The following is a 55321-nucleotide window of genomic DNA, read 5'->3' on the forward strand; positions in this document are numbered from 1 at the left end:
CATCAGCCCGCCCCGCCCGCATAGCTGGTCATTTGGTCGGTCAGCGCCTTGGCCGCACCGAAATAGCTGGCCGTGGCTTGGGTTTTCGCCTGCATCTTGGCGAGCACACCCTGCTGTCGATATGCTTCGCCCTGAGTGCGCCCCTGACGCCGGATCGCCATGGCATCGAGCATCCCATTAACTTGACTGTCCATGAGCTGGTCGACGGCGCTGCCGGTACCCATTTCCATGGCCGATGCACCCTGTTGGACCAGTTGCTCGCCCATGGTCTTGCGAAGCTGCTCACGGCTGACATCGACCTGCGCGGCCGCGTCACTCTCCGCCGCCAGTGCGTTCCTATCCGCAATGGCCTGATTGTATTTGCCCTGCTGGAGATAGGACGAGCCCTCGATGACCTTGCCTACGGCCTGCATGGCGCAATCCTCCGATACAGAAACACCGTCTCACTGGCGGCTCCCCAGCATGCCAGGGTGGCCTCCAGCTCCAGCCCGACCGCGCGCGCCCATTTCGCGCAACGGCCGCTGGGATCATCGCTGATCAGGCTCTCGACGCGGATCAGCGGGCTGGCTTCGATCTTCGCCCGCGCGAAGCGCGTAATCGCCAGATGCTGTGCGACACCGAGATCCGCCGCCAGCATCGCCCAGGCGGTCCCTTGGCGGCCTGCGAACATCTCGGCGATGCCCGCACAGCACAGGATGCGACCATCCATGCCGATTGCCGTCCAGGCCGTGCCACGCTTGGCAAGGTCGCGTGCCTCGTCCTCGCTCATTGTCCGGGCATCGATACCGGCCTGAATCCATTGGCTGGGCTGCACGGCGATCTCGACCGCGTCGAACCAGAAGAATGGACGAAAGATGACGCTCATCGCTCGGACACCTCGATGCGGGGCATCGCCATGATGATGAATGCTGGCCGGGGATCGTCCGAGATGATGGTGTAGGGGGCCTCGGTGCCCCAGTCGCCACCGACCGAAACCCCTTCCGTATCGCCGGTAAACAGCGGTTCCGGCGCATCCATGCGCGCCGAGGTCGGCCGATCGAGGACGATCTGGTCCCGGCTCCCCGCGTTGATCTTCAGGCCGGAGGTTTCGAGCAACCGCGCGATGACGTTGACCAGCCGCTTCCGCTTGCCCTGTGCCGTCTGCCCCGTCGGATCACGGACCTCGGGGCGCAGCATCTTGCATGCTGCGCGGTATCCCCGGCCGACCGTCCAGCGCCGCGCCGGATAGCCGATCGTCAGTTGCCCACCCGCCGCGACCGTCTGGCGCGGACAGACACCGCCATCGGCGAGAATCGTGACTTCCACCCCGGCGAGCCAGCTGGGTACGGGAATGGTCGTGCTAGGCTGATCCAGCAGCACGGTGAACCCGTCGTCGACGAAGAACGAGTCGATGACGTCGGTGCCGACCTCCCACCAATCGGCCATGCGCTGGACCGACTTGACGCCGCCCCACTGGCAAAGCGCCCAGATTTCATCCAGCGACCCGTCTTCGCTGGGGATGGCGACGGCGGAGAGCACTCGGCCGCCCTGCCCCAGAACGCGCCGCGCGAAGCCCTTCACCTCCTGCTCGGGGTCATAGCTGCGAAAAACGAGGACGCCGTCCCTGCGGACACCGAACAGCAGTTCCTCCGGTATCGCCTGATGGCCGAGCTGGATTAGGCCGGGCTTGGCAATGTGCCGCGCCCAGCGATTGATATTCGCGGACTGATACCGGTCGGAGCCGAAGTCGAACGCCGCTTCGCGCAATTGCTTGGCACCGCGCTGGACATAGACCACTGTCGCTCCCGGCTCCTCGGGCCACACGGCCGCACAGCCATAACGCGACTGCTTGACCGACTTGATGTTGCCCCCGGCGACACCCGCCTGCGGGTTGATCGGCACGATCGCATATTCACCGCTTGCGGTGCCGATCACCTCGCCGTCGCGATCGGCGCGGACCCAGAGCGGCGGGTTCTCGGCGTCGATCCGATACCGAAACGCCAGGTCGGCCGTCGTGTAACCGCTGGAGGTATAGGCCTGAAAGTTGCGATAATCGCCGACGACCGAGGAATAGCGGTCAAAGCCCTTGTAGAAGCACAGCCGTTCGTCCCGGATGAAAACCAGATCGGGCCAGCCCTCGGCCGCGCTGAACGCCCCGTGCGACCAGCGCCAGCTCGGCACCGTGGCAAGGCTACCCGGCACGCGGCGGATGACGACCGCCTTTGCCTGGGTCGCGCTGACAATCTCGGTCAGCCGAACGATGCCGAAGCGGTCGTGCAGATAGGCCCATTTGACGCCGTAAGGCCCCTTGTCGTTGATGTCCTTGCCGGTCTTGTCTCCGTCCCACTCCGCGCCTTCCTCATGCGTGGGGGCGATAGTGCCGGTCCGCGTGCCCTCGACCGCCTCATAAACCTTGCCGTCCGAACGGCGCAGCGTGCCGGGGGTGATGCCGTTCAGTCCCACGCTCCACGCCTGCACATCCGAAAAATCCTGTGCCTCGACCTGAAACAGCGCGCCTGCATGACCGGCCGCGAAGATCGCCACAGCGCTGTTGATCGTCACCACGCCACCCACCGCGAAGTCACCGACAACGGTCAGCGTACGCGACTGGTCGCTGTTGCTGTCGCCGAACGGACCGTTGACCAACGTGAGCGGCGCATAATCGAACGTGGTCGCCCCCGTGCGGGTCAGAGCGGCCGGGGCATAGCTGCCATGCGCCATATAGATCCGGTCGAAGCGCGGATGCGTGCTGACACGCGGCCACTCCCCAGCGCGATAGGGCACGACGACTTCATAGGGCGATGTCGCGCCTGCCTCGATCCGTCCGCCATTGGTGTAGAAGCGGATGCGCTGGTCGCTGCATTCCAGCGCATAGGACTGCGTCAGGTTGAAGACGAACCGCAACATCCAACTGGCAGTATCGGCCGCCGCCCTGATCCGTTCGAAGCCGGGGCATTTCTGGAGCGGCCCCTCGATGCAGGGGACGAAATTCTCCATCCGCTCGGCCGCGATCTGGTAGATCGAGGTATCGACACGACCGACCATCAGCGGCGACAGCTCGCCACCGTTCCAGCTCGTCGTTGCGGGCGTCTGATGAACCATCAGCGAAACCGCGCCATGACCCAGTCGTCTTCGACCGGCTCGACGGGCGGGTTTTCCGTGGCGTCGACCTTGGCGGCCGCCGCAAGATTGGCCTGATATTCGGCCCAGCAATCCTGTTTGCGGCCACGATCCCCGGTGATGCTGTCCGCGCACTGATAGGCGAGCAGCGCCGCGAACGTCTCGACGAACAGCGCGTCCCAGGTGGCCGGCTCGTCATTGTCGAACAGCCACCACGCCTTGAGCGGGCCGCTGTCCTTCAGCAGAACCTCATTGTCCGCGAATTTCCACCGACCCTCGGCCGCCCCGGTCGGATAGACGATCTCTGCCAGGCGCAGCGCGCCGTCGGGCATGGGATAGGCGGCCGCCCAGCCATAGGGGAGCGGCTTGAACGGCGTGATCGCGCGCGCGGGCGTCTCGCTGTACCGCTCGAAACAATTCCAGCGCGGCGCTTTCTTGCCGCCACGGATCGCCGCCTTGCGGACATCGTCCCATGCCTCGGCCAGCGTCCGCGCGGCATGGCTGTCCTGATCGCGTGCCACGATCCGGTCGGCCGCCCCCATCTTCTGGAGCGCGAGATTCGCGACGGACGTATAATCGGTCATGTTACAGCGCGGGCCACTTGGCGACCGCGAACGCCGCCCGGATGCTATCCAGCGCCGACATCGCCTCCGCCTTCGTCATTTTCGTCTGGTCGACATTGAGTTCCAGACCGTCCGAACCGGCGATCGGCGTACCCGCGCCGACCGTCACATCCTTCATCGCCGCGCCACGGTTCGCGCTGAATTTCCACTGTGCCATGATGATCCCCGGCCACGCAGGAACGACGTGCGGGCGACCGTGGCCGCCGCCCGCACGCGCCCCGTCACCCGCCGTGAGGCAGGGTGTAGAAGATGACGTGCGTGAGAATGCCGGTCGCGGGCAGAGCGGCCGCTGCGACCGTCGACACCAGCCTGCACGACGCGGGCTGGAACTGGCCGAACGCCGTCGCTTTCATACCCCAGGCGGGTACGTCGGGCGTCTGATAGGTCGACGGCGAACGATAGACCGCCGGGCTCAACGTCGCCCCGATCAGGCGGCCCAGGTCGAGCGTCGCCGCGCCCATCGTCACCGACGGATTGAACGCCGATGCCAGCGGGACAGCGCCCTTGGGCAGCCCGCCCCAGTCGATCGTGTCGCCGACCGCGATCACCGGCTGCGCCGCCAGATCCAGCATCTTGACGACACTGTGGATCTTGCCACCGCGCAGCGATGCGTCACCCAGCGCCAGCGGCCCCGCGATACCGGCCGCCATCGGCTCGACCGGAGAAGCAAAAATCTTTGCCATTCTTTGTCTCCTGCGCCGCGATCGGCGCGCAAAAGGTCAGTGCCGACCGCCTCATGGGCGGCCGGGCGCCGGATCAGCTGTTGAGCACGAAGCCGCAGCGCGCATTGTCGGTGCGCGTGGCGGTCACGACCTGGTCGGTCAGCACCTGCACCGAACGATGCTTCTGGGGGATGATGTCGAGGTTCGTCTGGACATCCTGCCACCAGACGGCGCACATGCCGTCCTTCGACCAGAAGGGGTTCTTCTGATAGCCGTTGGCGTCGCGCGTCAGGTCGTACCAGGGCAGGTCGGGATTGTTCAGCTCGATCTCGACGAACTCGAACCCCATGATGCCGAGCAGGCTCTTGCCGTCCGCCGAAAAGCGGATCGAATTGGCCTCCTGATAATCGCTGCTCGTCACCTGCGCCTGCTGGAACAGGTCCTTCACCTCGTCCGCCGTCACGCCGAAGTAAAACGGCTGGTTGGGGTCGACGTGACCAGCGACCAGGCACGTGCGCGCCTCGATGACCTTCGGAATATTCATACCGGTCGGGCCCGACGCGCCGGTATTGGCCGGGACGATATTAGCGTTGGCGAACGGCACGACGACTTCGCCGCGCTTGCCCATCAGCATATTGCCGAAAAAGCCGCCATTCCCGTCGAAGCCGCCGATGAATGCACCGTCCTGCCCGCGCCGGATCGTGCCCGCGTGCTTCTTGGTATAGGCCCCTTCCAGATCGATGGCGCTGGCGAGTTTGTCCAGCGTGTCGACCAGATCGGCGTCATAGTCCTGCCCCGGCATGGCGCACCAGACGCCGTCATGCGTCGGATCGTCATAGACGACATCCGAGTTTCGCGTGGTCCGCTTCTTGACCTTGCCGTTCCCGACGATGTTCTCGAGCTTGTACATATCGCCCGAGCCGGTCTGACGCATGGCCTTGGGCAAGAGAATCGCGGACTGCTGATTGAGCGCCATCCGCATGCTGCTTGCAAATTTCGTATAATACGAGGCGGGGATTGAAGAAACGCCCATCGCGCCCTCCGAAAACTAGGTTGGACCTGGCTTGCGAAGGGCTTGTCGGAGTTGCCGGGCCACCTCTGACGCGACGACGTTCGCGCTCGACGGGCGCATCCACACCGGGGGCCGGGGACCGCTGGGAGGGCGGCCTTGTCCGGCACCAACGCGGCGTTTCAGGTAAGCCCCCGACACACCGACCCGCCCACCCTGCCGCATTGCGGCACCCCCGGTGGACGGCTCGTTGACTGGCAATCTTGTCTCGCAACGGGGGGTGCGGCGTCAAGATTCGACGCCGCATTTTATTGCCATAGGCAATAATCGTCAGGCGGCATCACGCTGTCGACGCTCGGCCTCGTCGGCTTGCGTCACCATCTCGATCAGGCGCGCATGCTCCGCGACCACCGCCGCGTCCTTTTCGCGCAACTTGGCGATCTTGGCCCCGTCCTTCTCGAAGGCCGACAGGGCCGCCCGCGCATCGGCGCCCGAAACGGCAAAGTCGCGCTTGCCCTCGATGAAACCGTCTTCACCCGACAGGCGGCCGATCTTCAGACCGAGATCCATCATCTTCTTCGTACCGCCCGCGCCGAGCGAACTCTGCATCGCCTGGATCTCGTCCTTCGAAAAGCCGAACGCATCGAAACCGCGCTGCGCCAGGATCACGTTCTGGTCGGCCTGCGCCCCCGCTTCGCGCTTCCATTCGGCCAGCTCGGCGTTCTGCGCATCGACCAGCGCGTTATGGTCGTCCATGATCTTCGCCATGGCCTTGTCCGTTACCGCCTCCCACGCACTGGCGGGCATGCCGCCTGCGAGTGCGACATCGCGCAGCGGCCCGAACAGCGCCATGTCGGCGTCCCAGCCCTCGGGCACATTCAGCTTATAGCCGTCGACCGTTTCCGGCACGCCGATCGCGCGGTGATAGGTGGCGATCTGCTCGGGCGTCGCTCCTTCGCCGGGCACCTCGACGCCCTTGCCGATCCGCCCCTCCAGCGATCGATAGGACTTCACCAGCGCGGGCATGTCGGTGAAGTTCTTGTTCTTCATCCAGTCCGCGTCGGACGGCGTCTTGTCGTCGAGCTTGTCGGCCGACAGGGCACCGTACCACGGCGCGTCCGACGCTCCACCACCGGCCCCACCCGCGCCGCCATCGTCCGGCTGACCGCCCGCGCCACCATCGCCGCCCGCACCGCCGGGCAGCTGCTCATGGCCGTCCGGGCTGCGCATGAAGCGGCCCATGCGACGTTCCCGAGGCGTCATACGCAGACCCGCACCGATCAACGGCGCGTGCATGATGCCCAATTTACGATAAGCCACTGTCCATCTCCATCAGCTTGCGAACCTCGGCCTCGTCGAGATTCAGGTGGTGAGTGAGCCGCAGGAACACCTCCCGACGGCCCAAATTTCGCGCATTGACGTAAGGGTCAGGCGAGAACGCCCCCTGTTCCGCGCGGCAAAAATCGCGCAGGTCCGCCAGAACGATTTCGGCGTCGCGCGACATTACGTTGTCGCTGCCCAGGAACAGCCGTTTGTAATGCTGCGACCGCAACAGCGCGATCTTGCGCGCCAGATACGTGTAGGCCCGCTGGACCATATCCTCTGACGGATTCACAGCCCCGCCCCACGCGCGATGTCGTTCGCCTTGCTCAGATCCAGCGCCGCGCCTGCGACGGCCGGAGCCACCGCGCCCATCTGCGCCATCGCATCGGCTTCCTCGCGCGCCTGGCGCTTGGCGGCAACTTCGTCAGGACTGTTCGTCCAGCTCGGGCGCACCGACAGCACCTCTGCGACACCGGGGATCGCACGGTCGAAATTGATATAGTCGGTCACGCTCTTGTCGATGGATGCGGCCTGAACGATGATTTCCACCCAACGGGTGAAGCCCGCGGCCTCTTCCGCGCGCGACATGCGCGCGAGCGGGTTCTGATAGACCGCGACGGGCTGTAGCCGCGCTTCGACCATTTCGGGCGGCATCGGATCGATCTGACCGGCCGCCATCAGAATATCCAGCTCGCGCTCGATCAGCGGACCCAGCTTTTCGGTTTCATGCTGCTCGGCGAACGGCCCCACCAATACGCCCTGCTTCTGCACCATCTCCAGAACCTGCGTCGCCGTCATGCGATCGGACGGGTTGGTCAGGATCTGGAACAGCTCTTCGAGGAACGCGGACTTGATGACCTCACGTTCGGCCGCCTGCATCTCCATCGCGAACGACGGCGCGCCGCCCCCCGGCATCGGCTGCACCAGCGACCGGCCGAATTCGTCGACCAGGCCGGGATTCATGCCCCCCGGCCGCGTCACCAGCTTGGAAATGTCGCCATCGTCGAAGAACGCCAGTGCAGGATCGCAGGCTTTATGCGCGGTCCGCAGCATCGTCTTGGCGATTTCGTTCGCCGTCTTGATCGTCCCGATCACCGATCCGGCGGGCGACTGCGGATATTTCGCGCCCAGCTCGACGCGCCCCGTGATCAGCGGCATCGTCCGGTATCCGCCCCGGCGAACGATCTTCTTCTCGTCCAGGGCGATATGCAGGCTGGCGATCGGCTTGCCCGGCACGCCAGGATTGCCCGGTTCATGCCGTTCGTTCGGCCGCACGATGTGCACGAACTGGAATTTGTCATCGCGCTTGGCCGGATTTTCATCGGTCCAGCACTGGCGCATCTTGTCGGTCAGCGCGTCGAGCCCGAACTTCTGCACCGCTTGACGAACGGTCAGCTCATATTCGCGGTGCACCGTGTCGACGCGACCGCGATGGTCCTCGTCGATATAGCATTCGGCCATATGCAGGTGCCGGTAATACAGGCCGCGTCCGACCCATTCGTCGGCCAGCAGCACCGCCGTCCCATATTTCCCGCCGCCCCGCACATCGGCCGCCATCTGCATGCCGAAGCCCGTCCACGACGCATAGCGGCATGCAAACAGGCGATCCGCTGCATGCTCACACCAGCGCTGCACCCCAGCCAGACGGTTGAGATCCTTGCTAGGCGTGGAGATGCCGTGCCAGCGCGAATTGCGCGGCACGGTCAGCCCCATGATCGCGGCGGTATAGCGCTTGAGGCCGATCACCGCCGTCTGATCGAAATTGTCGAGGCCAGCGCTGGAGCGCACTCCCCGGTAAAAACCACCCTCGGTCTGGGGATCGACACGTTCGTCGATGTCGCGCCACAGCGATTCCTTGATCGCCCGCTCGCTTTTCATGCGGGCATGGCGATCCAGATGTTCCTTAACCTCGCTGTCCGTACCGAGTTCGTTCACCGCCAGCCCCTTCAAATGGCGCGCCCGGCTGGGCACGCATCGCACGTCGATCCGGTCGGCGATCAGCCGGGATCGGGCGGATGAAGCGACAGGGCGGCGTTGGCGGCGTCCAGTTGCGCCGTCGCCGCCTGTGCCTCGCGGACCGCCGCCAGCTGCCCGGCGATCGTCGTCGCGGTTCGTGCCGCATAAAGCGCGCCCTCGATCATCGCCTGGAACGTTCGCAACCGCTCGGCCTGCCGCGCGGGCAGATAGGGCAGCACCCGATCGGCGACCGCCGCGACCTCGGCATAGTGCTGTTCGGCGCGCTCCACGGCCGCCCCCGCCTTGACGACAACGCCACTCGGCACGGTCGGCGGGTGTTGACCCGCATTGCACGCGGTAAGCGCCAGTGCAGCGACACCCGAAAGCATCAAACCCGTCATTCGCATGACCATCCCTCCTGCTTAGAACACGATCTGGCGATCGAGCCGGACGGTCTGCCCGGCCATGATCGTCACCGGCTGGGCGAGCCCGCACCACGCCACCTGCTCGCCCTTGCTGTCGAACAGGGCGAAGCCGACCAGCGAGATATTGCGGTCGGGCTTCACCGTCACAGGCTCGCGCAGCAGGACGCCGCGCCCGATGAGGTGCCAGCCGTCCGGCGCGACCGAGAGCGGCGCCAGCGATCGGATTTCCTGCTCGCCATCGGAGAATACGACATCGTGGAGATCCGACTGGACCCGCTCCAGAAGTGCCCGCTTGTCTTCGACCTCGGGCATCTCGACGACGCCGCGAACCTCGACGGACGGCGGCTTGGGGATGACGCTCGCCTTGCGCTTGGCCGCCGCCAGATCGGACTTCGCCTTGCTCAAATCGATCAGGGCCTGCGATTTTTCCTGCCGCTCCGCATCCAGCGACGACAGGACGCTGTCGCGCTCCCCCGTCATGCCGGTGAGCGCCGTCTGCGCATCGCCCAGCTCGGTCCGCGCCTTCTCCAGCTCGACAGACAACCCATCGCGATCGACGGTCATCGCCTCCAGCTTGGTGACGACATCGTCCCGTTCACCCTGCACCACGTCGCGCGCCTTGATGGCCTCGTCCCGTTCACCCTGCACCGCGTCGCGCGCCTTGATGGCCTCGTCCCGCTCCTTCGTCATCGCCGTCAGGGCCTTGGCCTGGTCCACTTCACCGCCCATGTGATCCTCCTATCAACTGCCCAGCGTTTCCTTGCCGACCGCACCGGCCGCCGCCTCCGCACCGCCGCGACCCGTCACGATGTCCGCCGCACCCCCACGCCGACGACGCAGCGCGTCGTCCATCGCAACCGCATCGCGCGCGTCGTCGCGCGTCGGCGTGGGTACGGGAGCGGGAAGTTTGGGGGCTTTGGGGATCAGGCCCAGCGCCTTGAGGGGCGCAGAAACGACCTTGCCGACCAGATTCATGCGCGGCCTCCGTGCATCGCGTAATCGCTTTCGTTGGTAATGGTGCGGCGACCGCCGCGCCCAGCTCCGGCGGTGCCGTCACCGCCCGCCATTTTCAGGCCCTTGGCCAGCTCGAAACAGCCATACTGACCGGCATCCATGAGGTCGCCGAAGCCCTGCACCTTGACCGGCTTGCTATCGAACCGCCCACCATCGACACCGCCCACGGCGACGCGCCGATAGACATATTTCGAGTTGAAGCCCTTCCGGGTCATCTTGCAGCGCGGATGAACGAGCAGCTTGGGTTCGGTGCCGACAAAGGTCGTCAGGCGATCACGAACAGCCTTGAGGCGCGGCGCGATGGCATTGCCTGGCACCGCCACTTTCTTGACGTGGACACCAACGCCCTTCTGGAAATCCTGTCGCCAGCTCCGGTGGTTGATGGCATCTTCACCGGCCGCACCCGCCGGATCGCAGCATGCCAACCCGATCTCCAACCCCGGATATTGCGTCGCCAGTCGCCCAGCGACTTCGCGACCGAACGCCTCCCCGCCGATCTGGCTGACCTCGATATGACCGGCGTCATCCTCGAATATCCGCGCCATCTCGTCGAAAAACCGAAGCTGGTCGATATTTGGCAACAACTGCGCGAACAGCACCGCGCCCATCAGGCCCTGATCCGCGAAGATCAGCGCCGGAAGTCCGCGCACAACCTCAAATTGCCGGACATGACCGCGCGGGGCTGTCGGATTGACGCTGATGTCGTCGATGAACTCGGGAAACACGACCGTTCCCGACCGCACTGGCCCGAACAGGTTGTCGATCATCCGGCGCTTCTTGTCGGGCGATTTCCGAAGGAGGGCGGCCTGTTTCAGATAATAGGCGCGCCCGCCGGGAAGATTGTGCAGATTTTCTGCATTATCCTCCAGCCCGCCGGGCTGTTGATGAAAGGCCAGAAGTGGCTGTTTTCCGCCACTTTCAGCCGCCAGAACCTCGGCAAGCTCCGGGTCGATATTTTTGTCGACGCAAAGATCGTACGTCCAGTTGTCCTCTTCCGGCGCGTTGAAGTCGCCGAAAATCTGGGCAAAAGCGCAACCGCCGTCCGTCATGCCGGGATAGCGGCCGACGCGGCCGACACCGAGTTCGATGATCGAGAAGGGCAGCAAATCCGCCTCGTTCAGCCACAGCCAGGTCAGCTCCAGGCCGCGCAGCACGTCCTCGACACTGTTGTCGCCGATCGCGGTGAAAATCACTTCCATATCGAGCTGGTGGAATCCGGGCTCGCCGCGAACCCCGATGTCCAGGGTGAAGCTATGCGTACGCGGAGCTTCACCCGACCAGCGCCCGAGTTTCTTCGGGAACCACTGGTGCCACGACTTGATTACCGTCCGGTCGAGGTTAGGATAGGTATCGCGTACGACAGCGCCACGACATTTCTTGACGTGGCATTCCCGCGCGGGGTCCCAGACAGCGTGCTGAGCCATTCCGATGCGCATCGTCTTGGCGATGCACTCGGTGGTCTTGCCACCTCCAACCGGCCCCATGATGAAGGCGAGAAAAGCCGGATCGATGCCGAACGCACCTGCAACCGGCCCTACCGGCTTCATCAACCGGGTAAGATCACCGCTCACTCCCCCGACCCCATGAAACCGCTGGAGAGTTCGCGCCCCAAATCCGCGAACAGGATGTCGAAGGGCCAAATCCGCCCGGAAATTTGAAACGCCCCGAGGGCGGGGGAGAGCTTTCCGATCGCCGTCGGCTTGGGGGGGGCCGGGGGGGGGCCGGGGCGGCCGACCGGGGGGGTGGTCGCGGCGCGGCTGGCCGCCACGCCGATCGGGCGGCGGGCGAGGATGGGGGGGCGTGCGCGAAGCTGCGAAAGCTGACGCACGATGCCAAGAAATGGCGGTTTTCTGCGGGTTTGCGCTAGGCGTTCCGACGATGTCATTCCGACACCCCATCACGCATACCGCTAAGCCGCTGATTTTCCGCGTTTTCCTGATCGAGCGCGAATGACAGCATCGGGGCCGCGCTGGTCGGGATCAGAACCCCGCCATCGACCGGCGCCGGGCCGCTCTGCATGATCAGCGTCATGTGCCCGTCGAGATTGCCGGTGACGGCGACGGGCATCTTGCTTTCCATGTACGGGGCCAGTTCGGCCGCCGCCGACTTGATCAGCGCGGCCGCCTCCAGCTTCGTGCAGCAGAGCTGCGCCGCCAGAAGCTCCGGCGTCTGGGCCTGCATCTCGGCCAGCGTTTCGAGCGGGTGGCGATACCGCGACGCGAGGTAATCACGCATCTTGCCGGTCCGCTTGTTCGTCGCGCCACGCGGGCGGCCGACGCCTCGCTTCCGCACTTCCTCGACGGCCAGGCGAATGTGGTGACCGTCGCGCGGACCGTCGCCGAGCGCCATTTCCACCTGTTGCGGATCGGCGAACAGCATCGGCCCGGCCTCTTCGACCGCCGATGCGACGGCGGACGCCAGACCGGCCGCGCCGTCCGCATATCCGCCCCCTATTTTATTCGCTTCGTCCGCCACTGGCGCGCCGCCCCTCGATCAGAGGCAGACCACCTACAGCAGAAGCCGCGCGCCGGTCCAAACCATGGCCGCCGCGTTACCGCGTTACCGGGCTTGCGGCTGTCCGGTAACGGCGATCGGTAACGCTCAAGATGCTGAAAGAAGGCGATTTATATATGTTGTTACGACGTTACCTGTATTTCCATCCCTTTATACGCGCATGTGCCCGCGCGCGTATGCGTATAACACGCGCGCGCGAGGCCGGTTACGCGGTAACGCGCACCTATTCCCGTTATTTATCAATGGCTTAGACGTTACCGGGAGCGTTACGCTCTGCCGTTACCACCCCCCGACCCGTGCGGTAACGACCAGCTCAACCGGCCCTGCCGCACTATCTGCACACCAACGGGGTTGGGGCGCAAGAGGTTAGTTGATGGAGAGGGTTTGAGGCGGGCGAACGGGTTGCAGGATCGAGGCGGCGGGAGTGGCGAGCGGCCGCGCGACGCACCGCGCCCGTCGCCTCTGGCGACGAACGCTGTCGCGCGAAGTTATTTGTTTGGGATCGGCAACAAAGGCGCTTGACATTGGTTGTAATAGTGCAGATTATCTGCACTCGCCTGTTATCGGACGGGCGAACAGTCAGAAAGGACTTGCACCATGACCATCGACCGGTCCGCCGTCGCCACGGCTCTCGCAAAAGCCATCGCCTACAAGCAGTGCGGCAAAGATCAGATGGCGGCCGATTATGCCCGCGAGCTGGTCCGCCTTCTCGAATGCGCGGAGATCTTGAAGTGAGCGCCGCCCTGCCCTTCGATCCCGCAAAGGTCGGGATCGAGCGCAAGCGGTTCAGCACCACCCAGGGTGAGGTTTTGCTGACCTATGCCGGTCAACCGATGCTCCAATATGGCGACACCATCCGGCTGGTCGGTCGCGACTATGTCGGCATCCCCGACGAAGAATGGATGCCGATCGCGCGCCGCGAAGCCATCGTGCGCGGCCTGGCGGCCGATCTGGTCAATTACGATGCGCATGTCGTGGCGGTCGAACGCGCGATGCTGACGGCGCTAGGCCATCATCGCTCGGCTGCGGAAGTCGCGGCCATGTATCGCTATGCGGGCATCACCCGCCATAATCGGCGGGTTCGGGGTATCGACCGGCTGCGGACCGGGGACATGATCACGTCGCGAACCCATGGTGAAGGCCGCATCACCCGCGTCGGTGAGGATGGCTGCTATGTCAGCGTGGATGACGAGCGCGCGCCGGTCTTCGTCTATTTCGAGGAAATCACCAGCAACGCGCCATACGGGGAGCGCCGCTGACATGCGCGCGAACAAACTGACGATCGCCGCCATCGAGGCAACCGCGCCCCAGGCCAACGAGATCTTCGCCGATACGCGCGCCGATATAACCCGTCTCGGAGCGCCAGCGTCCCGCTATGACCGCCGCTGGCACCGAAAGGAATTGGCGGTGTGGAACCGGTTCGTGGTGCGAATGCTCGGGTGCGACGCAAAAACCGCGTCACCGGCCGCCCTGGACGTCCTGTGCGACCTTTTTACCGAGCTGGGCGCAATCAATACCCCTGCCCGCCTCATGGCCGCCTGGGATGCTGCGGACGCGGCCGCCCTGCCGCTGACCCTTCCGGCCGATACCGATCGCGGCCGGATCGATCGCGATCAGCAGCTGACGGGGTTGAAGGCCGCAAGCCGCCTCCGGTCGACCGCGCCGCAAATGAACACGTACGACCTTCCCCTGTTCGCGGCCGCGCAGCAACCGAGCATGTTCTGATGAGCAGCGACTGGCACCCCATCGCGACCGCACCGCGTGACGGCACCATGCTGGAAGTGCTGGTGCCCAGCGCCACAGGCGGCCTGATGGAAGGGCGCGCCTATTTCGACCAGGCGGCCTATGACGGCTCATGGTGGTGGGAAGACACCGCCATGGCCGATTACGTCCACGACCCGATTGAGGAATGCAACCATGGCGCGCCGGTCTATTGGCGCGCTATCGAGCGACCGAGCGACCCAGCCGAGTGGCTGGCCCGGCGCTTCTATATGGAGCGGCCCGCGCGATCGGACACGTTTCTAAGCTGGCAGGAAGCCCAGCGCGAGGCCGCGCCTTATGTGGATGACCTACGACGGTTTGCGACTATGGCGGTAGCCGCGTTGCGGCGCGCCTGACGCCCCAACGTCTTTAATCGAGCCGGAAAATACCGTCCGGCCGATCTTCCGGTGTTTCCAGATCGCAAACCACGTTAGCCGGGCCTCCCAAATCCTTCCAGTCGATGCCGGTCGGACCAAGCGCGAGAATGGTTGGGTCCGTCTTGTAAAGGTCCGCGTTCTGCACGGCCTCCGGCATCCGCTGGAACATCCTCGGACAGACATGAAGTGTCCGCATTTCAAACCTCCTCCGATTCTCGCACGGTCGCCACCACGTCGTCGCGCTGGATGATCTGGTCGACCGGCACCAGCGTGCATTTTGTCGGCGAACCGCCGATCCGCTGCGTGACGCCCCAGCTCGCACCCTTCATACGCTTGAGCGCCTGTGTCCACACACCCTCTTTCCAGCGCGAATTTTCAAACACGCGCGACAGGCCCTGATGCGTGATCGCCACCGCGACATAATCACGGCCGGGCGCGGGTTTGGGCGCGCCTTCCGCGACGGCCATGTTCGCCTTGCCGGTGACGATTCGCATGCCGACCTTGGCGAGCGCGTCGGCCGCCTCTCGGACCCGACCACGGATATTTTCGTCCACATCGCCACCCAGGACAGGCTCGGTCGCCTGGAGCAGCCAATCGGAAATCAACCGCGGCGTACCGCTGCGCGCGAGCTGCACCAGCGAGCTGGCCATATGCGCCACGCACATTTCGCTCTCGCTCTGCGCCTCCGCCGTCTCGCCAAGCCGCTCGCGCGACAACAGGCTACCCCACTGCAATAGGGCTTCGTCATCCGGCATATCGTCATCAAGCAGGATATGCGCGGCCGCTAGCAGCGTTCCGAACTGGTCGGCCGCGCGGCCGCCCTGCCCGCCATGATCGATTAGCGCGTCGGTGTACCGCTCCAGCGTCCCCGCCCACAAATGCCAGCGATCGGCCAGCCTACGCCGTAGCCACGCGCCGATCGCGTTGATTTCGCCCTTGTCCATCTTGGGTTCGCGACTGCCAGCTGGCAGCTCCCCCAATTCCAGCATGGCAAGGCGACTGCGATCCTGCGGCGGCATGGGGGGGACGAGGATGGACGAGAACAGGAAGCAGCTCGTCGCTTGAAACTCATGGCCGGTATGATCCTGACCGCCGCGAACGATATTGCCCTGCGAGCTGGCGGCCAAGCGCGCCAGCTTCACCAGTGCGAGAATCTTGCGGTTGTCCTGATCGGCTTCGGCCTCGTCGATCGCGACCGGCAGCGACTGTTGACCCAGCACCTGGCGCACGCCCGCTTCCGAAGCGTCCGGCGATTGCAGGATACCACCGTCGAACAGCCAGCCCTTGACCTTCTGCAAGGCCGACTTGCCCGTGGCCTTGTCGCCAGTCAGCCAGGCCAATGGCCGGTAATCCAGCGCCCCGCCCAGCATCGCCGCACCGTCCCAGCCGATCAGCAACATGGGGTCTATCAGCGGCCGGGCCCAATTCCACGTCTTGTACAGCTCCAGGAGCACGACGCCCGGCGAAGCCTTCTCCGGGATCTCGATCCCACGCGCCCGGAGGGAGCCGACCAGATTCGGGGCCAGCATCTCGCCGGTGACATCACCGCCACGGCCGGGCCGGGGAATGGCGGGCATGGTCGGATACACCCGCCCGTCATGCTCGCCGGGCTTGTGCCAGCGTCCGCCCATCAGGACGTGATTGCCGCAATGCAGGATCAGCCCGCCTTGGTCATCGATCCATGCGCCGCGCCCCCGCACCTTCTCGCGCGGGTTCCACACGCCTTTGGCGGCCGCCACATCCATCAGCAGCATGGCGACATCGTCATTGCGCCAGCCGGTGACGATCCACTCTTCGACATCCTCGCCGTCGGGGCCCTTGGACTTGACCATCTTCTTGCGCGGCCATTCGTCCATCAGATAGGCGCTGTCGGGCGCGAACATGCCGACGATATGCTTGTTCGCCACCTTGTCGCACGTCAGGCCGCGCAGCTCGCCAAGCGCCGTCAGGAAATAAAACACGCCGTCTTCGGTGCCCACCGGCACGACCGGGCACCCCTCCGGCATCACGCGCGGCGGGCGGCCGAACCGATCGTCATCCCCGCCACCATCATTGGCCGCATCGAACGGATCGCCGGGCGCCGGATCAATGGGCGGTTCGACTAGGTTGGACAACGCTTCGCGGACCGGTTGCAGGTGCGCGCTCACAGCGGCTTGCCTTCCACAAAGACATGCTCGACCTTCATGCGATTGGCGGGCTGCCGACACGGACGGCTCTCGCCGCGCGCATCTTTATAATCCTGCCATTGTCCCAGCCGCTTGGCGAGCAGCCGCGACTCTCTGGCCGACAAATGCAGACTACCAATCGCCTGGTTACCAGCGATCACGACGATGGAAACCCCATCGCCGACGACCCAATCGAAATAGAGCGATCCACTCACCTGTTGCCGCTCCAGCGCGTTTCCATTTCGGATGGGGCCTTGCTCAAATCGATACGCAGTTCCCGCCGGGGCGGACGAGTCGGGGCAGAGGGGCTTTGAGAGTGCTTTATGTCCTCGGGACGCTCTGCCAGCGCCTCCACGGGCTCCGGTTTGCCCGATCCTGTCCGGCGCGCCTCGCGCCGGATCGCGCGTCGAAAAGCCAGCCGATTCATGACCGGGCCGCTATCGCGATGCACACGCCGAAAATGGTCAATGCGATGAGGCGGACGTGCAGACGCGTGCTTGCGCTGTAATCCAGCACATCCTGATGCGTGTCGGGCACAATGATGACGAGGCCCACCAGTACCGCGATTGCCCCGCAAACGGCTTCGATCATACACCCTCCCGCTGCGCGCTCTGCGCCAATTCGTTGATGTCCTTCACGCCGCGCGGCACCTCGCAGAACAGCACCTTGCGTCCGCGCGCGCGCTGCGCCGCGACACCGCGCATCAGCATCTGTTCCGCCTCGCTGCCGGGCGCGTCGTTCTGTTTCAGGATGATCAGCCGCCCCATCTGCGGCGGCAGATCGAGCGCCAGCAGATTGCCGAGCGCGATCATCGCGATGACGCGCAGCGACGGATCACCCGAAGCGGCCGTCAGCCCGTCCTCGATACCTTCGGACGCCCACACGTCCGTTCCAGCCGGAATGTCGCGGAGAGGACAGGCATGCCGCCCCTTCCACACGGGGATATGTCCGCCGTGATAGGTGCCCATGACCTTTTTCGGGTCATTGGGTTCGCCCCGCCGGTTGAGGCCGATCAGGTCGCCTCCCGCCTTGCGGTTGCGGACCACGTCCAGCCAGGTGCGATGCGTCGCGATATGCTGGCCCGCCAGATTGGTGACCATCGCCACCATCGCCGGTAACAGGATCGGCTGCTCGCCATCCTTCGGCCAGCCATATTGCAGCGCCTCGTGATAGCGGAGCGATCCGGGGAACCGCCCCAAAGCCTCGAAGTCGATCCCGCGACCCGCCGATAGATAATGGTGGACCGGATCGCCGATCTTAAGCGGCGATGCCTGATGATAGCGGCGCTGCGCGTTCTTCGTCTTCTTCGCGGCGTCGGCCTGGGCCTGCGCATCGCGCTCCGCACGACGCCCTTGCGATTCGAGCCGGAATTGCTGCAATCGCGCCGGGTCGCTGTCGTCGATGTGCAGCCATCCCTTGGCCCAGCGGACCGCCTGCTTCACATCGCCCTGGAACAGAACCTCCGCGATCAGCCACAGCGCGTTACCGCCCTCGCGCGTGCCCGTGGGCGCAAGGAAATCCTTCCACCACCCCCGACGCGGCCCGCTGCCGACGTGGATGCGCAGCGACTGGCCGGGATCGCCCGCCAGATTGCCGACACACATCTCATTGCCTTCCTCATAGGCGTTGGGCAGCAGATCCTTGACCAGCGACTCGATACGGTCGGTCAGCAGGTCGACGATTTCGTCGACGCTCATGGTCGGGCCTGTCATCCGCGCGCGAAGCCGCTGGATCGCCGCGACATGGCCGTCGTTCGCCGCGACGAGGTCGCAACCCAGTTCCGGCCGATCGTCGTACAGCTTGACGACCAGGCGCACGGTGCTTTTCGGCCGCCCCGTCGCTTCGCAAATCGCATCGATCGACCGCCCGGCGTCCCAATGCGACAGAATATCACGTTCATACTCGGCAAGACCGTCCTCCAGTCCGCGTTCAAAGGTGCCCGCCGCGTCAAGCATGGGAGTACGTTCGCGGCGGGCACAGGACGACCGGGCGGCATTGCAGCGCGCGCCCGCACCATCGGCGGGGAGTGGTCGCCGACGATCCCGAATTGGCGGTGAAGCCCCCCGACATGGTCAGGACCCCACGCGCAAAAAATTATCAGTTTGATCCCGATTGTTTTGTTGGATCAATTTCCTAAACTGGAACATAAGAAGAACAAAACCGATGGAGAACGGAATGTCAGCTTGCATCCTCGCCTTCCCCTCACGCCGCCCGCGCCAGCGCGGACAGCGCGGCGTCGAGCAGCCGACGCCAGCGCGGAATATCGTAAAAGCTGTTGGGCTCGACCTCGCCAGCCGTGTAGCGATAGATCCGCTCCATCACTTCGGGGGATGGAACAACCGGATTTTTCGACCGCTCGATCTGGCTGATATGCGACTGCGATACGTCGATCGCGTCGGCGAGCTGCCCCTGGGTGAGGCCCCGCTTCTTCCGCCAATCCACCAATCGCAACGGCATTCGCCTGTCTCCTGTTCTGGAAACCGACGCTATTACGATAGCTTATATTTTGTCAATTGCCATAACCAGAACGACGAGGCACAATATAAGCAGATGTCATATGTCATCGCCATGTTTCCGGACAATCGCCTCCGTGAGCTGCGCAAAGCGGCAGGGCTCAGCCAGACGCAACTGGCCGAGGCGAGTGGCGTGTCCCAACCGTACATCAGCCAGATGGAGAATGCGGACGGGACGACGCTCGACATCGCGCGCATGCGCGCCCTCTCGCGCATCCTGAAATGCACCCCCGCCGATCTGCTCGCGGTGGTCGACAACCCCGACCGGCTCGACGACGAGGAACGCGAGCTGATCGCGCGCTACCGCGCGTCCGGCATGGCGCAGCGCGAGATGATCCGCCGCGTCGCCGAACCCCTGCCTGTTCCGGCAGAACCGGCCCGCCGTACCGCCGTCGCCTGATCAGCGGGCGGGCAACACCCGCTCGCTTTGCCAGAACATGCTATAAGCGGTAGCGCCGACCACCAGTAACTGGGCAATCGGCGCTAGACGTGCCCAGGCCATGGGCATGATCACCAGCTCATAGAACAGCCCGGCCAGGCACAACCCCAGCAGCTCGACAAAGACGATGCGCGGCGCATAGCCGCGCAGCACCGCGTCGCACGCCGCCCGCGCGGCCGCCACGCCGACGCCGCCCGCCAAACACGCGACGAAGAAGCCGATGATTTCCGGCCGGATCACCGTCATCACCATATAGAATAAACCAGCGACCAGGCCGACGACCATCGCGACCACCGCCAGGACGATCGGCACCAGCACCATGGCAACGGCCGTTCCGCCGATCCGCGCCGCATCCCCCGTGTTTCCCGCCATTTTGTCGCTCCAGCCTGTCATGGACAGGCTGGCGCGACGCTTTGCCGATCGCAAGAGCCCACGACGCCGCGTCAAAATATAAGCTATGGACATAATATAAGCATATCTGATATTCCGGTTTTCAGACCAATATCGGAGGCGCTTATGGGCGTGATGAAGCCCGAGGCATTCACATACAGCCTTGAAGACGTGATGCGGCGGTTCGGCCAGACGGCGGACACCGGCATCGCCCGCACGCCACGCTGGCAGCTCCAGTTCGCGGCCCGCCTGATCGAGAAACAGGCTTTCCCGGCACCGCTCCCGATCCTTTCGGGCGTCGAGCTGACCGACGCGCTCAAGCCCAAGAGCCGCTGGAACATGGCGGCCGTCGATCGCTGGTTCGAGGATCGCGTCACGCCCGAAGTTACCGCCGCGCAGGAACGCTCCCGTCGCCGCGAAGGCGAACGGACCATGGACGATCGCGCACAGCGTCTGGGCCTCAGCCTCGTCAACGGGGATCGCGCATGACCGCGCTTCTCCATTTCGCCATTTTCGTCGGCGCCGGGCTGACCGCCGTCGGCTCGCTCGCCAGCGACCTTCACCGCCTCAGTGGGAGATAGTCCATGTCCGCTCTTTTCATGCCCCGCCCTAACGACACGCTGTCGGCTGACAGCTCGCAGGTTCTGATCGGCGACGCGCTCCGCGACATCATCGGCGAGCGCATCGAGCAGATCGACAAGCACGGCCACACGCCAACCGCCGACGATCGCTATGAGACGCCCGCCGAGCTGATCGGCGCGGCAACCTGCTATGCGGATACCGCCCATGATCAGGTCGACGGTCCGCCGTCCTATGATCCAGATCTCGCTCCGGCCGAATGGCCCTGGTCGCCGCAGCATTGGCGTTGCGGTGACGCCCGGCGCAATCTGGTCAAGGCTGCCGCGCTCCTGTGGGCCGCGATCGACAACATGGATCGCGCCGAACGGTTGAAGGCCGGGGCGGATGACCGCCCCATGGCAACCGGCACCGAGCCTTGTTCGCAATATCGGCCGATCGATGCGACGACGGGCTTCGCGCGCGGGATCGCGGACAGCAGGACGTGGCTCGTCCGCGACGGCGAAGGCAACAAGGCCGCCGCATTCTGGACCGGCGATATGTGGGTGTATGCCACCGACGACGGCCCCCATGAACAGCTCGATTTCGAGCCCACCCATGTCCTGCCCGGCCGCGCGGGGCGCCCCGGGTTCGTGGACTTCGCCGTCGCATGAACAGCCTCGCTTATATCGCCGCGCAGCGCGCCCGCGAGGTTCTGCAGGTCGGCGACCGTATTCAGGTAGATCACTGCCCCAAAGGACGAATAACCGTCACGATGACGGGCTGGTCCGGCGATTACTTCACCAGTGCCACGCATGACGACCTGATCCCCGGCTGCATCGTCAAGGTCAACGGCCACCCAATGCGGTTCATTCGGCCGGAGGAAGAGGAAGAATGGGAAAATCCGGATTCTCAAGCGACCGCGCGGCGCAGCGAGGTCGACCGCTGGGATTGCGGCAATAGCCACCTGATCTATCGGACGGCGCTTCGCCTCATCGACCGCAACCGCATCCGCGAACTCGACACGATGGAGTTCATCGTCGATGCGGTGCGACGGGCGGGGCCGTCCTTTGCCGCAGCGGTCGCGATCGACCTCGACGAGGACGTGCCGTTCTGATGCCGCGCCACAGTCTCGACGACGCGGCGATCCAGCGGGCGCTCGAAATGCGCGCGGCTGGGCGAAGCTGCAAGACGATCGCCAAGACGCTCGGCGTGTCGATCGGGGCGGTGAACTACCAGTGCCTGCGCCACGGCGTCATCTCCCCCCATCAGCGCCGTACCGCGGTGCCGATCCAGCCCGCCGCGATCGTCGGTCCAAGCGGCCGCGTGCAGCGGGCTTTCACCCAGGCCGATGACGAACAGCTCATGGCGCTGGAAGCCGCCGGAACAGGCTACCGGGCCATGGCCCGCCAGCTCGGCCGTGCCTATTCCAGCATTCGCATGCGGCTGCTCGCCATCGCCATTCGCGAGGAACTGCCCGCATGACGCTCCGGCCGCTCACCGATGATTTCGCCATGCGCTCGGCCGACACAACGACCCCGCCCCATCTGGTCGACCGACGCGCCATGCTGGTCGAGCTGGAGGAGGAGTTGGACAAGCGGATCCGCGTCTATCCCGGCCATGTCGAGCGCCGGTTGATGAGTCGCGAGGATGCCGAACATCATATCGTCGTCTGGCGCGCGATCATCGCCGATTTCCACCGGGACGAGGCGGCCGCCGCGCGGCGCGACGGCCATGGCTATGCCATCGATCCGGCCCCCTACACCCATGATTTCGACGCCCGCGTGCGCGAGCTGCGCCGCGAACTGGCGACCAGGCGCAATGCCTATCCCAAATGGATCGCCAGCCCTGCCAATCCGCTGACCGCCGAGACGGCCACGCGGAAACTCACGCGGCTCGATGCGGTCCACTGGCGCTACTGGATGCACCTTTTCGCATTCGACGAGCGCGGTGATCCCCTCGACCTGACCCGCCTCGCCCACGCGGCCGAGCGCGAAATGCTGAACCGCGCGGCCGCATGGCGCGACGCATCCGCCAGAGGCGGCATTCCGGCCGCGATCGCGGCGCGCTGGCGCAACCACTGGCAGGTCATCGTCCTGCTGCTGCGCGAGGTCCGCGACGGGACGCCCGCATGGGAACTCGTCCGGCCGACTGACATGCCCCGCCTTGCCGCGACCGCTTGGGGCGTCCTCGACCACTATCTGACGCTCGGCACGGCCGGAGATCCCGCCGCAACCGCCCGCGTCGCCCAGCTGGAGCCGCTGTTCTGCTGGCTCGACCGGCTGGCCCGCCAGCACGCACCCCTTCTTAGAAAGGAAGTCGCATGAACTACCAGAAAATCTCGTCACGCCTCTCGCCCGGACAGATCAGCACGATTCGGGGCCTTGATGCCACCCCCTGCATCCTTGGATGCGCGGAACCTACAGCCATCCGCTTATCGAAGCCCGCGAAGGTCCGGCCAGCATTAACCGTCAAGACGATGGGCCCCAACGGCCCAATGTTCGCACTCAACAGCCACGGCCTCGAGGTCAAGAAAGTGGTGGAGGCCGCCCGTGGCTGAAATACCGGAACTTCTGCCGTGTCGGTTTTGTGGATCGGCCGATGTGAGCATGTCTTTCTCCGCGACCTTGCAGAGTCCGGAGCCCGCCTCCCGCTTTGTCGAATGCGAGGACTGCACGGCCTGCGGCCCCAGCGTCAAGATTGTGGATGGTGATGATGCCGACGCGAAAGCATCGGCGGCTGCCGCTTGGAACACGCGTGTCACCTCGCCAGCCGGGCAGGAAGTCACCCGCGCCGCCCCGCCCGCGATGGATCGTGAGGCGGTGGAGAAGGCGTTGACCAGTTGTCGCGACCAGTTCGCCTTCCAGGGGGAGGGGTGGCAGCCGATTGAGACTGCCGTGCTGTGGGAAGTCTACATCGTCACGGACGGCATCAATGCTGCGATGTCGCAATATGCGGAAAGCGATCACGGCGACCGTTTTTGGGCAGTTGAGCCGGAAGATGCGCTCGAATGGGAGCCGACGCACTGCATCGCCACCCCCGCCTCTCACGCCAGCGATGGGGGAAAGTAGGATGGGAAAGCGAGAGAGCAAAGGCCAGCAGGTCAAGAGCTTTAAGCACTATGTGCCCGGCCCTGACCTGATCGGCATTGAGACAATCGGCAAGGTCTACTTCAAAGCCGACGACGGGTTGTTCTACATCTACGTCCCCGAGCACGTTACCAGCTACATGCCCACGATCGAGGGCTATCTGGAGGGCCGCTACAACGGGCGCGCGGGCTATGTCTCTGCACCCAAGATGGATGACACCATCCGGGGCTATGAGGGCGTGCTGGCCGCGTATAAGCGGCGTCGGGAGAATGAGGCCCGCGTGAAGATGATCCGGGTCGAGTTCGCCGCGAACCATCCGGAGCGGGGCACCTATACCCAAGGGCGCTTGGAGGGCATCAGCTTTACCGGCAGGCCCGCGATCTTCCTCCGGCATGAGGTGGTGTGGCGGGTCAACGATGGGCTCTATCATATCTCCGATCGAGAGATGGCGCGGGCAGAGAAAGAGGGCGCGATCCCAAACATGCACTGGGTCGCCGCCATGCCCGGCACCGAGCACTATCGGCAGAGCACCCAAAAGACGTTCGTCATGGACTGGACTGAAGAGCGGGAAGCGTTCTTCGTCAAAATGCACGGTGACATGGAGTGGCTGATTGAGGCCTGCATGGCGATGCTGTTCGGCGACACTCAAGCGAACGTGGACAAGCTGATTGCCGGGGGCGGGTTCATTGCGCTGGGTTCGCCCCAAGCGCCCGCCCTTCCTGCCCCCAATTCGGGAGACCCCGCATGACCACCCAGACGCCGGATGCTGTGCGCGAGGCGGTGGATACGCGCGTTGAGATCGGGGCAAAGGCGCTAGGGCTGCACCGCATCCCCGGCGGCAAAGGGCCACCTAATCCCCCGACACGCTGGCCCACCGGCCCGCAAGACACGTTGAGCGGCCGAGACGGCACCGTTCCCCTGACGTGGGACTTTGCCGAGCAATGCCGCGCCGAAGTTCGCGCCATCCTCGCCGCCCTCGACAGACGCGCGGGCGATGCGGGGGAGGAACGCGAGGCATTGACCGGACCGCAGTTGGATAGCGTCTTGGACGCGCTCAACTTCGTTCTGTCGGGGGAGGTCGACAAGGATACCTTCCCTCATGGCGCGCCGGTGATGGAGCGGGCGTATAGCAAGCTGTCGGCGCTGAAAGGCCGGACCGTCCATGCAGCCGCCACCCCCGCGGGGGAGTTTCTGACGGAAACCGTCCGTCTTGCAGTTTGGAATGCTGCGAAGAAAAAGGGGATCAGCGACGAGGCGGCGCTTGCAACCGTTGAAGCCGTGATTGCTGAATTGCCCACGACTGTGGGGCGGACCACCGTTCCACCATTGACCTGATCGCATCGACGACCCAGATTGAATATGCGCCCTGTCGCAGGACGGGGCCAACGTCAGAAAGGACGATATGACAACCCCCATCGAAACGACCGGCCATAAGCGGGCCATGCCCGACCCATCCGATAAGCGCGCCGCGATCATGCGAGCAGCGGGCGACGCGGTCGGTAGCGAAGCTCTCGCCAAGGCCCTCGGCATGAGCTCCCGCAATCTCTACAAAAAAATGGCTGGCGACGGCCAGGTTAGCGACAACCTTCTGCAAGACGTTCGCGAGGTTCTGGAGCGCCGTCGCCACGCTATCGGCTTGGTCATCACCGGCATCCGTGACGAGCTGGCAAAATGAAGATCGGCCGTGAAAACATTCCGGGCCTGACCCAGAAGAACACCGCCGGGGGCCTCCGCTATTACTGGGAGCCGAGCCCTGCCCAGCGCAAGGCAGGTTGGAAAACGATGACACTCCCGGCCGACCTTTCGGCCGCAATCAGCGCCGCACGGGCGCGAAATGAAGATGTCGGCAGTTGGAAAGATGGCGGCGCACGCCCCAAGGATGTGCAGCCCTATAATCGTAAGACTACGTTTGGCTACGTCATTACCTGCTATCGTCGCGATATCCTCCCCACAATGTCGGTGAAGACGCAACAGGTTGACCAGACTGCACTAAATCGTCTTGACAACTGGGCCGGTGACCAACCCGTTGCATGGATCACCAGGCCGCGCGTAAAAGCCCTTCGCGATGCAATGATGGAACATGCGACGCTCAACGGCCCCGGCCATGCACCTGCATTCCATCTTCTCACCACGCTGCGCAAGGTACTGGGCTGGTGGATCAAAGAGCAGTCGTTGGGAATCGTAAATCCGGCTCAGGAATTTGGGCTGCCTATGCCAGCGCCGCGCCACCAAGTATGGGAGGCTGACGCGCTGGAAGCCTTCGCTGAAGCAGCAGTCAGCATGGGGGCGGCTTCGATTGATCTGGCGGTCGAAATCGCCGCCTATACCGGCCAGCGCGAAGAGGACGTGATTACCTTGGAGCGGTCGCGCTGGCGCGAGATCAGCCCGCGTCAGCTCGGGCATGACGAACGACTCTACGACGCCCTAAAATCCAACCACGGCCCCGACGCAGGCAAGGTCATGGGCGTCTATGTGCTACAGCATAAGACGAAACGGTGGGTCGGCGTGCCGATCGAGGGCGAGTTGCGCGACCGAATTGAAGCAACGATTGCGGCCAATCGCGCGGCAGCGCTGGCCCGTGGCACCGTCCAAGCACAACACATTATCGTCAAGGAAAGCTCTGGCACCGGCTGGGGCCAGAGCGATTTTATCCACACATTCCTCGATATTCGCCGCGCGGCCGCCGCTGTGGCGATCATGGACGGCAACATGGACTTGGCGGAACGGCTCGACGCCTTGCAATTCCGCGATCTGCGCCGGACCTGCATCGTCAACCTCGGGCAGCTTGGCCTCAACGACTATCAAATTGGATCGATCAGCGGCCACACCCAGGCGACGATCAAGAAGATTTTGGAGGTCTATATGCCCCGCACCGAGGCGGCAGCGGCGCAAAGCATCGTGGCGCGAATCCCTACGCGATCCGACAACAGTCGGAATTCCGATCTCGGAAACGTCGGAACGTAAAAAGGGGTCGGAAATTTCCGACCCCTTTTTCCTTGGTTTTCCAAGGTACTACATGGTGACCCCGACTGGATTCGAACCAGTGGCCCTCAGATTAGGAATCTGATGCTCTATCCTGCTGAGCTACGGGGCCTCATGCAGGCCGGGTGATACAGGCGGTGCGTGACGTGGTCCAGAGGGGTTTGACGGCACGACCGTCGGTCAGTTCGCCAGCTTGGGCGGCACGACCGGCAAGGGCAAGGGCGCGACCGGCACCCCGTCTTCGATCAGCGCCTTGGCCTCGGCCAGGCTGGCCTGACCATGGATCTGCGCCACGGGCGCGTCGCCCTCATGCATGGCCCGCGCCTTCTCGGCAAAGGCGCCGCCGACCCAGGTGGATGTCTCCAGCATCTTCGCCTGCGCCTGGGCGAGATGTTCGAGGGCGGCCTTCATGGCCTGCGGACTGGGCCGGTCAGGCTTGCTGTTGCCCTTGGCGGCGATCTGCGGCGCCATCACCGCCTTTTCGATGCTGCGGTCGCCGCACAGCGGGCATTCGACCAGCGCCTTGTCGCGCTGTTCGGCATAGGCGGTCGAGGAGGCGAACCACGCCTCGAACACATGGCCGCCCGAACAGCGCAGGTCGAAGACGATCACGCCTGCACCACCGGCGGAATGGTGCGGCGATGGCGGATCGCGGGCAGGCGTTCGCGCACCGATTCGACCTGCGCCGGATCGATCTCGGCAAAGCCCAGCCCCGCCGCCTCGCCCATGTCGAGCAGCACCTCGCCCCACGGACCCACGACCAGCGAATGGCCATAGGTGGCGCGGCCGTCCTGATGTTCGCCGGTCTGCGCGGCGGCGACCAGATGCACCCCCGCCTCGATCGCACGGGCACGGAGCAGCACATGCCAGTGCGCCGCGCCGGTCGGCCGGGTAAAGGCCGCAGGCACCGACAGGATCGTCGCCCCCGCCCCGGTCAGCGCGGCGAACAGCGCCGGGAAACGCAGGTCGTAACAGATGGCCAGGCCCAGCCGACCGACCGGCGTATCGACCACGACCGCCTGCTCGCCCGGCGCATAGGACGCCGATTCGCGCCAGCTTTCGCCGCTGGGCAGGTCGACGTCGAACAGGTGCATCTTGTCATAGCGGGCACGAATGTCGCCCCGGTCGTCGATGACATAGCCGCGATTGGCCAGCCGCCCGTCCGCTCCCCGCACCGCCAGCGAGCCGAGATGGACCCAAAGGCCATGCGCCGCCGCCGCCGCACGAACACGCGCCAGCACGGGATCGGCGTCCTCGGCGACCAGATGCGCGGCCGCCCGCACACGATCGCGGTCGATCAGCCCGGACATTTCGGGCGTGAACAGCATCGCCGCACCGCGCGCCGCCGCTTCCGCAATGGCACCTTCCAGAATCTGTGCATTGACGGCAGGATCGATCCCCGCCGTCATCTGCAACACCGCGATTCGGGTCATGCCGCCAGAAGCGGGTCGAGCCCTCCGCGCTTGTCCAGCGCCGCCAGATCGTCCGAGCCGCCGATATGCTGTCCGTCGATAAAGACCTGCGGCACGGTGGTGCGACCGTTCGCGCGCTGGATCATCTCGGCGCGCTGGGGGCCGCCCATGCTGATGTCATATTCCTGGGGCTCCACGCCCTTGGAGGCGAGCAGCGCCTTGGCCCGCGTGCAATAGGGGCAGAACGCCTTGGTGTAGATTTCGACCTTTGCCATGCCCTTCAGGTGTGGCGCGGGACGCCGCTTGTCAATCGCCCGCCCCTTCGATGACCCGCGCCCAGCACAGGATCGCCACCGACGCCGCTCCCGCCGCCAGCAGTACGCGGACACACGCCCCCGCCGTCGCACCGGTGGTATAGACATCGTCGACCAGCACGACATGCCGCCCCTTCACCGCCGCCGGATCGGTGACGCGGAACGCCGCCGTCACCGCCGCGCGCCGCTGCTTCGGGGCCAGTCCGCGCAGCAGCGGCGTGGCGCGCACCCGCTGGAGGACCTGCCGCGCCATCGGCACGCCGCTGCGCCGGGCCACGCCTTCGCCGATCAGCACCGCCTGGTTGAAGCCGCGCCGCCACAAGCGCCATCGGTGAAGGGGCACGGGGACCAGCAACTCCGCCCCCGGCGGCATCCGCCGCGCCATCGGCCCCGCCATGGTCTCCGCCACGCCGATCCGCCCGCCATGCTTCAGCCGGATCGGCAGTTCGCGCGCGATCGGGCCATAGGCGACCGCCGCATGGACACCCGCATGGCGCGGCGGATCGGCCAAACATGCCCCGCATCGCCCCGTCAGCCCGCCCAGCGGCATTCTGCAACACGTACAGCCCTGCGTATCCAGGAACCGCAACTGCCCCCAGCACTGGCTGCAGAAGCGATGATCCGCCTCGACCGGCTCGGCACAGCCCGGACAGCGCGGCGGCAAGGCCCATTGCGCCAGCGCCAGGAGCGGGGCGGCGAGCACGGCCCGGCCCCGCTCCATCGCAAATCGCCGGTGTTTCGATCGCGCCCCCATCGGCTTTGCCTTGTCCCCGATCGCGCGAGCGCGCACAAGCGCGCGGGTGAGCATGTCCACCATCTTCGACCGTCGCGCCCGCCGCCTGCGCCGCGACCGTGCCCAGCCCGATTTCGCCGAGCATGACTTCCTGCGCGCCGCGATGCTCGACGGCCTTGCGGAGCGGCTGGATGCCGTCACCCGGCCGTTCCACGACATATTGGACCTGGGCTGTTTCGACGGCGGCTTCCTGCCCCCGCCGGGGGCGCGGGTGGCGCGGCTGGACCCCGGTTTCGCCTTTGCCCGTGTCGCGCAGGGCGTGCAGGGCGATGAGGACCGCCTGCCCTTCGCCGATCGCAGCTTCGACCTGGTGGTGAGCGCAGGGGTGCTCGACCAGATTGACGACCTGCCCGGCGCGCTGGCGCTGATCCGCCGGGTGCTGCGCCCCGATGGCCTGTTCCTGGGCGCGTTCGTCGGCGGCGGATCGCTGCCCCGCCTGCGTGCCGCGCTGCGTGTCGCCGAGGCGGAGCGGCCGGTCGCGCGACTCCATCCGCAGGTCGATGTGCGCTCGGCGGGTGACCTGCTGATGCGCGCGGGCTTCACCCTGCCGGTCGCGGATATCGAAACGCTGGCGGTGCGCTATCGCGATTTCGGGCGGCTGCTGGGCGATCTGCGCGGCATGGGGGCGAGCAACCTGCTGGCCGAGCGGCGTCCGATCGGGCGCGAGGCGCTGGCGGCGGCGGCGGCGGCCTTTGCCGATATGGCCGATCCCGATGGGCGCGTGGCCGAACAGTTCAACCTGGTCTTCCTGACCGGCTGGGCGCCCGACCCGTCGCAGCCCGTGCCTGCCCGGCGCGGCAGCGCGACCGCGTCGCTGGCCGAGGCGCTGAAGCCGAAGCCCGAAGCGGGCGAATGATCAGCCGATGATCGCGCCGCGGTCCCCTGCCAGGATACGGCCCATCGCCTCGAACAGCTGATCCATCGCGACGGGCTTTACGATGACATCATCGGCCCCCGCGCTCAGGCAGCGCTCGCGCAGGTCGATGCCGCTGTCGGCGGTCACCACGATGATCGGCACCTCGCCCTTGTCATCGCCGCGCGCGCGGATGTGGCGGATAGCGGTGATGCCGTCCATGCCCGGCATGCGCAGGTCGATCAGGATCATGTGATACTGATCTCGGTCGATCATCTCCAGGCCGAGTTCGGCATTCTCCGCCTCGGCCATGCTCGCGCCCGCGACATCCAGCATGTCGCGCACGACGCGGCGGTTCATCCGGTCGTCCTCGATGAACAGGACGTTCATCCCCGTCCCCTTCGCCCGTCCCACCGGATCGCATATGTCATCGCGGTCATGCTGGCGCCCTAACGATCATGCCGCTTGCGTTACAAGAGGTTGGGCAGCGGTTTGCGGTGAGGTGTTGAACATCTTCCGCATCAGCTCGGCCCCTGTGATCGGCTTGACGACCATCTCGACCAATCCTTCATCGAGGAACTCGTTCCCGTCCATCGATTCCGTTTCCGGCCATAACAGGCGCACGGGCATCGGGCGGTCGCTGGCGGTCACGATCCGGGCCAGTGCGGCGGCGACACCCTCATCGCGGATCGCGCTGTCGTCGATCAGCATCTGCGTGATGCCGCCATCGCTCAGCCGACACGCGGCCTCCCCGGCGGTCGCGGCGAAGACGACCTGGGCATGGGGCGCACACAACTGCGTCCACATGGCGCGGCGGATCGGATTGCGGTCGAGGATCAGGACCAGCGGGCGCTCGGGCCGGGCCGCAGGCTCGACCTCGGTCAGCGGCACGGTAAGCATGAAGCACGACCCCCGGCCCTGCTCGCTTTCCACCGTCACGTCGCCGCCCATGGCGCGGGCCAGACGCCGACAGATCGCCAGCCCCAGCCCGGTGCCGCCGAACTGGCGGGTGGTGCTGGCGTCGGCCTGGCGGAACGCCTCGAATATCTCCCCAAGCTTGTGCGGCGGGATACCGATGCCCGAGTCGGTGACGCTGATCGACACGCCGCCTGCATCCCGGCGCGCGACGAGCCGGACCTGCCCGGTGCTGGTGAATTTCAGGGCATTGGACAGAAGGTTGAACACGATCTGCCGGATACGCGCCGGGTCGCCCATCACCGTCGAGGGGCAATCGTCCAGATCGACCGCGAAGCCGATCGCCTTGGCCGCCGCCTGCCCCTCGAACAGGCGAGAGGCGTCGCGGATCGTCATGGCCAGATCGAAGGGCGTATGTTCCAGCGTCAGCTTGCCATGTTCGATCTTGGCGACGTCGAGCAGATCGTCGACCAGCGCACGCATGGTCAGCCCGGCGCCGTGCATCACCTCCACCCGTTCGCGCTGCTCGCTGGCCAGCGCCGCATCGGCCAGCATCACCTGGGTCATGCCCAATATGCCGTTCAGGGGGGTACGGATCTCGTGGCTGGTCGTCGCCAGGAACTCGGTCTTCACCGCCAGCGCCTTTTGCAGCTGGTCGTTGGTCACGGCCAGCTCGCCATGCGCCGCGCGGATGCGGTTGCGGCTGCGGCCCAGCGTCACCAGCCAGATGCCGAGCAGCGCCAGCACCACGATGATGCCGGCGACCGAGCCGATCAGGATGAACCGCTCGGTCCGCAACTGCGCCCGCTCGAAGGCGATGTTGCGCTGCAGGTCCGCCGCCTTCATCCGCGCGATGCGCAGTTCCTGATTGGCGAAGTCGAACCGCGCGCCCATCAAAGCGAGGTTGGTCGAGGTCGCGAGTCGCGTCGATTCGTCGTCGATCCGCTTCAGCGCCTGTAAATGGCGCAGCGCATCGGCGGTCCGCCCGACCGCCTGATAGATGCGATAGGCGCTCTCATGCGCGTCGCGCTGCGCCGCCAGAGTTTCCGTGAGATCGACGCCCTGAAAGCTGCGATCGACCAGTCGTTCCGCGTCGTTGGCCCGTCCCCTTTGGAACGCGGCCTGCGCCGCGATCGCATCCAGCGCGCGCTGGTCGGACGGATCGGCACCCTGGGCACGTGCGATGGCCCCTTCCCCCGCCCCGACATGGCCCCGCCGCAATTCCGAGCGCGCAATGTTGCGCCAGACCTGCGCGAGCAGGGTCGGGCTGTCCATCTTGCGGGCCAGGCTCTCCGCTTCACGCAGCTGGTCCAAGGCATCGTCAATCCGGCCCAGCTCGCTCAACGTCACGGAGCGGTTGTTCAGGATGACCATGCGCAGCGCGTCGTCGCCGCGATAGATGGCGCGCGCCTGCTCGAGATAGCGCAATGCCGAGACATAGTCCTTCGCGTCGAGATAGAGGTTGGCGATCTGGACCAACGCCCGCGCCTGTCCGCGCATGTCATTCAGATGCTGAAAGATTCGATAGGCGGCCTGATAGATGCTCAGCGCGTCGGCGATCCGGCCGCCATCGGTATCCAGCCCCCCGGCGGACAGCAGGAGATTGCCGTAAAGATCGGATTGCGGTGCTCTTTGCCGCGCCGTGCGCAACGCACCGGCGATTGCGGCCTTAGCAGCCTCATGCCGCCCGAGCCGGCTGGCCCCCTCGCCGCGCAGCCAGTCCGCCGTCGCCAGCGCTAGCGATCGCTGGCCGGGATCACCGATCCCGTGCGCCAGCAGACGCGCCCGTTCGGCCTCCTGCATGGCGCGCGCCGGGTCGCGCAGCATTTCGGCCTTGGCCGTATCGACCGCCCGGTCGAAGGCGGGTTGAAAGGCGGTTATGGTGCTCTGGCCATAGACTTCCGCCGCTGCCACCAGCAATCCGGCAATGACCAGAGCGATCCTAACCGCGCGCACGGGTCACCAACCGGGCCAGCGAAGTCGGCCGGGCCAGTTCGGTCATGGCCTGATACGCCTGTTCGTCCAGGAACTGGATCAGCGCCTCCAGCCCGATCGGACGACTGATCAGGTATCCCTGGATCATGTCGCATCCCATGACGCTGAGCAGCGCCAGTGTCGCGGGCGTCTCCACCCCCTCGGCGACCACTTCCATCTCCAGCGCATGGGCCAGATCGATCGTCGATCGCACGATCAGGGGGTCACGATTGCTGCTGGTCAGTTGCGTGATGAACAGCTTGTCGATCTTCAGTTCGCAAGCCGGAAGCTGCTTCAGATAGGACAGCGAGGAAAGCCCCGCGCCGTAATCGTCGATGGCCACCGCGATGCCCATGTCGACAAAGGCCTGGAGATTGGCCATCGCGCTGTCGGGATCGCGGATGACCGAGGTCTCGGTGATCTCGAACCCGATGCACGCGCCGCTGTCGATGACCAGCGCACAGGCCTCGCGCACGAAATGCAGGTCGCCCAGCAACATGCCCGAGATGTTGATGAAGATGCGAAGCGGATGGCCCGCCGCCGCCAGGCGACGCTGGTCGGCGATGACGTGACGCAGGATCCACAGGGTCAGCGGGCCGATGATCCGCGATTCCTCGGCGACCGGGATGAATTCGACCGGGCTGATCAGGCCATGGCTGGGGTGTCGCCAGCGCAGTAGCGCCTCGATGCTCGCGACCCGCTGCTGGCGGACATGCACCTTGGGCTGATACTCGACGAACAGGCCATCCTCGGCAATGGCACTCGTCAGTTCATGCGCCAGCGCGATACGGTCGAGCCGACCCGTCGGAACCGCCATTTCGCGCACGATCATGCGCCCCTCGACCTGCGCCTCGGCCAACGCCTGCTCCGCTTCTTCGAGCAGGCGGATATCGTCGTCATGCGGTACGGCGGCCACGGCGGCGCCCAGCACGACTTCGATGCGACATTCGCCATCGGGCAGCGCGAAGGGATGCCCCAGCACTTCAGAGAGGGTCACCAGATGCGAATCCAGCGACTCGCGAGTCGCCGCACGGACCATGACCTCAACCTGGGCGGGGGCGGTCGGCCGGGCGATGGTGTCGGGAATGCACCGGACCACCCGCTCGGCGATCGCCTCGACCAGCGTGGCGCTCAATGCGCGGCCCAGCCGCCGGCGCAGCAGCGTGAAGTTCCCGATGCCGACCAGCGCCAGCGATTGCCATTGGGGTTCGGCCTGCGCGGCAGCAGCCACCATGGTGGGCGAGGACGCGTCGGGCGCGGCGGACGAAGGGCCGTTCTTCACGCCCGCGACACTAGGGTCGGGGACTAAACAAGGCGTTAACCCCGTTAGCGCCGCCAAACCAAGCATTTGCCCGTTCGCCGCTTCCCCATTGCACAATGGTTAATGCCGAATTAACCATATCACGGCACTCAAAAGGGTGCTTTCGAGGGAGAAAACCCATGCTGAAGTTCATTCTGGCGCTGATTCACGGCGAGACGATGCGCCCCTGGTAATCCAAGTTAAGTCATGGGGCGATCGCAGCGAACTTAAACGCCTCGGTCGCCCCGTGATTTCTGATTAACCCAAGTAACGATCGCATCCGTTACCGGATCAGATCGTCTGCCAGCCGCAGCATGAAGGCCGCACCGCGTTCCATCTGTTGCACTTCGATATATTCGTCCGGCTGATGCGCTTGCGCGATCGAGCCCGGCCCGCAGATGACGGTCGAGAATCCCGCCCCCTGAAACTGCCCGGCCTCCGCCGCATAGGGCACCGCCCGTGCCGGGCCGTTATCCCCCGCCCAGCGCCGCGCCAGTTGCTCCGCCACGCCATTCGCCTCGGGCGCGAAGGAGGGCGTGCGCGACCGACGCTCGACCCGCACCCCGGCCTCGGGGAAACGGGCGCGCAGTTCCGCATCCGCCGCCTCGCAGGCCGCGAAGAAAGGCGCCAGGATCGCCTCCGGCTCCTGCCCCGGCAGCGTGCGCAGGTCGAAGGCGAAGCGGCACTCGCGCGCCAGGATGTTGACCGCCGTACCGCCGTTCATCTGGCCGATGGTCAGCGTGGCGTGATGCGGGCAGAAGGGGCCATGCGGATCGCCCTCCTCCGCCAGCCGGTCGGCCAGATCGGCCAGTTGCTGCATCAGGCGCACCGCCACCATGTTCGCCGACGCGCCCAGATGGATCAGGCTGGAATGCGCCTCATGCCCCATCACCGTCACGTTCCAGGTCGCGATCCCCTTATGCCCGCTGACGACCACCATCTCGGTCGGCTCGCCCACCACCACGGCCGCGGGGGACGGCAGTTCGCGCGCGATCTCGGCGATCATCGATGGCGCGCCCAGGCAGCCCACCTCCTCATCGTAGGAAATCGCCAGGTGCAGCGGCCGCGTCATGGCCCCCCGCGCGACATGCGGGGCCAGTGCCAGCGACAGCGCCAGGAACCCCTTCATGTCGCAGGTGCCCCGCCCCAGCAGCCGGTCCCCGCGCCGGGTCAGCCGCCAAGGGTCGCTGGTCCAGGGCTGGCCGTCGACCGGCACCACGTCGCTATGCCCCGACAGGACGACGCCGCCCGGCTCCATCGGTCCGACCGTGGCGTAGAAATTGGCCTTGCGGCCATCGGCATTGAACACCCGCCGCCCGGTCACGCCGATCCCATCCAGATGCCGCTCGACATATTCGATCAGCGCCAGGTTCGATTCGCGCGACGTGGTGTCGATCGCGATCAGGTCGGCCAGGATGGCGGTGGCTTGGGCGGAAAGCTGGTCGGGGGTCATCCGGGCATCCTGCCGGATGTTTCAATTTGATGAAACCCCGGTGGGACGGGCATCTTCCTGCCCTGAATGGGGAGGTGACAGGGCGGAGCCGTGACGGAGGGGTGTCACCCTCTCTATAGCGGGACACCCCTCCACCATGCTGCGCATGGTCCCCCTCCCCTTGCAGGGGAGGAATGTCTTACCTCAGAAATCCCGCGAATAGCGCAAGGACGCCGCCGATCCGCCGAACGAGCCGGTCTGGGTCAGCAGGCTGAGCGTGCGGGTCAGCGCGATCTGCAACTGGGTGGCGGTGAAGCCGCGCGCGTCGGTGACGATTTCCACATAGATATTGTCGGTGATGTACTTGCCCGCCGCCAGGCTGGTACCCCGGCCGGTCGCCTCGTCGGCGCCCAGCACGCGTAGCCGGTCGAACCCGGTCGCCGAGCGCAGCTTGCCCAGCGGGTTCAGCCCGCCGCCGCCCGAGCCGCGCAGCGAGTTGAGCGCGGCGGCCAGCTGGATCGCCTCGGTCGCGGACAGGTTTTCGGGGTTGGTCCCGAACAGCAACCGGCTGAGCACCTCATCCTGCGGCAGGGTCGGCGTCGAGGTGAAGCTGATCTGCGGACGCTGGCCGGTGCCGGTGACGTTGATGACCGCGGTGATGCCGTCCGTCGTCGTCGTCGCCTGGATGTTGATGTCCGGATCGGTCAGCGCGCCGCCCCGGAAGCGGATCGTGCCCCGATTCACCTCGAACCGCTTGCCCGCGAAGCTGTACGTGCCGCGCACCAGGTCTAGCCCGCCATTGATCGTCGGTGCCGCACTGGTGCCGCCGATGCGCAGGTCCATCTCCCATTCGGACTCCAGCCCCATGCCGGAGACGAACAGCTGGTTGTCCGCGCGCACCCGCAGGTCGAGGCGGAACAGCCCCGGCGGCGGCGTGGGCGCGGGCCGGTCGGTCGGACGCGGCGTCCGAATCTCGCTGCGACGGCGCACGCCGGTCAGCTCGGGGACCTCGGCCTGGCCCTGGCGGATGATCTGATAGCGTGCGTTGGGCACGGTCAGGTTGCCCTGGATCAGCCCGCCGTCGCGGCCATAGGTCAGGCGGATCGTGCCGCTGGTCGTCGCGGCCAGCGCATCGCTGTCGGCCAGCCGCGCATTGTTCAGCTGCGCGCGGATATCGACGGGATAGCCGCTGTCCGCCGCCAGCCCGATCGAACCCTGTGCCTGGATCGTCCCCTCACCCGCCTTGGCCTGAAGCCGCGTGATCTCCAGGCGGTCATTGTTGAAGCGGGCCGCCAGCTGCATGGCGGTCAGGCGGGTTCCGTATGTCTCATTGTCATAGGTCAGGTTGTCGGCGCGGATCAGGCCGTTCAGCTGCGGTGCGGAGACGCGCCCGCCGAAATCGGCGGCGAGGGCGATCGGGCCGTTCAACTGCTGGTTGGGAAGCGCCGCGAAGGAGAACAGCACCGCCGAAGGGCCGTTATAGCGGATGCCACCCGAAAGCGGCGCCTGCATCAGCCGGTTGACCCAGCCGCCATTGCCCGGTGGCAGCGGACGCAGGTTGGCGACCATGCGGCCGACCACCGTCTGCCCGCGCCGGATCAGCGCGCGCGCCTCGCCGCCATCGGGGACCAGACGGCCCGCGAACACGATGTCCACCGTCTCCGACACCGCCGCCAGACCCGTGCGCCGGAAATTGGCGACGGTCAGCCGTGCCTCGGCCGCCGGGAAGCTGGCGTCGCGTGCCTGGGCGAAGTCCAGCGCACCGCTCGCCTCGCCCGAGATACCCAGATTGGGGACGAAGGCGTCGAGGATCGACAGCTGCAGCTTGTCCAGCCGCGTCTGCACCTTCAGGCCGTTTCCATAGGAACCCGCGACCAGCACCGACCCGCGGCCGAAATCGATCCGGGTCGGCGTCACCTGCCACTCACCCTTCACATTCTGGATGCGCGCCGGGTTGGCGGTACGGAAGGCGATGCCGTTGGCCTGCCCCTTGGCCGCGACCAGATAATTGTTCGGCGCCAGCTGCGCATTGAGCGCGATATTGAACGGGATGCTCGACGATCCGGTCAGCACCGCCTGTGCGGTGCCGCGCCCGCCGGTGTAGTTGACCTTCGCCCGCGCCGACTGGATGACCACCTCGCCATAGCGGGTGTCGGCCAGCTGCGCGTCGGCGACGATCTGCGGCGCGTTCGGCAGCATGACCACGCTGGCGTTGACGATGGCGCGACCGATGGTGAAGTCGACCATGCCGGGCACACGGGCATTATAGGCCCGCGCGGCGATATCGGCGCGCTGGTTGCCGCCCTGGTCGGCCAGCTGGACGCGGCCGTTGATACCCTGCCCTGCGAATTGCAGCGCGCCCGCGAACGGCCCCGCCGCCGTCTGGACGACACGACCGCTGGCATTGATCCCGGCAAAGACCAGACTGCGCACGTCGATCGCCAGCTGCCGCCCGGTGCTGACCAGCACATTGGCAGTGAACGGACCGTAATTGGTGTCGCCGCTGGCACCCACGGCATAGGCGCCATTCTGTCCCACGATCCGCGCCTGGAGATTGGCGAGGCCGACTCCGACGCCCGGCTTGGCGGCACGCAGCACGATCACCGGATTGGTCTGCGATCCCGTCACCCGTGCGGTGATCGGGCCATATTGGTTGGAATAGGCATCCGCCTCGACCGCCAGCGCGCCGTTGGCGGGATTGAAGCGTCCGCTGCCGCGCGTCACGCGGAACTGCGGGGCCGCCAGACGCAGGCCGCTGAACGTCACGATACCCTGCGGGCTGTACTCGACATCGGCGCGGATGGTCGCATTGCCGCCCAGGAAGTTGCGCGCGCCCTCGTTGAAGATCTGCGAGGTGCGGGCCACCACCCGGCCCTTCATCCCGAAGCCGCCCGGCGTCGCCACCAGATTGGCATCGGTGGTCAGGTTGATGATGCCGATGCTCTCGACCCGGTAATTGTTCACCCGGCCCTTCAGCGCACCGGTATAGCGCCCGGTGTTCAGGTTCGCGACGACCACCGCGGTCGCATCGATGTTGTCCGACCGAATGCGCAGATTGTCCGACAGGATATTGGGCATCGCGATCGCGAAGTCGCCCTGGATCGCGACATTGTTGGTCAGCCCGCCGACGGCGGCGTTGAGCCCTGCGATCCGCTTCGCCCGCGCCTTGACCGGCACCAGGATGCGGTCGGCATTCACCTTGGCCAGCCCCTCTGCATAGAGGTTCTGGACCGAGGTTTCGCCGAAGCCGAGCGCGGCGGCGCGCAGCTTATAGTCGACCGTCGGCGTCGCGAATGCGCCGTTCAGCACCACGCGCGCCAGCACGTCGCGGCCCGTCAGATTGGGCGCGATGGCGCCGGGCGTCAGCAGCTTGGCATCGACCGCGAAATTGCCGAACTGGCTGTTCGCCAGATCGAGAATGCCGCCTGCATCGACCAGCAGGGCCGAGGAGCGCAGCTTCATGCGGGTGTCCGCGCGCCGCTCGTTCAGCGTGGTGTCGATCGCGACCTGAAGCGCAGGCGCGGTCAACCGTTCGACCGGGCCTTCCAGATACAGGCCGGGACGGGTCACGCCGCGAACCTCGATATGACCATCGCGCGCCGTGGCGTTCAGATTGGCAAGCTCGCCGCCGCCCAACGTCGCGATGGCACGGCCGGTCCACGCCTTCCACCCGCCGCGTCCATCGACGGTCAGGGTCAGCGGCGCCTTCAGCCCCGCCATCGACGCGACGACGCCCCCGGTCGGCACGGTCAGCTTGATGTCCACCGCCAGCCGGTCGGCATCGGGCACCGCGTCGAGGACCAGTCGGAGCCGGTCGCCCCCCGCGATGCCGGGTCCGCGCAGCGCATCCGCGCTGGCCGTGACCTGCGCACGGCGGTCGGCGATGTGGACCTTGCCGTCGATCGCCAGGATGTGGCGCTGCCCCGTCACCGGCGCACCGATCACGAAGCGCTTGATGGCCAGGCGATTCACATCGATGTCGAGGTCGGGCAGCAGCGGTGCATTGGGGTCGCTGGGCGTCGGCTTCAGCTCGGGCTTACGCGCCAGCGTGACGAGGTCGGCGGTCAGCGAGCGGACATCGATATGATTCTTGGTATAGGCGAAGGGCCGCCAGTCGACGTCAAGCCGCGGGCTCGACAGGAACACGCCCCTGGTATCGCTGACCCGCAGGTCGACCAGGTTCATGCGGCCGTAGAGCGACCCTTCGATCCGCCCGACCTTGATGTTCAGGCCCGAGGCGGTGGTGTAGCCGCCCAGCTGGTCCGCGACGAAGCGGCGTCCCGGATCGGTGTTGATCCCCAGCAGCACCGCCCCGACCAGCAGGATCAGGCCCAGGATCGTGATGCCGATCCACTTGAGCACGCGCTGCCACAAGGGGCGACGGACGATAACGGTTTCGTTTTCCGGCGCGGCGGCCATGGTCTGTTCGTCCGCCATCAGAAGGCCTGCCCGATCGAGATGTACAGGGCGACCTTGCCGTCACCCGGTCGCGGGTTCAGCGGCGTCGCCACATCGACGCGCAGCGGCCCGAAATTGGTGTAGAAGCGCCCGCCGATACCCGCGCCGAAGCGCAGGTCCTTGCCCGTGGGCAACGTGCTTTCGTAACTGTTGCCCGCATCGACGAACGGCACGATGCCGAAATTGCCGAAGCGATAGCGCGCCTCCAGCGCGAACTCGTTCAGGCTGCGGCCGCCGATCGGATTGCCCTGCGGATCGAGCGGCCCCAGCCGCTGGAACCCGTAACCGCGCACCGATCCGCCGCCGCCGCCATAATAGCGCCGCGACGGGGCCAGGTCGTCGCGGTCGATCCCGAAGATCGCGCCCGCGCGCGCCCGGCCCGCGATCACCAGGCTGTCGTTGAAGGGATAATAGAAAGTCCCCTCGACCATGGTCCGCGCATAGGGGCTCACCGCGCCGCGCACCGAGGTCTCGGGGCTGAGGTTCAGTTTCAGGCGATAGCCGCGCGTCGGGTTGAGCAGGTCGTTCGACTGGTCGAACACCACCTGCCCCGGGATCGCCGCAATACCGAATGTCGCGCGCCGCCGGTCGCCGCGGCTGAAATCATAGACGCTTTCGTTGGTGCCGGTCAGCTCGCCGCCGAACGCATAGGTGAATTTCTTCTGCCAGATCGGCGTCGAATCATAGCTCCAGCGGAAGGCGACCGTGCCGATGAACGCGTCGAAGGCGTCGTAATTCTGGTGGCTGGCCGAGGCGATGACCTGGAACGTCCGGTCGCGCCGCCCGGCGTTCGAGCGGCGGAAGGTGCCGCTCAGCCCCTGTTCCTGCGTGCCTGCGATGACCGAGGCGATCAGCGCGCCTTCGGGCTTGAAGGCGTTGCGGTTGGTGAAGCTGCCCTGCAACCGCACGCCCTGGCCGGTCGAATAGCCGCCCTCGCCCGACAGGGTGCGGCTCGGCCCCTTGGTCTGGGTGACCTGAAGGTCGATCTGCTCGGTGCCGTCGGGGTTCATGCGGCCCGTTCGCTTCGGTTCCACGGCGATGCCGTTGAACAGGCCGGTGGCGACCAGCGCATTGCGCAGATCGTCGGTCAGCCGCGAATCGTACAGCTGCCCCTCGTCGAAGCGCGGGAAGACGTTCAGGTGGTTCAGGTCGAAGACCGTATCGCCCACCGTGGTCAGCTTGCCGAAGGACGAACGTGGCCCGGTATCGACCGGCAGGGTATAGGCGCCGACCGGCTCCGGTCCCTGATCCTCCAGCAGGATATCGCGCTGCCCTACCTTGACGAAGGGATAGCCGCGCTGGGGCAGGACCAGGCTGACATTGGCCTCCGCCCCCTCGATCCGCGCCGCCTCGATCGCGTCGCCGACCTTCAGCGGCAGATTGGAACGAACCAGGTCGGTCGGCACGGTGGGTTGTGCGTTCACCGTGATCGAAGACAGGCGATAGAGCCGGCCCGGCGTGGCGGTCAGCACGACCTTCAAACGCCCGGCCTCGCCGTCCTCCGTCCCTTCGCGCTGGAGGGTCGATACGGCGGTGGCATCGTAATAGCCCAGCGACTTCATCAGCCGGATGGCAAGCTGTTCGTCCTCGCGCGCCCGCGCCGACACCTGGGTCGCGTTGGCCGCCTTGCCCTTGCCCTCGCGCAGCGCCGACAGTCCCTTGAACTCGTCTTCCAGCTTCAGCTCGGCGAGCCCGCGCACCTCCATGTCATAGCGGATATCGGGTGCGCGCTGACCCTTGGCATCGGCGGCCGTGTCGAGCGGGGTCGAATTGAAGCTGCTCAGCGGGGTCAGCGGCTGGGCGAGCTGCGGATCTTCCGGGGCGATCGCGCCGATCGTCTCGCCGGTGGCGAGCGGCTGCGCCGTCTGGGCGTTGGGCAGGGGGGGCGCAGTCTGCGGAAGCGGAATGGCCTGTGCCGCGGGCTGGTCCTTCGCCATGGACGACATCGGCTCCAACGGCGCGTTGATGTCGCCGCTGAGCGGCGGCAGCGCAGCATCGAACTGCGCATCGGGCACGATCGGGGCATTGCCCTGCGGGTCGGCGCTGCCGTCGCGCTGGTCCTGCGGCAGGCTGGGTCCCTGCGCGGGCGCGGTGCCGGGCTTGGCCAGCTGCGCCGATACCGGGGAGGAAAAAAGGGTGGGAGCGATCAGCGCGAACGCAAGCCAAGTATGTCTGCCGTTCCGTTCCGCCACGCCGTCAAAAGCCCCTTTCCGACAGGGCTCTTCCGCAATTCGGAATGATCCCCCACCGCACCATAACGCCGACAGAAGACGCGAAGTTCCCTCGCATGGTTAGCGCGCGGCAGGCGCGCAGCCGACCAGACCGCCGACGGGCACCACGATTTCATCCTGATTTCCGCGCGTTAGCCGGATACTGGCGTCGGAAACAATGGCGCCGTCCTGCAACGTCTCGCGCTGGGTAATCGTCATGTCGAGCGTCGCGGTGACGCCCGCCCCGGCATAACGGGTCGTGCTCGCCAGCCCCAGCGTACCCCCGCCCCCGCCCCCGGCCTCGGCGGCGGCGAGGTCGGTCGGCTTGCCGTCGAGCATGATGCGCAGTCGGCCCGGCTCCACCATCGCGACGAAACGCTGGTCCTGCACCGCCCAGAGATAGGCCGCGCAGCCGCGCTCGGGCAAAGCCTGTTTGGGCAGCGCGCCCAGCACCGGGGGCGCGGGCACCGGCTCGGTCGGGGCGGCCTGTGCCAAAGCGAGGATCGACAATAGCATCATGCCGCCATTCCTATCATCAACAGCCAGGCCGGGTAAGCCGCCAGCGCGAGCAGCAATCCCAACGGCACCATGTCCTGTCCGCTCGCCCGCTGCCCCAGCAGATGCCGCACAGCGACGAAGCCCAGCCCGATGACGCACGCCGCCAGCAACACGCCCGGTAGCATCCGCCAGCCGAGCCACAGCCCGATCGCGCCCAGCAGCTTGGGATCGCCACCCCCCATCCCCTCGCGCCCACGCCAGCGGCGATAGCCCTCGGCAATGGCCCATAGCCCGACGAAGCCGACCAGACCGCCGACGATCCGCTCGTCCGGCGACGGCGCATGGCCGAGCAGCCCGGTCAGCACCCCCGCCCCCGCGGCCCATGCGGTCAACCGATCGGGCAACCAGAAGGCCAGCGCGTCGAGCGCCCCCAATGCCAACAGCGTCCATCCGAACAACGCCCCCGTCCAACCGTCCGCCCCAGCGACCCAGCCCGCCGACACGCCGATCAGCGCGGCGATGGCTTCGATGCGCCAATGCACCGGATCGATCGCCTTGCGGCACCGCGCACAGCGGCCCCGCAGCAGGACGAAGCTGACGACCGGCACCAGCTCCCACGCGCGCAACGTCTTGCCGCAATGGTCGCAGGCCGACCTACCCGCCAGCACCGAACGATCGTCCAGCCAGCGGAGCACCAGCGCCGCGACGAACGACCCGATGATCGCCCCCGCCACGCCATAGATCGCGGCCCATATCGCCGATGCCGCCCCGAACGTCATGCCGATCCCTTAATCATCACCCCTCCCCTTCAGGGGAGGGGATGGGGGTGGGGCGCTTCCGCGAACGCAACGCCCGTAGAGAGGCCCCACCCCAAACCCCTCCCTTGAAGGGGAGGGGCTTCAATCGGTCCCCTACCCCCTTTGCGCGGCCCGGGCAAAAGGCGTAAGGCCCGCGCCAAACAACGACATCAAAACAGACCCAATCGGAGAGTATGCCATGACGGACCCCATCGTCATCCTGTCCTATGCCCGCACCCCCATGGGCTCGTTCCAGGGCAGCCTGTCGGGCCTGTCCGCGACCCAGCTGGGGGCCGCCGCCGTCAAGGGCGCGGTCGAGCGGGCGGGCGTCGACCCTATGCTGGTCGAGCGTATCCATATGGGCTGCGTGCTCCCCGCCGGACTGGGCCAGGCCCCGGCCCGCCAGGCGGCGATCTTCGCCGGGCTGGGCGAGCATGTCGAGGCGACGACGGTCAACAAGATGTGCGGATCGGGGATGCAGGCCTCGATCATGGCGGCCGAGGCGCTGGCGGCGGGCTCCGCCGATATGATCGTCGCGGGCGGCATGGAGAGCATGACGAACGCCCCCTATCTCAGCCACAAGCATCGCGGCGGCGCGCGGATCGGGCATGACACGCTGTACGACCACATGTTCCTCGACGGGCTGGAGGACGCCTATGAGCGCGGCCGCCTGATGGGCCATTTCGCCGAGGAAGCCGCGCAGGAATATCAGTTCACGCGGGGCGCGCAGGACGATTTCGCCATCGCCTCGCTGGAACGGGCCAAGGCGGCGCAAGGGTCGGGCGCGTTCGACCGCGAGATCGTGCCCGTCACGGTCAAGACCCGCAAGGGCGAGGAACGGATCACCCTCGACGAACAGCCCGCCAAGGGCGACCCCGCCAAAATCCCGACGCTGAAGCCCGCTTTCTCCAAGGACGGCACGATCACGGCGGCCAACGCGTCGTCCATCTCGGACGGTGCGGCGGCGCTGGTGATGACGCGCCTGAGTGTCGCCGAACGGCTGGGCCTGACCCCGGTCGCGCGGGTCGTGGCACAGGCTGCCCACGCCCACGCCCCCGCCCGCTTCACCACCGCACCCGTGTTCGCGATGCGCAAGGCCCTGGAGCGCGCGGGCTGGGCGACCGGCGACGCCGATCTCTATGAGGTCAACGAGGCGTTCGCGGCGGTGGCGATGATCGCGATGCGGGACATGGACCTGTCGCACGACCGGCTGAACGTCCATGGCGGCGCCTGCGCGCTGGGCCACCCGATCGGCGCCAGCGGTGCGCGGGTGCTGGCGACCCTGTTGTCGGCCTTGGAGACGAAGGGCGCGCGACGCGGTGTGGCGTCGCTCTGCATCGGCGGCGGCGAAGCCACCGCGATGGCCGTGGAGTTGATGTAAGGGTTTCCCCCTCCCGCCTGCGGGAGAGGCTCCTTCTTACTCCCCTCCCGCAGGCGGGAGGGGGCGGGGGAGGGCGCGGTGTCTCACCGAGACCATCGCTCGCGGCCTTCCCTCCCCCATCCCCTCCCGCCTGCGGGAGGGGCGTGTTTGACGGTGAACGAGGCCATTCTCACAACCTCCACGGCGTGACGCGCCGCCGTCAAAGCCTGGCAGTGCTCCCAAGCCTTTCCCCTCCCGTTTACGGGAGGGGCGTGCCAAGAGGCTGACGGCAGAACCCTGATCGCCAAATTATCCGCCATCGGCATCCACCGGCATGCCAAGAGGCTTACGGCAGCACTTCCCCCGGATCGACGCCCCAGATCGACCCGACCGGCACGAATCCCGCCTGCCCCTTCACGTCCAACCGGCACCAGCCGCCGTTACATTCGCTGATCCGCCCGACCACGCCAGGCTCCGCACGCCACAGCGTCTTGGCCCCGTCATCGGGAGCCGAGCGCATCGGCAGCGGCTCGGTGCCGCGCACGATCGCGGTGCGGGTGTTGCGGAGCAGGACGGCCAGCATCCAGCCTTCCGTGCCGTCCGGGTCCTGGACCTTGCGCCATTGCTTGAACACGGCGACGACCTTCACCGGCAGGTCGGCGCGGCGGTAATTCCAGCTGGCGGGATAGGTGCGCGCCGGGCCAGTCCGCATCCGCGCCAGTGACGCACCGATCGACCCGTAATAGGGCAAGGCCCGCTTCTCGGTCGCGGCCTTCGCCACCGGGGCGAGCGGCCCCACCGCCAGCATTCCGCTCGCCAGCGTCGCCGCCAAAACAGCCAGCCCGGCCATGGACCTGCGCATCATCCGTACCTTTACTTGCCCGCCTGTGCATCGCTCTACGCCGAGCCGGGGGGGCGCTTCAACCATGTTCGGGCGCGCGATCGCCGGTTGACGGACCCGCAGGCTTGCCGCAATCCGATGGTCATGGTCGATCCACGCCGCTGCCTGAACCCCAGGGTGGTCGTCACCCGCGAACTGCCCGATCCCGTATTGGAGCGGATGGCCGCGCTGTTCGAGACCCGATTCAACCAGGGCGACGAAAAATTCGGCCGCGAGCAACTGGCCGCCGCCATGGCGGATTGCGACGTGCTGGTCCCGACCGTCACCGATCCGATCGACGCCGATCTGATCGCGAATGCCGGACCGCGCCTGAAGCTGATCGCCAATTTCGGCGCAGGCGTGAACCATATCGACCTGAAGGCGGCGCGCGCGCGCGGCATCATCGTCACCAATACGCCGGGCGTCCTGACCGAGGATACCGCCGACATGACCATGGCGCTGATCCTGTCGGTGCCGCGCCGCCTGGCCGAAGGGGAAAAGCTGGTCCGCTCGGGCGCGTGGAAGGGCTGGAGCCCCGGCGGGATGCTGGGCCACCGGATCGGCGGCAAGGCGCTGGGCATCGTCGGCATGGGCCGGATCGGCCAGGCGGTGGCACGTCGGGCAAAGGCGTTCGGCCTGTCGATCCACTATCACAACCGCCGCCGCCTGCCCGCCAGCATCGAGGCGGAACTGGGCGCGACCTGGTATGACGATCTCGACGCGATGCTGGGCGCGGTCGACATCATATCGATCCACACGCCGCTCAACGCCGACAGCCACGACCTGATCGACCGCCGCCGCATCGCGCTGATGCGCGCCCATGTCTATCTCATCAACGCCAGTCGGGGCGGTATCGTCGATGAGGACGCCCTGGTTGAGGCGCTGGAGCAGGGCCGACTGGCCGGGGCCGGGCTGGACGTGTGGCGGCACGAACCCGAGATCGACCCGCGCCTGCTCGCCCTCCCCAATGTCGTGCTGACCCCGCATATGGGTTCGGCCACGCTGGAGGGGCGCGTGGCCTCGGCCGAAAAGGTCATCGCCAATATCCGCAGCTGGGCCGATGGCCATCGGCCGCCGGATCAGGTGCTGGAGGGGTGGCTTTAAGCGACCATCAGCCGCCGCACGCGATCAGTCGACACCCTGAACGACGAAGGTGAACCATGCGCTGTCCGCGTGATCGTAGAGCTGGACCACCTGATCCTCGATCCGACAGGTAAAATGACCCGAGCTGCTGCGATCGAAGCCCTTCGTCGTACCGTCGGCGACTTCCATATAGATCGCCGCACCCGTTCCGGTTTCGCGCAGTTCCGGCAGGCTGCCGCCGAACTTCACGTTCCGGTCGCCGTCCAGCCCCTGCAGATGCTCGCCCCGGGCCTCCGCCGCGATGCGGCGGTGCCGGTCCAGCGTCTGGTCATAGAGCCCGGCCACCTTCCTGCCGGTCACGAGCGCATGGGACGAAGCGGCGATGATCGCGCGGATATCTGGTTGCATGTCGTGCGACTGACACAGCCCATGGGCCGGATCAACCTTGCGATCGATCATCGCGGCATCAGGCCGGGCCGCGCCGCCGCTGATCCATGTCAAATTGTTGCGACACGGAACCGTTGCCGCACGATTGCATTCCCCCTCCTGTCATTCAACGGGAGCTACCACCATGAAAAAGCTGGCAATTACCTTCACCCTGGCGGCCGCGGCGATGTCGATCTCGGCTTGTTCGACGTTGAAGGGTGCCGCCATTGGTGGTGCCGGTGGCGCAGGCGTGGCGGCGGCGACGGGCGGCAGTGTCGAGCGTGGCGCGGCGGTCGGTGGCACCGCAGGCGCGGTCGTGGGAACCGTCGCAGACTGATCTAGCGCGCGGGAGCGGCGGCCTTTCCCGCCGCTTCCGCCATCAAAGCCCGGATACGCGACACATCCTTGGGCCGCCCGAAAAGGCGAAACAGGGCGAGCAGTTCCTGCTGGTCGGGCACGAAGAGCGGCCCACCGGATTTCTCGATCCGCTGACGCGTGCGGGGTTCGACCCGCTGCCACCGCCCGGCGACGGCCACATTCAAACCGGCCATCACCTCGACGACCACCGGCGCAGCATTCCACCGCGCGAAGGCCGTCGAGCGGAACAGCGAATCAGGTGGCAAGACGATCGGTGCGATCCCCAGCCGATCGAACACCGCATCGGCCAGCCCCGGCTCGATCAGCAGATCGACATCATCGACCGGATCGGCATCGATACCGTGCAGCGTCACCGCCGCGCTGCCGATGATCCACCAGCCATCGGGAAATGACGCCATCGCCCCTGCGACGTCGTGCAACGTCGCGCAGAGTTCCGGCGTCATCATAGCGGATCAATCCCCGGTCAGGATGCGGTCGACCAGCTGCTTCACGGTCGGCACGAACCCGTTCGAATAGAAGGGGTCACGCTTGAAGTTATAGGCCGCGTGTCCTGCGAACATCAGGTTCTGCTCGACATCGCCGCCATGCGCGATCTCCTGGAGCGTCTTCTGGATGCAGAAGCTGCGCGGATCGGCCAGACGACCGGTCGAGTTGGTTTCGCTGTCCGCCCAGCTGGAGAACAGGCACTGCGACAGACAGCCCATGCAGTCGGCCTGATCCTTGCGGATTTCCTTGGCTTCCTCAGGGGTCACGAACACCAGCGTGTTGTCGGGCGTCTTCAGCGCCATGGTGAAGCCCGCGCCGAACCACTCGCGCGCACGCAGCAGGTCGCCCTTCGTCACCCAGAAATTCTTGCCCTTCACGCCCACGTCGAGCTGGAAGACATGGTCGCCCGCCTCCTGTGTCGAGAAAGCGATCTGGCGCTCCGAACGCGCCTCCAGGGCGCGCAGGAACGGGTTGCGCACCGCGCTGGAATAGAAACCGGTCGGCGAGAAGCGGTGGAGAAGGACGTCGCCCTCCTCGATCGTCATCAGCCGCTGCTTCCACTCCTCGGGAATCGGGCTTTCCTGCGTCAGCAAAGGCCGCGTGCCGAACTGGAAGGCGATCTTGCCCAGCTCGGGATTGTCGATCCAGTCGTTCCAGTCGCGCAGATACCAGACGCCGCCCGCCATCACGATCGGCACCTCGTCCGAAATCCCGCCCTCGCGCATCGTGTCGCGCAGCGCCTTCACGCGCGGATACGGGTCCTGCGGCTGCAACGGGTCTTCGGCATTGGACAGGCCGTTATGACCACCGGCGAGCCAGGGGTCCTCATAGACCACCGCCGAAAGCCATTCCGACGCCTTGGAATAGGCACGCTTCCACAGCGCGCGGAAGGCACGGCCCGAGGAGACGATCGGCAGATAGCTGACCTGGTGATGCGCCGCGATCTCGGACAGCTTGTAGGGCATACCAGCACCACAGGTGACGCCCGCGACCAGCCCCTTGGTGCGTGCCAGCACGCCTTCCAGCACCCGCTGCGCGCCGCCCATTTCCCACAGCACGTTGATGTTGATCGCGCCCTTGCCACCGGCAATGTCCCAGGCGCGCTTCACCTGCTGGACCGCGCCCTCGATGGCATATTCGATCAGTTCCTCATGCCGTTCGCGCCGGGTCAGCGCGCGGTAGATCTGGGGAATGATCTTGCCCTCGGCATCATAGCTGTCGGCGTTGACGGCCGACACGGTGCCGACGCCACCCGCCGCCGCCCAGGCGCCCGCCGAAGCGTGGTTGGTCGCCGCGACGCCCTTCCCACCTTCGATCAGCGGCCAAACCTCGCGGCCGTTGTACAGGATGGGGCTCAAGCCTTTGAACACGTCTTTACCTTACTGATCCCGAAAGGGTCTCATATAGCGTGTTGGCAACGCTAAGCGAGGGGAATTAACGGCACAGGTCCGTCGCGCACGCCACCGAGCGCGCCGGGTCGACCCAGAACCTGTTCGTAGAGCGCCTTGTAGCGCGCGACCATCTGCGCCTGATCGAACTCGGCGCGCACCCGCGCCTGGTTGGCCGCCCCCGCCTGGGCGCGCAACTCGGGGTGCGCGATCAGTGCCTGGATCACGTCGCGCAGCCGCACTTCGTTGGGCGCGTCGGCGATGAACGGGCGATTGGGCTCGGACACCATCATCGGCACATCGCCCACCGGCAGCGAGGCGATGGGAAGCCCCGCGGCCATGCCCTCCAGCACCGAGATCGGCGCCTGTTCCGATAGCGAGGACAAGGCGACGATGTCGAAATGGCGGATGTAATTATACGGCCGCTCCAGAAAGCCCGGCATCACCAGCCGGTCGGCAATGCCCATGGCGGCGGCGGCCTGCATGATGTTGGCCCGCTCCGGCCCCTCGCCGACGATCACCAGCCGGAAGCGGTTGGGAATGCCGCCCATCGCGCGGACCAGCATCGGCAGGTTCTTGACGGTACGCAGGCCTGCAAGCGCGCCGACGACGATCTCCTTGGGCTGGCGGACGAAGCCGGGAATACCCTTGGGATCGGGGTCGCGGGCATAGAGCCTGGTGTCTATGCCGTTGGGGATGCGATGGACCCGTTCGGCGGGCTGTTTCCAGGTCTGACGCGCAATGCCCTCCAGGATATGGCTCGGCACCGCCAGCGCGTCCGCCGCCGACAGGGCGATGCGGCGATAGATGTTGCGTTCGATCTTGAGGCCCCGCGCCTCGTCGGCGTTGAACCCGTCCTCGTGATGGACCAGCGGCGGCGCGCCCTTGGGATAGACGCGGCGCGCCATCACCCCGTCGATCGCGCCCCAATTGTACGTCAGCACCAGGTCGAAGCGGCGCATATAGCCCGCGATCGCCTCGTACCGCCTGACCGAGGGCTTGCCGGTCAGCGGCGGCGCATCCTGTGCGATCTCGTACCGGATGCCCTTGGCGATGGCATCGCGCGCGCCCAGTTCGTCGGGCAGCCCCGAGACGATGGTATGCTTCGCGGCATCGCCAAAGGCGTTCATCAACGCGACCGCCCGCGCCTCCTTGCCGCCCAGCGAGAAGGAGGAATGAAGGTGCAGGATGTTGAGCGGACGGGCCATGCGCGCGGATTTAGCGGGCGGTGGCGGGGTTGGAAACCGCCAGCGCCAATTTCCTCCCCGGCACGGGGAGGTAGCAGGCCGAAGGCCTGACGGAGGGGGGCTTCCACAAGGGACGTCCTGTGTGGCACGCCCCCTCCACCAGCTTCGCTGGTCCCCCTCCCCTTGCAGGGGAGGAAAGGGGTTGGCCTATCCCGCCACCCGGTCCAGCAACCGCCCGATCCCGGCCAGCGCTTCCGGCTCGGTCAGCAGCGGCGTGTGGCCGACATTCGGCACCGTCACCAGCTCTGACGGGGACAGCCGCTCGACCATCCGCTCGGCGACGGACGCGCTCAATATGTCCGACCGCTCGCCACGCACCACCAGCGTCGGCACGCCGTTCAGCGCGTCGAGCGCGGCCCACATGTCCGGCCCGCCCTCGGTATTGGGCACGCGGAACGGCTCGGCGATCTTCAGGTCATAATCGAGCACGATCCGCCCTGCACTGGTCAGGCGGTGCGTGCGCTTGGCCATGGCCAGCCAGTCCTCGATGCCCCAGCCGGGATAGACGTCCTCGTTATTCTCCTGGACGCAGCGCGCCGCGTGCAGCCAGGTGGGAAAGCTCTGTCCCTTGCCGACATAGCCGCGGATGCGCGCCAGCCCCGCCGCCTCGATCTCCGGCCCGATATCGTTCAGCACCGCCCCCGCCAGCCGCCCCCGCGCAGTGGCCGCCAGCACCATCGTCACGATCCCGCCCAGCGAGGTGCCGATCGCGACGAAGCGGGTGATGCCGAACGCGTCCAGCATCGCCTCGACATCCTGGACATAGGTCAGCGGCACATAGGTCATCGGATCCTTGGCATAGGCGCTCTCGCCCCGCCCCCGGAAGCTGACCGCAATGAGGCGCGCGCGCCCGTCCAGCGCCTCGGCCAGCCCCTCGAAATCACGGGCGTTGCGGGTCAGGCCCGGCAGGCAGAGGATCGGGGGCAGCGCGTCCGAGCCGGAATAGTCGCGCGCATGAAGCCGCAGACCGTCTTTCGACCACCAATATCGATTCTCATAAGAGGTCATGCTTGAAGGTCCTCCGGTCCCGCCTCCATATCGCTTTATGCCCGTATCCCCGCAAGCCTATCGCCCCGCCTCCGCCCTGACCGAGATTACGGACTTCATCGCCGATCCTGTGGCGCCCGCCGATTTCCCGCGGACGATCATCCGCTTCCGCAACGACCGCGCGGCGGCCGAGATCGGACTGGAGACGCTGACCGATGAGGAGTGGACCTGGCATCTCGGCCGGTTCGCCCCCTTGCCCGACACGCTGCCGGGGCCGTTCGCGATGCGCTATCACGGGCATCAGTTCCGCCATTACAACAGCGACCTGGGCGACGGACGCGGCTTCACCTTCGCGCAGATGACCGCGACCGACGGCCGGTTGCTCGAACTCGGCACCAAGGGGTCGGGCCAGACGCCGTACAGCCGCTCCGGCGACGGCCGCCTGACCCTGAAGGGCGGGGTCCGCGAAATCCTGGCGACCGAGATGCTGGAGGCGCTGAACGTCCCCACCTCGCGCACTTTGTCGATCATCGAGACGGGCGAGGCGCTGCACCGGGGCGACGAGCCCTCCCCCACCCGCTCGGCGGTGATGGTGCGGATGAGCCATGGCCATATCCGCATCGGCAGCTTCCAGCGGCTGGCCTTCGAACGTGACGAAGCGGGAATGCGGCGGCTGGTCGCCTATGTCCTCCGTCATTTCTACGGCGAGGATTCGGACGATCCGGTCCGGCTGCTGACCCTGGTGGCGCAACGGACCGCGACACTGGCGGCGCGTTACATGGCCGCCGGGTTCGTCCATGGCGTGCTCAATTCGGACAATATCAACGTGACCGGCGAGAGCTTCGACTATGGCCCGTGGCGGTTCGCACCGACCTGGGACCCGGAATTTACCGCTGCCTATTTCGACCATTCGGGCCTCTATGCGCTGGCCCGCCAGCCCGAGGCGATCCAGTGGGACGTGATGCAGCTCGCCTCCAGCCTGCGCCTGATCGCCGAGAGCGAACCGCTGATCGCCGCGTTGGAGGGATTCGCCACGACCTATCAGCAGGAGATCGTGACCGCGATCCTCTGGCGGCTGGGGCTGACCCCGCGTGGCGGCACCGAGGACCGGGCGCTCGTCCAGACGTTCGAGCGGGCGCTGCGGGAGAGCCAGGCCAGCCTCGACCGCACCTATTTCGACCTGTTCGGCGGACAGGTGCCCGATCATTATGACGAAAGCTGGAACGCGCTTCGCGACCTGATCGAACCCTATACCCCGCGCCGCGCGCGGGACGGTGCCTATTGGCAAGGCTCCCCCGAATCGATGCTGATCGACGAGGTCGAGGCGATCTGGGCGCCGATCGCCGAGCATGACGACTGGACCCTGCTCCACGACAAGGTCGCGCGGGTGCGCGCCATGGGCCGGGCGCTTGCCGACCCGGCTGCGGCGGCCTAGAACCTAGTGAAGAGGGCCTGTCTCTCCCCTCCCCTTCAGGAGTGGCAGGTTGGTCATGCCCCCAGCATGACCTAAACGATGCTGGGCATCGTTTACCTACCACTGGGCCGGGGGTGGGGCGACGGCCCCAGACCCGGCATCGGTGGAGAGGCCCCACCCCAACCCCTCCCCTGAAGGGGAGGGGCTTGCCTGGATCCATGCCATGCCTTCTTTCATGTCGACCCACGAACCCGCCACGGCCGCGCTGATCGCCGAGCTTCCCATCGGCAATGCGGGCGATGAGGTCGCCGCCGCACGTACGGCATGGGCCGACTGGGCGATGACGCCGCTGGCCGAGCGGATCGATACGCTGCGTCGCTTCGCCGGGATCGTGCGCGATCGTGCGGAGGCGTTCGCCGACCTGATCGCGCGCGAAACCGGCAAGCCGCTGTGGGAAGCGAAGACCGAGGTCGATACCGTGATCGCCAAGGTCGGCATCTCGATCACCGCGCAGGCCGAACGCGCGGGCGAGCGCGTCACCGACCAGCCGGGCGGCGGACGCATGGCATTGCGTCACCGGCCGCATGGCGTGCTGGCGGTTCTGGGGCCGTATAATTTCCCTGCGCACCTGCCCAACGGCCATATCGTGCCCGCGCTGCTGGCGGGCAATGCGGTGGTCTTCAAGCCGTCGGAAAAGACCCCGGCGACGGGCGCGTTCTTGGTCGAATGCTATCACGCGGCGGGCGTGCCCGAAGGGGTCGTTCGGCTGCTGATCGGCGGGCCGGATCAGGGCCGGGCGCTGGCCGGGCATGATGATATCGACGGGCTGCTCTTCACCGGCTCGGCGCGCACCGGGCTGGCGCTGAACCGCCAGTTCGCCGAGCGGCCGGAAAAGATCCTGGCGCTGGAGATGGGCGGCAACAATCCGATCATCGTCTGGGACGATCCCGACCTGGACGCCGCCGCCGCGCTGATCGTCCAGTCGGCCTATACCACCGCCGGGCAACGCTGCACCGCCGGGCGGCGGCTGATCGTCGAGGACCGGCTGTTCGATCCCCTGATGGCCGCGCTGACCGGGCTGGTCGACCGGCTGATCGTCGGCGCGCCGCATGATGCGCCTGCGCCCTTCATGGGGCCGGTGATCGACAATGACGCGGCCGACCATCTGCTGGCGCGAGTCGACGATCTGGTAGCGAGCGGCGCGAAGATCATCCGCCCGCTGGAGCGAATCGCGCCAGAGCTGCCGCTGCTGACCCCGGCGATCCTCGACATCGGCGCCGTCGCCGAACGCCCCGATGACGAGCTGTTCGGCCCTGTCCTGCAAGTCTCGCGCGCCACCGATTTCACGGACGCCATCGCGCAGGCCAACGCCACCCGCTACGGCCTGTCCGCCTCGCTGATCTCGCCCTCGTCCGAGCGCTACGCGCAATTCTGGAGCGGCATCCGCGCCGGGATCGTCAACTGGAACCGCCCGACCAACGGTGCGGCATCCAGCGCGCCGTTCGGCGGCATCGGCTGGTCGGGCAACCACCGCCCCAGTGCCTATTACGCCGCCGATTACTGCGCCTATCCGGTGGCCAGCGCGGAAAGCGACAGCGCCGCCGCCACAATTCCGGTCGGGCTGCGCCCGCATAGCTGATCTACCCCCGCCCCAAGCATCGCTCGGTTGTGGATGGCATCCGGGGGGATCATCTGTAGAGCATGGCTAGTCTTCTCGATCCCACCGCGCGCGGGCGCGTGATCCTTGTCGGTGCAGGCCCCGGCGATCCGGGCCTGCTGACCGTGCGTGCGGTCGAGGCGCTGAAGACCGCCGATGTCGT

General features: G+C 66.4%; 64 protein-coding genes and 1 tRNA gene (2 of these 65 cut by a window edge). 23 read left to right on the plus strand and 42 right to left on the minus strand.

Annotated elements, in window-relative coordinates; genetic code table 11:
* The 16 genes from SP5_RS06990 to SP5_RS07075 all read right to left on the minus strand — a co-directional run.
* Positions 1–3 carry the beginning of a hypothetical protein gene (locus tag SP5_RS06990; RefSeq protein WP_042486070.1) on the minus strand. 1977 nt of this gene lie to the left of the window's left edge, so 3 of the gene's 1980 nt are visible here — the first part of the coding sequence; it begins with the start codon at positions 1–3; its stop codon lies beyond the left edge, outside the window.
* On the minus strand, positions 3–413 hold the full coding sequence (locus SP5_RS18470) for a hypothetical protein (protein WP_052811444.1): 411 nt from the start codon (positions 411–413) through the stop codon (positions 3–5). Before SP5_RS18470 ends, SP5_RS06990 begins: the two co-directional genes overlap by 1 nt.
* The gene (locus tag SP5_RS07000) at positions 401–865 is read right to left on the minus strand and encodes a hypothetical protein (RefSeq protein WP_042486073.1); all 465 of its coding nucleotides are present in this window, start codon (positions 863–865) and stop codon (positions 401–403) included. Before SP5_RS07000 ends, SP5_RS18470 begins: the two co-directional genes overlap by 13 nt.
* On the minus strand, positions 862–3081 hold the full coding sequence (locus SP5_RS07005) for a phage tail protein (RefSeq protein ID WP_042486078.1): 2220 nt from the start codon (positions 3079–3081) through the stop codon (positions 862–864). The genes SP5_RS07000 and SP5_RS07005 overlap by 4 nt, the downstream gene beginning before the upstream one ends.
* Positions 3081–3683 carry a phage connector family protein gene (locus SP5_RS18475; protein ID WP_052811445.1) on the minus strand — a complete coding sequence of 201 codons (603 nt, stop codon included), beginning with the start codon at positions 3681–3683 and terminating at the stop codon, positions 3081–3083. Before SP5_RS18475 ends, SP5_RS07005 begins: the two co-directional genes overlap by 1 nt.
* Before the next feature lies 1 nt (position 3684).
* Positions 3685–3879, minus strand: a complete 195-nt coding sequence (locus tag SP5_RS07020) for a hypothetical protein (RefSeq protein WP_042486086.1) — start codon at positions 3877–3879, stop codon at positions 3685–3687.
* Between the two features lie 64 nt (positions 3880–3943).
* Entirely contained in the window at positions 3944–4405 is a 462-nt protein-coding gene (locus SP5_RS07025; protein WP_042486089.1) for a hypothetical protein, read from the minus strand.
* Between the two features lie 73 nt (positions 4406–4478).
* Complete coding sequence (locus SP5_RS07030; protein ID WP_281177312.1) at positions 4479–5417, minus strand: phage capsid protein; 939 nt, start codon at positions 5415–5417, stop codon at positions 4479–4481.
* 306 nt (positions 5418–5723) lie between these two features.
* Complete coding sequence (locus tag SP5_RS07035; protein WP_157013617.1) at positions 5724–6635, minus strand: hypothetical protein; 912 nt, start codon at positions 6633–6635, stop codon at positions 5724–5726.
* A 64-nt stretch (positions 6636–6699) separates the two neighbouring features.
* A complete protein-coding gene (locus SP5_RS07040; protein WP_042486098.1) occupies positions 6700–6990 on the minus strand; it encodes a Bbp19 family protein in 291 nt (96 codons plus the stop codon).
* Between the two features lie 14 nt (positions 6991–7004).
* On the minus strand, positions 7005–8687 hold the full coding sequence (locus SP5_RS07045; protein ID WP_157013618.1) for a portal protein: 1683 nt from the start codon (positions 8685–8687) through the stop codon (positions 7005–7007).
* A gap of 26 nt (positions 8688–8713) precedes the next feature.
* A complete protein-coding gene (locus SP5_RS07050; protein ID WP_167334686.1) occupies positions 8714–9079 on the minus strand; it encodes a hypothetical protein in 366 nt (121 codons plus the stop codon).
* A 15-nt stretch (positions 9080–9094) separates the two neighbouring features.
* On the minus strand, positions 9095–9826 hold the full coding sequence (locus tag SP5_RS07055) for a hypothetical protein (protein ID WP_042486107.1): 732 nt from the start codon (positions 9824–9826) through the stop codon (positions 9095–9097).
* A gap of 12 nt (positions 9827–9838) precedes the next feature.
* Positions 9839–10072, minus strand: coding sequence for a hypothetical protein (locus tag SP5_RS07060; protein ID WP_042486111.1), 234 nt, complete (start codon positions 10070–10072; stop codon positions 9839–9841).
* A complete protein-coding gene (locus SP5_RS07065) occupies positions 10069–11658 on the minus strand; it encodes a terminase large subunit domain-containing protein (protein WP_042486114.1) in 1590 nt (529 codons plus the stop codon). Before SP5_RS07065 ends, SP5_RS07060 begins: the two co-directional genes overlap by 4 nt.
* A 334-nt stretch (positions 11659–11992) precedes the next feature.
* Positions 11993–12586 carry a hypothetical protein gene (locus SP5_RS07075; protein ID WP_042486120.1) on the minus strand — a complete coding sequence of 198 codons (594 nt, stop codon included), beginning with the start codon at positions 12584–12586 and terminating at the stop codon, positions 11993–11995.
* 636 nt (positions 12587–13222) lie between these two features.
* Between SP5_RS07075 and SP5_RS19055 the strand changes: the two genes are divergently transcribed.
* From SP5_RS19055 to SP5_RS07090, 4 genes are read left to right on the plus strand one after another with little or no spacing between them, the layout of a single operon-like run.
* Entirely contained in the window at positions 13223–13360 is a 138-nt protein-coding gene (locus SP5_RS19055) for a hypothetical protein (protein WP_157013621.1), read from the plus strand.
* Positions 13357–13884, plus strand: a complete 528-nt coding sequence (locus SP5_RS18480) for a hypothetical protein (RefSeq protein WP_052811446.1) — start codon at positions 13357–13359, stop codon at positions 13882–13884. Before SP5_RS19055 ends, SP5_RS18480 begins: the two co-directional genes overlap by 4 nt.
* 1 nt (position 13885) lies before the next feature.
* Positions 13886–14350, plus strand: coding sequence for a hypothetical protein (locus tag SP5_RS07085; protein WP_042486123.1), 465 nt, complete (start codon positions 13886–13888; stop codon positions 14348–14350).
* The gene (locus SP5_RS07090; RefSeq protein ID WP_042486126.1) at positions 14350–14742 is read left to right on the plus strand and encodes a hypothetical protein; all 393 of its coding nucleotides are present in this window, start codon (positions 14350–14352) and stop codon (positions 14740–14742) included. Before SP5_RS07085 ends, SP5_RS07090 begins: the two co-directional genes overlap by 1 nt.
* A gap of 13 nt (positions 14743–14755) precedes the next feature.
* Here the strand turns inward: SP5_RS07090 and SP5_RS19060 are convergent, their stop codons facing one another.
* From SP5_RS19060 to SP5_RS07110, 6 genes are all read right to left on the minus strand, one after another.
* Positions 14756–14932 (minus strand): hypothetical protein, encoded by a 177-nt coding sequence (locus SP5_RS19060; RefSeq protein ID WP_167334687.1) that lies wholly within the window; start codon positions 14930–14932, stop codon positions 14756–14758.
* Positions 14933–14960: 28 nt separating this feature from the next.
* The gene (locus SP5_RS07095; RefSeq protein ID WP_042486129.1) at positions 14961–16910 is read right to left on the minus strand and encodes a hypothetical protein; all 1950 of its coding nucleotides are present in this window, start codon (positions 16908–16910) and stop codon (positions 14961–14963) included.
* Positions 16907–17143, minus strand: coding sequence for a hypothetical protein (locus tag SP5_RS07100; RefSeq protein WP_042486132.1), 237 nt, complete (start codon positions 17141–17143; stop codon positions 16907–16909). Before SP5_RS07100 ends, SP5_RS07095 begins: the two co-directional genes overlap by 4 nt.
* A gap of 208 nt (positions 17144–17351) precedes the next feature.
* Positions 17352–17519, minus strand: coding sequence for a hypothetical protein (locus SP5_RS19065; protein WP_157013623.1), 168 nt, complete (start codon positions 17517–17519; stop codon positions 17352–17354).
* Positions 17516–18883 (minus strand): DUF7146 domain-containing protein, encoded by a 1368-nt coding sequence (locus SP5_RS07105; RefSeq protein WP_042486135.1) that lies wholly within the window; start codon positions 18881–18883, stop codon positions 17516–17518. Before SP5_RS07105 ends, SP5_RS19065 begins: the two co-directional genes overlap by 4 nt.
* 247 nt (positions 18884–19130) lie before the next feature.
* Positions 19131–19385, minus strand: a complete 255-nt coding sequence (locus SP5_RS07110; protein ID WP_084220606.1) for a helix-turn-helix domain-containing protein — start codon at positions 19383–19385, stop codon at positions 19131–19133.
* A 93-nt stretch (positions 19386–19478) separates the two neighbouring features.
* Here SP5_RS07110 and SP5_RS07115 point away from each other — a divergent pair, with 93 nt between their 5' ends.
* Positions 19479–19841, plus strand: coding sequence for a helix-turn-helix domain-containing protein (locus SP5_RS07115; RefSeq protein ID WP_042486140.1), 363 nt, complete (start codon positions 19479–19481; stop codon positions 19839–19841).
* Here the strand turns inward: SP5_RS07115 and SP5_RS07120 are convergent, their stop codons facing one another.
* Positions 19842–20252, minus strand: coding sequence for a hypothetical protein (locus SP5_RS07120; protein ID WP_042486143.1), 411 nt, complete (start codon positions 20250–20252; stop codon positions 19842–19844).
* Positions 20253–20405: 153 nt separating this feature from the next.
* Here SP5_RS07120 and SP5_RS07125 point away from each other — a divergent pair, with 153 nt between their 5' ends.
* From SP5_RS07125 to SP5_RS07175, 11 genes are all read left to right on the plus strand, one after another.
* Positions 20406–20759, plus strand: a complete 354-nt coding sequence (locus tag SP5_RS07125; protein WP_157013624.1) for a hypothetical protein — start codon at positions 20406–20408, stop codon at positions 20757–20759.
* Between the two features lie 95 nt (positions 20760–20854).
* On the plus strand, positions 20855–21499 hold the full coding sequence (locus SP5_RS18485) for a hypothetical protein (RefSeq protein WP_157013625.1): 645 nt from the start codon (positions 20855–20857) through the stop codon (positions 21497–21499).
* Entirely contained in the window at positions 21496–21942 is a 447-nt protein-coding gene (locus SP5_RS07135; RefSeq protein ID WP_042486150.1) for a hypothetical protein, read from the plus strand. Before SP5_RS18485 ends, SP5_RS07135 begins: the two co-directional genes overlap by 4 nt.
* Positions 21942–22310, plus strand: a complete 369-nt coding sequence (locus SP5_RS07140; RefSeq protein ID WP_042486153.1) for a hypothetical protein — start codon at positions 21942–21944, stop codon at positions 22308–22310. The genes SP5_RS07135 and SP5_RS07140 overlap by 1 nt, the downstream gene beginning before the upstream one ends.
* The gene (locus SP5_RS07145; protein WP_042486156.1) at positions 22307–23152 is read left to right on the plus strand and encodes a hypothetical protein; all 846 of its coding nucleotides are present in this window, start codon (positions 22307–22309) and stop codon (positions 23150–23152) included. Before SP5_RS07140 ends, SP5_RS07145 begins: the two co-directional genes overlap by 4 nt.
* Positions 23149–23385, plus strand: coding sequence for a hypothetical protein (locus SP5_RS07150; RefSeq protein WP_042486159.1), 237 nt, complete (start codon positions 23149–23151; stop codon positions 23383–23385). Before SP5_RS07145 ends, SP5_RS07150 begins: the two co-directional genes overlap by 4 nt.
* The gene (locus tag SP5_RS07155) at positions 23378–23896 is read left to right on the plus strand and encodes a Lar family restriction alleviation protein (RefSeq protein ID WP_157013626.1); all 519 of its coding nucleotides are present in this window, start codon (positions 23378–23380) and stop codon (positions 23894–23896) included. The genes SP5_RS07150 and SP5_RS07155 overlap by 8 nt, the downstream gene beginning before the upstream one ends.
* 1 nt (position 23897) lies before the next feature.
* Entirely contained in the window at positions 23898–24662 is a 765-nt protein-coding gene (locus tag SP5_RS07160; RefSeq protein WP_042486164.1) for a hypothetical protein, read from the plus strand.
* A complete protein-coding gene (locus SP5_RS07165) occupies positions 24659–25249 on the plus strand; it encodes a hypothetical protein (RefSeq protein ID WP_042486167.1) in 591 nt (196 codons plus the stop codon). Before SP5_RS07160 ends, SP5_RS07165 begins: the two co-directional genes overlap by 4 nt.
* Positions 25250–25316: 67 nt before the next feature.
* Entirely contained in the window at positions 25317–25589 is a 273-nt protein-coding gene (locus tag SP5_RS07170; RefSeq protein WP_157013627.1) for a hypothetical protein, read from the plus strand.
* The gene (locus tag SP5_RS07175) at positions 25586–26878 is read left to right on the plus strand and encodes a site-specific integrase (RefSeq protein WP_157013628.1); all 1293 of its coding nucleotides are present in this window, start codon (positions 25586–25588) and stop codon (positions 26876–26878) included. Before SP5_RS07170 ends, SP5_RS07175 begins: the two co-directional genes overlap by 4 nt.
* A gap of 53 nt (positions 26879–26931) precedes the next feature.
* Here the strand turns inward: SP5_RS07175 and SP5_RS07180 are convergent.
* The 5 genes from SP5_RS07180 to SP5_RS07200 form a co-directional block, all read right to left on the minus strand.
* Positions 26932–27008 (minus strand) — tRNA-Arg (locus SP5_RS07180).
* A gap of 68 nt (positions 27009–27076) precedes the next feature.
* Positions 27077–27508, minus strand: coding sequence for a DUF1178 family protein (locus SP5_RS07185; protein WP_042486173.1), 432 nt, complete (start codon positions 27506–27508; stop codon positions 27077–27079).
* Positions 27505–28329, minus strand: a complete 825-nt coding sequence (locus SP5_RS07190; protein WP_042486175.1) for a carbon-nitrogen hydrolase family protein — start codon at positions 28327–28329, stop codon at positions 27505–27507. The genes SP5_RS07185 and SP5_RS07190 overlap by 4 nt, the downstream gene beginning before the upstream one ends.
* The gene (gene grxC / locus SP5_RS07195; RefSeq protein ID WP_042486177.1) at positions 28326–28583 is read right to left on the minus strand and encodes a glutaredoxin 3; all 258 of its coding nucleotides are present in this window, start codon (positions 28581–28583) and stop codon (positions 28326–28328) included. The genes SP5_RS07190 and grxC overlap by 4 nt, the downstream gene beginning before the upstream one ends.
* A gap of 31 nt (positions 28584–28614) precedes the next feature.
* Positions 28615–29343: a ComF family protein gene (locus SP5_RS07200; RefSeq protein ID WP_042486178.1), complete on the minus strand. Its 729-nt coding sequence runs from the start codon at positions 29341–29343 to the stop codon at positions 28615–28617.
* A gap of 85 nt (positions 29344–29428) precedes the next feature.
* On the opposite strand from SP5_RS07200, the gene SP5_RS07205 reads away from it, so the two are divergent.
* Positions 29429–30271 (plus strand): class I SAM-dependent methyltransferase, encoded by an 843-nt coding sequence (locus SP5_RS07205; protein ID WP_174435521.1) that lies wholly within the window; start codon positions 29429–29431, stop codon positions 30269–30271.
* Here SP5_RS07205 and SP5_RS07210 read toward each other — a convergent pair whose 3' ends face one another.
* The 8 genes from SP5_RS07210 to SP5_RS07245 all read right to left on the minus strand — a co-directional run bounded on the left by SP5_RS07210 (position 30272) and on the right by SP5_RS07245 (position 43834).
* Complete coding sequence (locus tag SP5_RS07210) at positions 30272–30658, minus strand: response regulator (protein WP_042486180.1); 387 nt, start codon at positions 30656–30658, stop codon at positions 30272–30274.
* A gap of 66 nt (positions 30659–30724) precedes the next feature.
* Positions 30725–33139 carry an ATP-binding protein gene (locus SP5_RS07215; RefSeq protein ID WP_157013629.1) on the minus strand — a complete coding sequence of 805 codons (2415 nt, stop codon included), beginning with the start codon at positions 33137–33139 and terminating at the stop codon, positions 30725–30727.
* Positions 33126–34439, minus strand: coding sequence for an EAL domain-containing protein (locus tag SP5_RS07220; protein ID WP_245613426.1), 1314 nt, complete (start codon positions 34437–34439; stop codon positions 33126–33128). The genes SP5_RS07215 and SP5_RS07220 overlap by 14 nt, the downstream gene beginning before the upstream one ends.
* A gap of 301 nt (positions 34440–34740) precedes the next feature.
* A complete protein-coding gene (gene argE, locus SP5_RS07225; RefSeq protein WP_042486184.1) occupies positions 34741–35910 on the minus strand; it encodes an acetylornithine deacetylase in 1170 nt (389 codons plus the stop codon).
* A 183-nt stretch (positions 35911–36093) separates the two neighbouring features.
* Entirely contained in the window at positions 36094–40326 is a 4233-nt protein-coding gene (locus SP5_RS07230; protein ID WP_042486186.1) for a translocation/assembly module TamB domain-containing protein, read from the minus strand.
* The gene (locus SP5_RS07235; protein WP_042486188.1) at positions 40326–42539 is read right to left on the minus strand and encodes a BamA/TamA family outer membrane protein; all 2214 of its coding nucleotides are present in this window, start codon (positions 42537–42539) and stop codon (positions 40326–40328) included. The genes SP5_RS07230 and SP5_RS07235 overlap by 1 nt, the downstream gene beginning before the upstream one ends.
* 99 nt (positions 42540–42638) lie before the next feature.
* Positions 42639–43076: a hypothetical protein gene (locus SP5_RS07240; RefSeq protein ID WP_042486190.1), complete on the minus strand. Its 438-nt coding sequence runs from the start codon at positions 43074–43076 to the stop codon at positions 42639–42641.
* On the minus strand, positions 43073–43834 hold the full coding sequence (locus SP5_RS07245) for a prepilin peptidase (protein WP_042486191.1): 762 nt from the start codon (positions 43832–43834) through the stop codon (positions 43073–43075). Before SP5_RS07245 ends, SP5_RS07240 begins: the two co-directional genes overlap by 4 nt.
* A 217-nt stretch (positions 43835–44051) precedes the next feature.
* Between SP5_RS07245 and SP5_RS07250 the strand changes: the two genes are divergently transcribed.
* Positions 44052–45233, plus strand: coding sequence for an acetyl-CoA C-acyltransferase (locus SP5_RS07250; RefSeq protein WP_042486193.1), 1182 nt, complete (start codon positions 44052–44054; stop codon positions 45231–45233).
* A gap of 325 nt (positions 45234–45558) precedes the next feature.
* Here the strand turns inward: SP5_RS07250 and SP5_RS07255 are convergent, their stop codons facing one another.
* Entirely contained in the window at positions 45559–46074 is a 516-nt protein-coding gene (locus SP5_RS07255) for an SH3 domain-containing protein (RefSeq protein WP_083748314.1), read from the minus strand.
* A 123-nt stretch (positions 46075–46197) separates the two neighbouring features.
* Here SP5_RS07255 and SP5_RS07260 point away from each other — a divergent pair, with 123 nt between their 5' ends.
* Entirely contained in the window at positions 46198–47196 is a 999-nt protein-coding gene (locus SP5_RS07260; RefSeq protein ID WP_042486302.1) for a 2-hydroxyacid dehydrogenase, read from the plus strand.
* A 24-nt stretch (positions 47197–47220) separates the two neighbouring features.
* On the opposite strand, the gene SP5_RS07265 is transcribed toward SP5_RS07260, so the two are convergent.
* Positions 47221–47676: a hypothetical protein gene (locus SP5_RS07265; protein ID WP_245613427.1), complete on the minus strand. Its 456-nt coding sequence runs from the start codon at positions 47674–47676 to the stop codon at positions 47221–47223.
* 70 nt (positions 47677–47746) lie between these two features.
* On the opposite strand from SP5_RS07265, the gene SP5_RS07270 reads away from it, so the two are divergent.
* Positions 47747–47938 (plus strand): YMGG-like glycine zipper-containing protein, encoded by a 192-nt coding sequence (locus SP5_RS07270; RefSeq protein ID WP_042486195.1) that lies wholly within the window; start codon positions 47747–47749, stop codon positions 47936–47938.
* A gap of 1 nt (position 47939) precedes the next feature.
* Here the strand turns inward: SP5_RS07270 and SP5_RS07275 are convergent, their stop codons facing one another.
* The 4 genes from SP5_RS07275 to SP5_RS07290 all read right to left on the minus strand — a co-directional run bounded on the left by SP5_RS07275 (position 47940) and on the right by SP5_RS07290 (position 52108).
* Entirely contained in the window at positions 47940–48425 is a 486-nt protein-coding gene (locus SP5_RS07275; protein ID WP_042486197.1) for a hypothetical protein, read from the minus strand.
* Positions 48426–48431: 6 nt separating this feature from the next.
* The gene (locus tag SP5_RS07280; RefSeq protein ID WP_042486199.1) at positions 48432–49835 is read right to left on the minus strand and encodes an NAD(P)H-dependent flavin oxidoreductase; all 1404 of its coding nucleotides are present in this window, start codon (positions 49833–49835) and stop codon (positions 48432–48434) included.
* A 50-nt stretch (positions 49836–49885) separates the two neighbouring features.
* Positions 49886–51061 (minus strand): glycosyltransferase family 4 protein, encoded by a 1176-nt coding sequence (locus SP5_RS07285; protein WP_042486202.1) that lies wholly within the window; start codon positions 51059–51061, stop codon positions 49886–49888.
* A 186-nt stretch (positions 51062–51247) separates the two neighbouring features.
* Positions 51248–52108, minus strand: coding sequence for an alpha/beta fold hydrolase (locus SP5_RS07290; protein WP_042486205.1), 861 nt, complete (start codon positions 52106–52108; stop codon positions 51248–51250).
* Between the two features lie 37 nt (positions 52109–52145).
* Here SP5_RS07290 and SP5_RS07295 point away from each other — a divergent pair, with 37 nt between their 5' ends.
* The 3 genes from SP5_RS07295 to cobA all read left to right on the plus strand — a co-directional run.
* Complete coding sequence (locus tag SP5_RS07295; RefSeq protein WP_042486209.1) at positions 52146–53522, plus strand: protein adenylyltransferase SelO family protein; 1377 nt, start codon at positions 52146–52148, stop codon at positions 53520–53522.
* A gap of 202 nt (positions 53523–53724) precedes the next feature.
* The gene (astD, locus tag SP5_RS07300; protein ID WP_042486213.1) at positions 53725–55140 is read left to right on the plus strand and encodes a succinylglutamate-semialdehyde dehydrogenase; all 1416 of its coding nucleotides are present in this window, start codon (positions 53725–53727) and stop codon (positions 55138–55140) included.
* Positions 55141–55202: 62 nt separating this feature from the next.
* Positions 55203–55321, plus strand: the start of a protein-coding gene (gene cobA / locus SP5_RS07305) for a uroporphyrinogen-III C-methyltransferase (RefSeq protein ID WP_042486216.1). 673 nt of this gene lie beyond the right edge of the window; 119 of the gene's 792 nt are visible here — the first part of the coding sequence; the start codon lies at positions 55203–55205; its stop codon lies off the right edge, out of view.

Source organism: Sphingomonas parapaucimobilis NBRC 15100 (assembly GCF_000787715.1).
Lineage (GTDB): Bacteria > Pseudomonadota > Alphaproteobacteria > Sphingomonadales > Sphingomonadaceae > Sphingomonas > Sphingomonas parapaucimobilis.

Bases quoted from the DNA above. Each gene is read 5' to 3' on its own strand.
- SP5_RS07025 (WP_042486089.1), bottom strand. From the start codon at position 4,405: ATGGCAAAGATTTTTGCTTCTCCGGTCGAGCCGATGGCGGCCGGTATC.
- SP5_RS07140 (WP_042486153.1), top strand. From the start codon at position 21,942: ATGCCGCGCCACAGTCTCGACGACGCGGCGATCCAGCGGGCGCTCGAA.
- SP5_RS07245 (WP_042486191.1), bottom strand. From the start codon at position 43,834: ATGACGTTCGGGGCGGCATCGGCGATATGGGCCGCGATCTATGGCGTG.
- SP5_RS07230 (WP_042486186.1), bottom strand. From the start codon at position 40,326: ATGGCGGACGAACAGACCATGGCCGCCGCGCCGGAAAACGAAACCGTT.
- SP5_RS07135 (WP_042486150.1), top strand. From the start codon at position 21,496: ATGAACAGCCTCGCTTATATCGCCGCGCAGCGCGCCCGCGAGGTTCTG.
- SP5_RS07190 (WP_042486175.1), bottom strand. From the start codon at position 28,329: ATGACCCGAATCGCGGTGTTGCAGATGACGGCGGGGATCGATCCTGCC.
- SP5_RS07170 (WP_157013627.1), top strand. From the start codon at position 25,317: ATGACAACCCCCATCGAAACGACCGGCCATAAGCGGGCCATGCCCGAC.
- SP5_RS07110 (WP_084220606.1), bottom strand. From the start codon at position 19,385: ATGCCGTTGCGATTGGTGGATTGGCGGAAGAAGCGGGGCCTCACCCAG.
- SP5_RS07090 (WP_042486126.1), top strand. From the start codon at position 14,350: ATGAGCAGCGACTGGCACCCCATCGCGACCGCACCGCGTGACGGCACC.
- SP5_RS07200 (WP_042486178.1), bottom strand. From the start codon at position 29,343: ATGGAGCGGGGCCGGGCCGTGCTCGCCGCCCCGCTCCTGGCGCTGGCG.
- SP5_RS07175 (WP_157013628.1), top strand. From the start codon at position 25,586: ATGAAGATCGGCCGTGAAAACATTCCGGGCCTGACCCAGAAGAACACC.
- SP5_RS07120 (WP_042486143.1), bottom strand. From the start codon at position 20,252: ATGGCGGGAAACACGGGGGATGCGGCGCGGATCGGCGGAACGGCCGTT.
- SP5_RS07050 (WP_167334686.1), bottom strand. From the start codon at position 9,079: ATGCGAATGACGGGTTTGATGCTTTCGGGTGTCGCTGCACTGGCGCTT.
- SP5_RS07255 (WP_083748314.1), bottom strand. From the start codon at position 46,074: ATGCGCAGGTCCATGGCCGGGCTGGCTGTTTTGGCGGCGACGCTGGCG.
- SP5_RS07295 (WP_042486209.1), top strand. From the start codon at position 52,146: ATGCCCGTATCCCCGCAAGCCTATCGCCCCGCCTCCGCCCTGACCGAG.
- SP5_RS19055 (WP_157013621.1), top strand. From the start codon at position 13,223: ATGACCATCGACCGGTCCGCCGTCGCCACGGCTCTCGCAAAAGCCATC.
- SP5_RS07000 (WP_042486073.1), bottom strand. From the start codon at position 865: ATGAGCGTCATCTTTCGTCCATTCTTCTGGTTCGACGCGGTCGAGATC.
- SP5_RS07040 (WP_042486098.1), bottom strand. From the start codon at position 6,990: ATGGTCCAGCGGGCCTACACGTATCTGGCGCGCAAGATCGCGCTGTTG.
- SP5_RS07150 (WP_042486159.1), top strand. From the start codon at position 23,149: ATGAACTACCAGAAAATCTCGTCACGCCTCTCGCCCGGACAGATCAGC.
- SP5_RS07115 (WP_042486140.1), top strand. From the start codon at position 19,479: ATGTCATATGTCATCGCCATGTTTCCGGACAATCGCCTCCGTGAGCTG.
- SP5_RS07165 (WP_042486167.1), top strand. From the start codon at position 24,659: ATGACCACCCAGACGCCGGATGCTGTGCGCGAGGCGGTGGATACGCGC.
- SP5_RS07020 (WP_042486086.1), bottom strand. From the start codon at position 3,879: ATGGCACAGTGGAAATTCAGCGCGAACCGTGGCGCGGCGATGAAGGAT.
- SP5_RS07085 (WP_042486123.1), top strand. From the start codon at position 13,886: ATGCGCGCGAACAAACTGACGATCGCCGCCATCGAGGCAACCGCGCCC.
- SP5_RS07205 (WP_174435521.1), top strand. From the start codon at position 29,429: ATGTCCACCATCTTCGACCGTCGCGCCCGCCGCCTGCGCCGCGACCGT.
- SP5_RS07125 (WP_157013624.1), top strand. From the start codon at position 20,406: ATGAAGCCCGAGGCATTCACATACAGCCTTGAAGACGTGATGCGGCGG.
- grxC (WP_042486177.1), bottom strand. From the start codon at position 28,583: ATGGCAAAGGTCGAAATCTACACCAAGGCGTTCTGCCCCTATTGCACG.
- SP5_RS18485 (WP_157013625.1), top strand. From the start codon at position 20,855: ATGTCCGCTCTTTTCATGCCCCGCCCTAACGACACGCTGTCGGCTGAC.
- SP5_RS07260 (WP_042486302.1), top strand. From the start codon at position 46,198: ATGGTCGATCCACGCCGCTGCCTGAACCCCAGGGTGGTCGTCACCCGC.
- SP5_RS19065 (WP_157013623.1), bottom strand. From the start codon at position 17,519: ATGATCGAAGCCGTTTGCGGGGCAATCGCGGTACTGGTGGGCCTCGTC.
- SP5_RS07005 (WP_042486078.1), bottom strand. From the start codon at position 3,081: ATGGTTCATCAGACGCCCGCAACGACGAGCTGGAACGGTGGCGAGCTG.
- argE (WP_042486184.1), bottom strand. From the start codon at position 35,910: ATGACCCCCGACCAGCTTTCCGCCCAAGCCACCGCCATCCTGGCCGAC.
- SP5_RS07250 (WP_042486193.1), top strand. From the start codon at position 44,052: ATGACGGACCCCATCGTCATCCTGTCCTATGCCCGCACCCCCATGGGC.
- SP5_RS07065 (WP_042486114.1), bottom strand. From the start codon at position 11,658: ATGAAGCCGGTAGGGCCGGTTGCAGGTGCGTTCGGCATCGATCCGGCT.
- SP5_RS18475 (WP_052811445.1), bottom strand. From the start codon at position 3,683: ATGACCGATTATACGTCCGTCGCGAATCTCGCGCTCCAGAAGATGGGG.
- astD (WP_042486213.1), top strand. From the start codon at position 53,725: ATGCCTTCTTTCATGTCGACCCACGAACCCGCCACGGCCGCGCTGATC.
- SP5_RS07285 (WP_042486202.1), bottom strand. From the start codon at position 51,061: ATGGCCCGTCCGCTCAACATCCTGCACCTTCATTCCTCCTTCTCGCTG.
- SP5_RS07055 (WP_042486107.1), bottom strand. From the start codon at position 9,826: ATGGGCGGTGAAGTGGACCAGGCCAAGGCCCTGACGGCGATGACGAAG.
- SP5_RS07160 (WP_042486164.1), top strand. From the start codon at position 23,898: ATGGGAAAGCGAGAGAGCAAAGGCCAGCAGGTCAAGAGCTTTAAGCAC.
- SP5_RS07030 (WP_281177312.1), bottom strand. From the start codon at position 5,417: ATGGGCGTTTCTTCAATCCCCGCCTCGTATTATACGAAATTTGCAAGC.
- SP5_RS07210 (WP_042486180.1), bottom strand. From the start codon at position 30,658: ATGAACGTCCTGTTCATCGAGGACGACCGGATGAACCGCCGCGTCGTG.
- SP5_RS07240 (WP_042486190.1), bottom strand. From the start codon at position 43,076: ATGATGCTATTGTCGATCCTCGCTTTGGCACAGGCCGCCCCGACCGAG.
- SP5_RS07060 (WP_042486111.1), bottom strand. From the start codon at position 10,072: ATGAATCTGGTCGGCAAGGTCGTTTCTGCGCCCCTCAAGGCGCTGGGC.
- SP5_RS07105 (WP_042486135.1), bottom strand. From the start codon at position 18,883: ATGCTTGACGCGGCGGGCACCTTTGAACGCGGACTGGAGGACGGTCTT.
- SP5_RS07035 (WP_157013617.1), bottom strand. From the start codon at position 6,635: ATGGGCCGCTTCATGCGCAGCCCGGACGGCCATGAGCAGCTGCCCGGC.
- SP5_RS07145 (WP_042486156.1), top strand. From the start codon at position 22,307: ATGACGCTCCGGCCGCTCACCGATGATTTCGCCATGCGCTCGGCCGAC.
- SP5_RS07270 (WP_042486195.1), top strand. From the start codon at position 47,747: ATGAAAAAGCTGGCAATTACCTTCACCCTGGCGGCCGCGGCGATGTCG.
- SP5_RS07275 (WP_042486197.1), bottom strand. From the start codon at position 48,425: ATGATGACGCCGGAACTCTGCGCGACGTTGCACGACGTCGCAGGGGCG.
- SP5_RS18470 (WP_052811444.1), bottom strand. From the start codon at position 413: ATGCAGGCCGTAGGCAAGGTCATCGAGGGCTCGTCCTATCTCCAGCAG.
- SP5_RS07290 (WP_042486205.1), bottom strand. From the start codon at position 52,108: ATGACCTCTTATGAGAATCGATATTGGTGGTCGAAAGACGGTCTGCGG.
- SP5_RS19060 (WP_167334687.1), bottom strand. From the start codon at position 14,932: ATGTTCCAGCGGATGCCGGAGGCCGTGCAGAACGCGGACCTTTACAAG.